Consider the following 56,474-nt stretch of genomic DNA (forward strand, 5'->3'; position numbering starts at 1 on the left):
CGTCGAAGAGCAGCGGGCACGGCAAGCCGCTGAGCCTGATCATGGGCAGGCCGAGCCGGCCGCTGACAGTGCCGAATTCGGTGGCAGTCTGGGTAATGATCTGCGCCAACAGGAGTTCCGTATCATCATCCAGACGCTGCGCAACGAAGGTGGCCGACGTAACCGGGCCGCCGAACAGCTGGGTATCAGCCCGCGCACCCTGCGCTACAAGCTCGCCCAGATGCGTGACGCCGGTATCGATCTCGACAGCGAATTGGCCATGGCCTGATGGTGCCTCGGCTGTAGCCAATGGTTCAGCAAGCTACTCCTTCGGGCACCCTGCGGGGTGCCACTTTTTTATCCTTCCTTTGTTCCGGCTCGACAGTAGCCCGTCAAAACTCCGGCGCCTTCACGTCCGTCTTCATTGATAATATTGTTAAGTTGTTGTTAGTAAAGATTTATTAAATATTGGCCTGTTGCTTGCTTTCTCTGTGTTAACGACATCTGTCATGTAAAGATGAACAGACGCCCACTGGGCAACCGGGAGAGAAACATGGTTCAACGTGCCGACATCAACAGTGTCTTGTCCGACATCCGCAATCTGCGTTCGCAAATGATGCAGAACCAGCAGAATCAGCAGATCGAACAGAACCAGGGTGTTCGCAACCGTGTTGATAGCCCTCGCGGCGTTCAGGAAACCCGGGAATCCACCAGTTTTGGTGATATGCTTGGCAGCGCCGTCAATAACGTGAACAACCTCCAGCAAGAAGCCAGCGAGTTGCGCACCGCCTATGATATGGGTGACCCGAACGTGGACATCACCCGGGTGATGATTGCCGCCGAAAAATCTTCCGTGTCTTTTGAAGCACTGACCCAGGTGAGAAACCGGGTGGTCCGTGCTTACGAAGACATCATGAACATGCCGATCTGATAACGGAGCAGTAGCATGGCAAGCGTACCTGCAGAAACCAACGCTTCTGACCTGCCCGCAAGCAGCGAGAGCGATAGCCCTGAAAGTGGCAACAAGATGTTGATGGGGTTCAATCGTCTGAACCTGCTGCGCCAGGTGGGGCTGATGGTCGGACTGGCCGCCAGTGTGGCCCTCGGCGTTGCGGTTGTGCTTTGGGCGCAGGAACCCAATTACCAGCCGGTGGTGGGGGATCTGTCCAACTACAACCCGCAGGACGTGGCCTCCATCCTGGACAGCAATGGTATCGAATACAAAATGGACCCCCGCTCGGGTGCCCTGCTGGTCCCCTCGGATAAAGTGTACGACGCCCGCATGAAGCTGGCCGCCGAAGGCGTGACCGATCGCAAAACCATCGGTTTTGAACTGCTCGACCAGGACCGCGGGCTGGGCACCTCCCAGTTCATGGAAACCGTCAGTTACCGCCGTGGCCTGGAAGGTGAACTGGCACGCACCATCGCCAGCATGCGCGGCGTCAAAAATGCCCGGGTACATCTGGCTATTCCGGAACGCTCGGTATTTATTCGTGATGCCCGCGAGCCCAGTGCGTCGGTGTTTCTGGATCTGTTCGCCGGTCGCCGGCCGGAGCAGGAGCAAATCCGTGCCATCGTGAACCTGGTGGCCGGCAGTATTCCGATGATGAAGCGAGAGCAGGTCACGGTGGTAGACCACAACGGCAACCTGTTGACCGGTAATGAGCCGGAAGCCGAAGTCGACCGGATGAAAGATCAGTACGAGTACACCGCGCAGGTGGAAGAGCGGTTGTCCCGTCGTGTTGCCTCCCTCATTTCCCCCATTATCGGTGACGGTCGCTATCGTGCGGAGGTGACTGCGGATCTGGATTTTTCCGCGGTTGAGCGTGCCGAAGAGCTGTTTAATCCGGACCAGCAGGCCGTGCGCAGTGAGCGCGAACTGGTGGACCAGCGCGGTGGTAATGCTCAGGGCGGTGTGCCCGGCGCATTGTCGAATCAACCGCCGGGTGCGGCAACCGTGCCTGAACAGGCTGGCGACGGCGAGGACGGTGAAGGCGGTAATGAGGCCCCGGTGAACGTGCGGCGCGAGTCCACCCGCAACTACGAAGTGGACCGCACGGTAAGTTACACTCGCCAGGAAATGGGGGCCATCAATCGTGTGACGGTGGCACTGGCGGTGGATGACAAGCGGGTCGTGGATCCGGAAACCGGCGAAGTCAATTTTGAGCCCTGGAGTGAAGAGGAACTGCAGCGCCTGAGCATGCTGGTGCGGGATGCTGTAGGCTACTCTGCGGCACGCGGTGACAGCGTGACCGTCATGAACACTCCTTTTGCCCAGGAAGAGACCGTGGAGTACGAAGAACCGGGCTTCTGGGAACAGCCCTGGTTCTGGGACCTGATGAAGCAGGTGCTGGCCGGTCTGGTTATCCTGATTCTTGTGCTTGGGCTGTTGCGCCCGACCCTCAAGGCACTGTCTGGCGGCGGCCGTTCCGGCAAGGAAGGCGAGGACGAGGGCGATTATGGTTCACTGGATGGCATCGAAGGTGGCGACGCCCTGCGGGATGCCATGTCGTCACAGGATGACCTGCTTTTGCCCGGTGCCACTGAAGGTTATGATAGGCACCTGAATGCCCTGAAAGGCCTGATCGCTGACGATCCGGCCCGGGTGTCTCAAGTATTGCGTCAATGGGTGAACGTCGATGACTGATGAAAACGGCCAACAGGGTGGCGCGCAGAAGCCAAGGCGCAAGATCCCACGGGTGGAGCAGGCCGCGATCCTGCTGATGTCGCTGGGCGAGGCCGATGCCGCCGAGGTGCTCAAGCACATGGGCCCGAAAGAAGTGCAGCGGGTGGGCGTGGCCATGGCCCAGATGGACGATGTCAGCAAAGACGACGTTGAATACGTGCTTTCCCAGTTTGTCGAGGCCGTTGGTGGTCAGACCGGCCTGGGCGTGGGCAATGACGATTATATCCGCACCATGCTGACCCAGGCCCTGGGCGATGACAAAGCCTCCAGCCTGATTGACCGCATTCTTATCGGTGGCAACACCACCGGCCTGGATACCCTGAAGTGGATGGAGCCCAAGGCCGTGGGCGATGTGATCCGTTACGAACACCCGCAAATCCAGGCCATTGTTATTTCCTACCTGGATCCGGATCAGGCCGCCGAAATTCTGGCGACCCTGGATGAAAAAGTCCGCCTGGACGTGATGATGCGCGTGGCCTCACTGGAAAGCATCCAGCCCCAGGCTCTGCAGGAACTCAACTCCATCCTCGAGAAACAGTTCTCCGGCGGCTCAGCTGCGCAGACCAGCCGTATTGGCGGCGTCAAACGGGCGGCGGACATCATGAACTTCATGGACCGCAGCATTGAAGGTGGCCTGATGGATTCCATCAAGGACATGGACCCGGATCTGGCGACCACCATCGAAGACCTGATGTTCGTCTTCGACAACCTCAAGGATGTGGACGACCGTGGTATTCAGGCCCTGTTGCGCGAAGTATCCTCCGAAGTTCTGGTGGTGGCGCTGAAGGGCGCGGACGACGCAGTCAAGGACAAGATTTTTGCCAACATGTCCAAACGTGCGGCGGAACTGCTGCAGGATGACCTGGAGGCCAAGGGCCCGGTCAAGGTCAGCGAAGTGGAAGCCGCGCAGAAGGACATCATCACCATTGCCCGCCGTATGGCGGAAGCCGGCGAGATTTCCCTCGGCGGTGCCGGTGAAGAAATGATGTGATGAAAGACCCGGACCAGAAGCGCAGCACCCGACCAAAAGAACAGATGACCGCCTGGGAACGGTGGGAATTGCCCCTGCTTGATGAACAGGGCAACGAAGTGGTTGAGGAAGCGGAAGTCAAACCCATGACCGCTTCCGAGCTCGAGGAAATCCGCAAGGCAGCCTACGAGGATGGCTTCAAGGAAGGTCGTGAGGCCGGCTACAAAAGCGGCCTTGAGCAGGGCCGGGAGGACGGCCACAAGGAAGGTTTTGAAACCGGCCAGAATGAGGGGCGTGAACAGGGCCGGGAGCAGGCCACTGAAGAAACCCGTCAACAGGTGGCCGCCACCCTGGATCGCCTGGAACACCTGATGGGAGAGCTGGTTTTGCCGATCCAGCGCCACGAGGAAGAACTGGAAACCGTACTGGTGAACCTGACCACTGCCTTGTCCCGGGCGGTGGTGTTCCGGGAACTGAGCCTGGATTCCTCGCAGGTCCGCCAGGTGGTACGCCAGGCCTTGCAGGCCCTGCCGTCCACCGCTGAGAATCTGCGCATCCATATTCATCCGGATGATCTGGAGCCGGTGCGGGAAGTGGCCGAACGACTGGAATCTAAACCGGTCATTGTCGAAGATGACAGTCTGATGGCCGGCGGCTGCAAGGTGGAATCCCGTCACAGCCTGGTGGACTACACCATCGAAAAGCGCTTCCAGCACGCCGTGCAGGGCATGCTGGAAGAGCAGCTTGGTGAGTCGTCCGGCGCGGGCGCCCAGGAGGCCGAGTTGCAAATGGGCGAGCTGACCGATTTCCATCGGGATGTGTTGGCCGAATCGGCCATGGACCAGCCAACGGCTCCGGAAAACCACGCGGAGCCCGAGCAGCCGCCAGAGTCGGACCCGGAGGGCGACGATGACCTACCGGCTGGCTGAACGTCTGAAAGAACTGCAAAACGCCATCCCCCCCGAGCCGGCCCCGGAACTTTCCGGCCGTCTGACCCGCATGGTTGGCCTGACCCTGGAATGCGTCGGCTGTCCCATGGTGGTTGGCGATCGCTGTGTGATCCAGGGCCAGAGCACTGGCAACGTGGAAGCCGAAGTGGTCGGTTTCGAGGAAGACAAAGTCTACCTGATGCCACTCACGGCCATTGAAGGGTTGCGCCCGGGCGCACGGGTAGTGCCACTGACCGCCACAAGCCGTGTACCGGTTGGGCCACAGATGCTGGGCCGGGTGGTTAACGGCGCCGGCGACCCGCTTGACGGCAAAGGGCCGTTGCAGGCCGAGGCCCGGGTGAACCTGTCCGGCGACATCATCAACCCGCTCGACCGCGCCCCGGTCCGCCAGTCCATGGATGTGGGCATCCGTGCCATCAACTCTCTTCTGACCGTGGGGCAGGGCCAGCGCCTGGGGCTTTTTGCCGGCAGTGGCGTGGGCAAAAGTATGCTGCTGGGCATGATGACCCGTTTTACCGATGCCGACATCACCGTGGTCGGACTGATTGGCGAGCGGGGCCGCGAAGTAAAGGAATTTATCGAGGACATCCTGGGCGACGAAGGCCTGGCCCGCTCGGTGGTGGTGGCTGCGCCGGCGGACGACTCGCCACTGATGCGCCTGCGCGCCGCCATGCTCACCACCCGCATAGCCGAATACTACCGGGATCAGGGCAAACGGGTGTTGCTGCTGATGGACTCACTGACCCGTTATTCCCAGGCCCAGCGGGAGATTGCCCTGGCGGTGGGCGAGCCACCGGCCACCAAGGGCTACCCGCCGTCGGTGTTTGCCAAGCTGCCTCAACTGGTGGAACGTACCGGCAACGGCCGCCCCGGTGGCGGCTCCATTACCGCGTTCTACACGGTTCTTACCGAAGGTGATGATCAGCAGGACCCCATTGCCGATGCCGCCAGGGCGATACTCGACGGCCATATCGTGCTGTCTCGCCGACTTGCCGAAGAAGGCCACTACCCGGCCATCGATGTGGAAGCCTCCATCAGCCGGGTCATGCCTCAGGTCACCAGCCCGGAGCACATGGCCCGAGCCCAGCGCTTCAAGCAGGTGTATTCCCGTTATCAGCAGGCCCGTGATCTGATCAGTGTGGGGGCCTACGTCAAGGGGTCGGACCCGGAAACGGATTTTGCCATCCAGCATATCGGTAATATGCGTCAGTTCCTGCAGCAGGGATTGAACGAAAGTGCGCCTCTGCAGGAAAGCATTGACCAGTTGATGGCCGTGGTGCCCGAGCGCCGTTCCCCGGATCGCCAGAAAAAGCCCGCCAATAATGCGGCCCGGGGTAACCGCTGATGCTGCGTTCGCAACGGCTGCAAACCGTTCTGGCGCTGGAAAAGCGCAAAGAGCAGGAAGCGCTCGAGCGCATGGGCGAGGCGCGCGACCAGGCCGAGACTCATCGTGAGCAGGTCAAAAACCTGGAGCAGTATCAGCAGGAATATCGCAACCAGATTCGTGCCAGCCAGCAGGGCGTGGTACCGGTTACGCGCCTGCAGGCCTGGCAGGCCTTTATCGCCCAGTTGGACCAGGTGATTGCTCAGCAGGAAAAGCAGTTGCAGCAGGCCGAACAGCTGTTCGAAGCCCGGCGCCAGGAATGGCTGCAGGCCTGGGAGCGTCGTCGGGGCATGGAAAAGTACATTGAAACCTGCCGGCAACAGGAGCAGCGGGAGCAGGATCTGCGCGAACAGAAACTGGCCGATGAAGCCGCCGGCAGGGCGTTCGTACGTCGGCAGCGTTAATACCGGATTTTGATTCAGGTACATGCAAAATCCGGCAATTCGGCTATGCTTGTGCCCATACAGTGGCTGGCTGCGTAGCGAAAACAGACGAAAGTGGCAAAAGAGCCGGCGATATGATTCAGAGGCTTTCGCCATGTTTCGGGAGATTGACAATGCCGATATCTGCGCACCGTATTGAGAATGGGCAAACACTGGTCATTGCGGTGGAAGGGCGATTTGATTTCAGTTCCCACCAGGCCTTCCGCGATGCCTACGAGCAGGCTGACGGCGGTGTCGAGCGGTACATAGTGGATTTGTCCGACACCACTTATCTGGACAGCTCGGCACTGGGCATGCTGTTGCTGTTGCGTGATCACGCCGGTGGTGATGCCGCCAGCATATCCATTGAAAACTGCAACAGCGATGTCCGGCGCATACTCTCCATTTCCAATTTTGAACAACTCTTCAGCATCTGCTGATCCCTCCGGCCTGAACATCCTGGTTGCGGAAGACAACGAGCCGGACAGGATGATACTGCGTGCCCTGCTGGAAAAGCTGGGCCATCGTGTCTTCGAGGTGGGTGATGGTGCCGTCGCGGTGGCCCGCTTTGCCGAACTGCAACCCGATATTGTGCTGCTTGATGCCATGATGCCGGGCCTGGACGGCCTGGAGGCAGCCCGCAAGATCAGGGCGCTGGCGGGTGACCGGCTGGTACCGCTGGTTTTTCTGACGGCCCTGTCCGACCCCCGGGAACTGGCCCGTTGCCTGGAGGCGGGTGGGGATGATTTTCTGATCAAACCCTTCAATCGCGTGATTCTTGAGGCCAAGCTGAATGCACTGAACCGCGTGCGGTTATTGCATCAGGCGTTGTCAGAACGGGCCGAACAGGAGCGCCGGAAAAATGAACAAATGCTGGCTGAGCAGAGAATGGCCCGGCTGGTGTTTGACAACGTCGCCCACGCTGGCTGCCTGAGTTCGCCCCACATTCGCTACCATGCCTCACCGATGTCCGTGTTCAATGGCGACGTGGTGTTTGCTGCCAACCGTCCGGGTGGCGGAAGCCTGGTGTTCCTGGGTGATTTCACCGGTCACGGACTGCCGGCGGCCATTGGCGCCATGCCGGTGGCAGAGATTTTTTACGGCATGGTCAGCCATGGCTTTCGCGCGCCGGATATTCTCCGGGAGATCAACAGCAAGCTCCGACGTATTCTGCCGGTTGGCATGTTCTGTTGTGGCGCCATGATCGAGACCGACAGCCGGCAGGGATTGCTCCGTGCCTGGAATGGCGGCCTGCCCGATGCCTGGTTGCTGCGTGCCAGTGGTGAAAGAATCGCCATCCCTTCCCGTAACCTGCCACTGGGCGTGCGCGAGCCCGAGCAATTTGCCGCCTCGATGGTTGTCTTCCAGGCAACCCCGGGGGACCAGGTCGTACTGATGACCGATGGCTTCTCCGAAATCCGTGACCCCCACGGCAACATGCTGGGCGAATCCGGTGTGCGAGGGGTGCTGGCCGGCCTGGAATCGCCTGGTCAGGCGTTTGACGCACTTCTGGCCCGGATCAAGGCCTTTGCCGGCCGCCCGGAATCGGTGGATGACCTGACCCTGTGCGCACTGGAAATTACCGGGACCACGCCGCCCCAGACGCCGGTGAAAATCAGCGCGGAGGAAGCGCCGGCGGGGCCCGCGGACTGGCAGTGTATTTATGAAGTGCGGGAAAAAACCCTGGCGGAATTCAACCCTCTGCCGCTGCTGTTGCATATCTGCATGGAGGTACCCGGCTTGCGTTGCCGGAGCGGCGAGGTGTACACGCTTCTGTCCGAGTTATACAACAATGCGCTGGAGCACGGGGTGCTGGCATTGTCGTCTGAATGGAAAGACTCTCCCCGCGGATTTGCCTTCTATTACCAGGAGCGCCAGCGCCGGCTGGCGGAGACCGACGGTCATTTTGTCCGTTTCTCCCTGAGCCACGAGTCCCGCCCGCCCGGTGGTCGTTTACGCATCACTTGCGAGGACAGCGGGGATGGCTTTGATTTTGCTAATCATTCTGCCAGAGTAACAGAGCGGTCCACCGGGCAGGCATCTTCCTACGCCGGCCGGGGGCTGGAGTTGCTCCGGCGAATGGCAACCGGACTGAAGGTGCACGGCAGGGGCAATCAGGTGGAGGTCATTTACGACTGGGAGCCACCAAGACGTACCGAAGGGAGACAAACCGATGAATGACAAACCCCGGCTGGATGAGAGTGCGCTGGCTGAGCTCAAAGAGGTGATGGAAGACGACTTTGATACGCTGGTGCAAACCTTTCGGGCGGACTCCCGAAGCCGCATTGAAACCCTGCGGGCGGCGCTCGGGGCAGAGGATTGTGGCCAGCTTGCCAAAACCGCCCACAGCTTCAAGGGCAGCTGCATCAATATGGGAGCGCCGAAGCTGAGTGATTATTGCAGTGAACTGGAACGCGCCGGGAAGGCCGGCGACTTGTCGGCGGCAGCCGGCAGGCTGGATTCGGTCGAGCGGGAATTTTCAGAAGTGGATCGGTGTCTGCAGCAACTCTGACCGATATCCGGTAAACCGTTATTTTTATTGCAAGTGTGGCTTTTGTTGGCATTGTGTTTGCTTTGAATACGGAAATGGCCCCTTGAGGGTATCTCCGACATAAAAGCGGCAAGAGGTTGCCATGCAGCAAAACATTCTTTCCCAGATGCCGGCTTCCGGTTCCCAGCAGGATGTGGCAAGTGCCCGCCAGAGTAAAAGCAGTCGGGACCCGGAAACCGGCAAAAGCCGGTTTGATGAAGTGTCCCGCGCCCAGGAAAAACGCCTGGAACAACAGCGCCTCGAACAGAAACGCATGGAACAGAAGCGCGCCGAGCGCCAGGCTCAAAGCGACCGCCTGGAGGTGAAACGCGAACAGCGGCGCGCCGAAGCCGCCGACAACCGCAAGGCGGACGAAGCCCGCAATGATCAGCGCGCCAGCGATAAAAACGAAGATAAGTCGGTAAACCGCAAGGATAAACCGAACGAATCCTCAAAGAACGACAGCAAAGCAGACAAGACGGGCGAGAAAAAGGCAGACAAGGCGGAAAAAACCGATAACGTTGATAAAAAAACAACAGCTGAATCCGGCGACAGTCGGGAGAAAACCCCTGCCGACCCGACTGGCGAGCTGGACGAAAATACGGAATTGGCGGCCATGGCGCCCGTTACCTTTGCCATGCTGCAATCGATGACCGGCGGGCCGGGCAAAATCTCGGCAGAAGGAACGGTGGCCGTCAATGCGGAAATGACCGGCCGCTCTGCGCTACAGGGTCTGCTGGGCGGCCAGACGAGTGCGAATAATGGCAGCGGTGGCGCAAACTCCGGCAAGGCGCTGATGCCTGGCGCACAGCTGACGGATCTGCTGTCCGCCAACGTCAGTGGCGAAACCTCGCGGCCCATTGATCCCGCCAGTCTGCTCAGTACACCCCGCTTCCAGACCACTCTGGAGCAGGCAACGGGTCAGACCCTGCAGCCGGGCAAGCTGACGGCAGAGAATTCTGTGCCGCTTCGCAGCTATGCCACCTCGGTTGATGTGCCGGTGGGCCAGGCGGAGTGGGGCGACAAAGTCATGGGTAAGCTCAGCTTTCTGACCGCCCGCAACATGCAGGTGGCGGAAATTCACCTGACACCGCCGGATATGGGCCCGATGGAAGTCAAGGTGCGCATGCAGAACGAGCAGGCGAACATCACCGTGCATGCCGCCAACCCGGTGGTGCGGGAACAGCTGGAACAGAACTCTCATCGCCTGAGAGACATGCTCGGCGAGCAGGGTGTGGAGCTGGGCCAGTTTGATGTGTCAGACCAGTCCCGGGAGCAGGGCGGCGAACAGGGCGACGGCACCGGTGAAGGTGGCTCCGGTCAGCGCGCGGGGCAGTTAGCTGACGGAGGTCAGGACGAAGAGGCCTTGCCGGCGGAACACCTGGACCTGGCCTGGAGTGGTGAGGTGGATACGTTCGCCTGATTCATGCCATTTGAACACCGCTGATAACCAGACAATTTTGCCGATCTCATCAATCCGCTTTGCCCCTGCCCTCTGGCAGCGCTAAACTGCGTTCCTGAACCGGAGGGTGGGGGTTCTGGCCCACCCTTTGCTTCACTACCTGAAACGCCCCCGCGATAGTACGGGGTGACGGAAAACTGACGAAGCGGACACCATGGCAGAAAACACGACAGCTGACGAAGCACCGGCCAAGAAAGGCAAGCTCAAACTCATCATCCTGCTGGTGGTGATTGTTGTCCTGGCGGTTGCCCTGTCCATAGCCGGCACACTCTGGTTCCTGGGCGGTGGTATTCCCGGTATGGGGAGTGATGACAATGGCAGCGAGGAGCCTGAATTCGTCGCCAGTACCTACGTGGATCTGGACGATGCACTGGTAACCACGGTGCGCACCGATGGCCGGCAACGTTATGCCCAGGTGTATGTGTCGTTCGAGGCGAAAAATCCCGAAGCGCTGGAAGCGATCGAGCTGCATATGCCATTGCTGCGCAGCGAGCTGACCACCGTGCTGAGTAACGCGGGTTTTACCGAGCTACAGCGCCCGGAAGGTCGGGCAGAGCTGGCCGGGACCATGACCGAGCGAGTGAATCAGGTGCTTGAGCAGGAACAGGAGCCGGTTATCGAGGCCGTGCTGTTCCGCAATTTTGTAGTGCAATGAAGGCCCGGGTCGGGTAAGTCACATTCAGGGCAGGACCAGCTATGCAGGACTTGTTGTCGCAGGACGAGATTGATGCCCTTCTCCACGGCGTGGACGATGGGGACATTGATACTTATGAGGAAACCGACGACACAGGCGTAAAACAGTACGACCTCGCCAGTCAGGACCGGATTGTCCGGGGCCGGATGCCCACGCTCGAAATGATCAACGAGCGTTTTGCCCGTTATACCCGCATCAGCCTGTTCAATCTGCTGCGCCGTAACGCCGATGTCTCCACCGGCGGTGTGCAGATCATGAAATTTGGCGAATACGGCCACACCCTGTACGTACCCACCAGCCTTAACCTGTGTAAAGTCCGCCCGCTGCGTGGCACCTCGCTGTTTGTCCTGGACGCCAAGCTGGTGTTCAAGCTGGTCGACAACTTTTTCGGCGGAGAAGGTCGTCACGCCAAGATCGAGGGACGTGAATTCACCCCCACCGAAACCCGCATTGTGCAGATGGTACTCGAACAGGTATTCCACGACATGAAAGAGGCCTGGCATGCGGTACTGCCGGTGGAATTCGAGTACCTGAGTTCGGAGGTGAATCCGGCCATGGCCAACATCGTCAGCCCCAGTGAGGTGGTGGTGGTCAGCACTTTCCATATCGAGCTGGACGGCGGTGGCGGTGAGCTGCATTTTGCCCTGCCGTATTCGATGATCGAGCCGATCCGCGACGTGCTGGACGCGGGTGTTCAGAGTGACATTGATGATGTGGATGAGCGTTGGGTGAACGCCCTGCGTGAAGACATCAAGGAAGTGGAGGTGCCGGTCAATACCACCGTCTGCCGTCGCCGTATTTCCCTGCGGGAAATCGCCGGCCTGAAAGCCGGAGACGTGATTCCCGTGGAAATTCCCGAACACCTGACCGTGACCGCCAACGGCATCCCCATCTACAAGGCCACGCTGGGAACCCGTGACGACAAGCTGGCGCTAAGAATTCATGACCGGGTGCATCTGCCCAAGGTAAAGAAACAACTGAAGGTAAACCGCAATGGCTGATGACGACAAGAAAGACGACCAGGAACTCAGCGAAGACGAAAAACTGGCGGCGGAGTGGGAAGCTGCCATGGAAGAGTCCGGTGATGGCGACGGTGACGACCGTGAAGACGAGTGGGCCGCCGCCATGGCCGAGGCCGAGGGTGGCGAAAAGGGTGGTGAGGATAAGCAACGACAGGACGTGCGCGCCGCCCCGATGGAGGAATTTGGCCCCGACGAGGAACCCCGTGGTGACGGGACCAGTCCGGATATGGATGTCATCATGGATATCCCGGTCACCATCTCCATGGAAGTGGGTAACACCCAGATTCCCATTCGCAACCTGCTGCAACTGAACCAGGGCTCGGTGATTGAACTGGACCGGCTGGCGGGCGAGCCGCTGGATGTGTTGGTTAACGGTACCCTGATTGCCCACGGTGAGGTGGTGATGGTGAACGAAAAGTTCGGTATCCGCCTGACCGATGTGATCAGCCCGGGCGAGCGTATCCGCCGGCTGCAGAAATAACATGCAACGACTGTTCGGGTTCATCGTCACGGCTCTGGCCAGCGCTTCGGTGCTGGCGCAGGAAAGTGCGGAAAACGGCAACGCCGAAAACAGCGCCCGGGCGCCGGACACCCTGGCGACTGTGCTGAGTCTTGGCGCCGGCCTGCTTGCGGTGATTGCCATTATATACGGCTGTGCCTGGCTGATCCGCCGTATGACCGGCATGACCGGCATGAACAACAGTGCCATCCGCGTGGTGTCGGTCATGGCGATCGGTGCCCGCGAGCGCATTGCGCTGGTGGAAGTGGGCGGCCAGCAGATCCTGTTGGGTATAACGCCCAGCGCCATTCGCACCCTTCAGGTGTTCGAAGAGCCGGTGGTGGACGCCGGCAAGGCTCCCGACAGCGATTTCGCCCGCCGCTTGCAAGGCATGATCGGCAAATCCTGGACATCGAAAAGGAACGACTAGGGCGATGCTTTTTGCCACCATGCTGAAACGACTTCTCCCCTTGATCATCATACTGGCTGGAATGGCCTGGGCACCTATGACAATGGCCCAGGAGTCCGGCGTTCCGGGCATACCGGCATTCACGGTGACACCGGGCGAAGAGGGCAACGAGGAATATTCAGTCACCCTGCAGATCCTGGCGCTGATGACCGCGCTGACCTTCCTGCCGGCCATGCTGATGATGATGACCTCGTTTACCCGCATCATCGTGGTGTTCGCCATCCTGCGCCAGGCGCTTGGCCTGCAGGCCACGCCGTCGAACCAGATTCTGCTGGGGCTGGCCCTGTTTCTCAGCATTTTCATCATGAAACCGGTGCTTGAAGAGGCGAACGAGGCCGGCCTCCAGCCCTATCTGCAGGAAGAGGTCACCTCACTGGAGGCGGTCAAGCTGGCCAGTCAGCCCTTCAAGAAATTCATGCTTGAACAGACCCGGGAAGACGATCTTGGCCTGTTCATGCGAATTGCCGATGTTCAGTACGAGACGGCGGAAGATGTCTCGTTCTGGGTGCTGATGCCGGCGTTTGTAACCAGCGAGCTGAAAACGGCTTTTCAGATCGGCTTTATCCTGTTCATCCCGTTTTTGATCATCGACATGGTGGTGGCCAGTGTCTTGATGGCCATGGGTATGATGATGCTGTCGCCGATCATCATCTCGCTGCCGTTCAAGATCATGCTGTTTGTGCTGGTTGATGGCTGGGCGCTGATCATGGGTACCCTGGCGGCCAGTTATGGCATATAGGAGGCGCGTATGACCCCGGAAACCGTCCTCGATATCATCCGTGAAGCTCTTTGGCTGATCGTGCTGCTGGCGTCGGTCATTATCGGGCCTGGCCTGGTAATCGGCCTTGTGGTGAGTACCTTTCAGGCAGCCACGCAGATCAACGAACAGACTCTCAGTTTTCTGCCGCGCCTGCTGGTAACACTGATTGTCATTATTGTCATGGGCCCCTGGATGCTGACCACCCTGCTGGATCACGCCAACGGCCTGATATCCCGCATTCCCTACCTGATCGGCTGACCCAATGGTGCCGGCGGAAATCAGCGCGGACCTGATTGGCCAATGGGTCGGGCAGTACTTCTGGCCGCTGTTCAGGCTGGCCAGCTTCCTGATGGTCATTCCCATTTTCGGGACCCAACTGGTGCCTGCACGAATCCGGCTGGGCCTGGCCTTGATGATGACCGTACTGATTGCCCCAATGATTCCCGAGGCGCCGAGGGTCGAGGCGCTGAGTGCGGATGCGGTGGTCATCACATTGCAGCAGATTCTCATCGGGGTGGGGATGGGGTTTGCCTTAACCGCGTTGTGGCAGTTGTTTGTGGTTGCGGGCCAGATGATCGCCATGCAGATGGGGTTGGGTTTCGCTTCCATGGTGGACCCGGCCAACGGCGTGAACGTGCCCGTCCTGTCCCAGATTTACACCATCACCATCACTCTGCTGTTTCTGGCCATGAACGGCCATCTGGTGGCTTTCGAGGTGTTTATTGAAAGTTTCTACACCCTTCCCATTGGCATGGAAGGCCTGGGGCAGGGAGGGGTATGGGAGCTGGCGCACCGGGTCAGCTGGATGTTTGTCTCTGCCATGTTGTTGGCGTTGCCGGCCGTGGCTGCCGTGTTGATCGTGACCATCTCTTTCGGGGTCATGACCCGGGCGGCGCCCCAGATGAACATTTTTGCCCTGGGTTTTCCCATTGGCCTGATTTTTGGCTTGTTTGCCATATGGGTGCTGCATGCCAACTTTCTGCCACACTTCGATCAGTACACCCGTGAAACCTTTGAATTCATGCGGGGGTTGCAGGGGCAACCCTGAACGGTTGACGAGCCATGGCTGAAGAAAACGACAACAGTCAGGAAAAAACGGAAGAACCGACGCCCCGAAGGCTTGAGAAGGCCCGGGAAGACGGCCAGACGGCCCGTTCGAAAGAGCTGGGCACCATGGCGGTTCTGATGGCCGGTGCTGTCGGTTTGCTGGTGTTTGGTGGTTCACTGGGGGCGGCGCTGGAAGGTATCATGCGTGACGCCTTCGTGATCGAGCGCGAAAACATTTTCAACACCCGCCACATGAGCATCCAGTTGATGGCCTCGGCCAAGGAAGCAGCCTGGGCCTTGGCGCCTTTGCTGGTGGTATTGCTGATTGCCGCCATTGCCGGCTCCATTGCCATCGGCGGACTGCTGTTCAGCGGCAAGGCCATTGCCCCCAAGCTCAGCCGTATGAACCCCATCAAGGGGCTGGGCAGGATGTTTTCCATGCGTTCGCTGGTTGAACTGGTGAAAGCGATCGCCAAGGTCGGCCTGGTGATGGTGATCGCCATCCTGATCCTGAACGCCCGCACCGAAGATCTGCTCAGCATTGCCGAGGAGCCGGCCATCCCGGCCATGGTGCACGTCCTCTGGACCCTGGCCTGGAGCTTTCTGCTGCTGTCGGCGGCGACCATCATCATTGCCGCCATCGATGTGCCTTTCCAGATCTACGACCACACCAAGAAACTGCGAATGACCAAGCAGGAAGTGAAGGACGAATACAAGGACACCGAGGGCAAGCCGGAAGTTAAAGGCAAGATCCGCCAGTTGCAGCGGGAAATGGCCAACCGCCGTATGATGCAGGATGTGCCGTCGGCAGACGTGGTCATTACCAACCCCACGCACTATGCGGTGGCTCTGAAATACGACCAGGACAGCATGGGCGCACCGGTGGTGGTGGCCAAGGGCGCCGATGAGGTGGCCTTCAAGATCATGGAGATTGCCCGGGAGCACAAGGTGGAGCTGCTGCGCACGCCACCGCTGACCCGCGCGGTCTACCATAACACCGATATCGGCGAGGAAATCCCCGACGGCCTCTACATGGCCATCGCCCAGGTGCTGGCCTACGTGTTCCAGCTACGCCAGTTCCGCAAGGGTTATGCGGCCAAGCCGACCATGCCGGACTTCCCGATTCCCAAGGATATGCGGCGGGATCTTTGAGCTGGCTATGGAGTGGGCCTCGGTTGGTAGCTTGCTAGTTTGGGGGGTAGTGCGGGTTTGGCAGGGCTTCCCAAAAACCGCTACGAGCACATCCGTGTGCGCTTATTTCGGGCCGTCTTTGGCCCTCAAAATTTTTGGGAAGCCCTGCCAAACCCGCACTGTTCGACACTCTGCTATTCGCTGGTTATTCCGGTTATTGATGGGATCTTGCATAGAAAGTGAAATTGCTGGGATGCTAAACCTTCCAAGCGCATTGGCGATATCAGAAAAGCCGAAAACATCAGGGCCAGCCAGCCCTCCAAAAAATTTCGAAGGCCAGGGATGGCCTGAGAGAAGCGCACATGGATGTGCTCGTAGCGGTTTTTTGGAGGGCTGGCTGGCTCTGATGTCTCCAGAGCGGGCAGGCTAGGGCAGAAACAATCAGCAACCTCGAAAAACGGGGGTAATACTGAAAAGCATGCCGGCCCCCGCAAAAGAGGGCCGGCACATCTACTCAGTCGGAGTGCTTCTCGTGAATGCGCCTGCCCCAGGCCTCTCTCTCGCCAGGCAGCACCAGGTTCAGGATGATGGCCGCCACCGCGCACAGGGCGATGCCCTCCAGGTGGCCCAGCACCATGTTGCCGATGCCGAACACCAGGGTAACGCCGACAATCACCAGATTGCGGGACACCGACAAATCCACCTGATGGCGAATCAGCGTGTTCAGACCCACCACCGCGATAGAGCCGAACAGCAGGCAGAGAATGCCGCCCATTACCGGCACCGGGATGGTCTGCAAGGCAGCCCCGAACTTACCAACAAAGGCGAGGACAATAGCCACACCGGCGGCCCACCACATCACCTTCGGGTTGAAGTTTTTGGTCAGCATGACCGCGCCGGTCACCTCGGAATAGGTGGTGTTGGGCGGGCCGCCGAGCAGGGAAGCGGCGCTGGTGGCCAGGCCGTCGCCCAGCAGGGTGCGGTGCATGCCCGGTTTTTCCAGGTAGTTTTTCCGGGTCACGTTGCCGATAGCCAGAATATCGCCGATGTGTTCGATGGCCGGGGCGATGGCTACCGGAATCATGAACAGGATCGCGCCCCAGCTGAACGCGGGTGCGGTAAAGTTCGGCACCGCAAACCAGGGGGCTTCCTGAACGGCAGTGGTGTCCACCACGCCGGCAAACCAGGACAGCACGTAACCGACAATCACGCCGATCATGATCGGGATCAGACGGAAAATACCCTTTGCCCAGACCGACATGACAATCGTCACCACCAGAGAAATCATGGAAATCCAGATGGCGGTGTCATACGGAATCAACTGTTCGCTGCCATCGCCGGTACGGCCAGAAGCCATGTGCACCGCCAGTGGCGCGAGGCCCAGCCCGATGGTCATGATCACCGGGGCGATCACCACCGGCGGCAGCAGTCGGGTGACAAAGCCATTGCCGCGCAGTTTGATGGCACCAGCCAGCAGAACATAGAGCACACCGGCCGCCATCAGCCCGCCGAGCGTTTCCTCAATGCCGAACTTGCCCTTGGCGGCAATGATCGGGGCGATAAAGGCAAAGGACGAGGCGAGGAAGATCGGGATCTGTCCACCGGTTACCACGTGGAAAATCAACGTGCCCAGGCCGGCGGTAAACAGCGCCACGTTGGGATCCAGGCCGGTGATCAGGGGCATCAGCACCAGGGCGCCAAAGGCCACCAGCAACATCTGTGAGCCGGCGATGGCCTGTTTCCAGACCGGCTCGCGGGTTTGGTCCTGCATGATTATTCGTCCTTCTGCTTGGTGCCGAAGATTTTGTCGCCGGCATCGCCCAGGCCGGGCAGAATATAGCCCTTCTCATTCAGGCGGTCGTCCACCGAAGCGGTGTAGATGGAGACATCCGGGTGCTTTTCCAGTACCTTTTCCACGCCTTCGGGTGCGGCCACCAGTACCAGTGCGCGGATTTCGGTGCTGCCGGCTTTTTTCAGAAGATCAATCGTGGAGATCATCGAGCCGCCGGTGGCCAGCATCGGGTCAATGATCAGGGCCATGCGCTGGTCCAGCTCGCCCACCAGCTTTTCCAGATAGGTTTCGGCTTCGAGGGTGGTCTCATTGCGAATCTGGCCCACCACGCTTACTCTGGCCACCGGAATCAGGCTGAGCACGCCGTCAAGCATGCCCAGGCCCGCACGCAGGATGGGCACAATCGTGATCTTCTTGCCGTGAATCTGCTCCACGGTAACCGGGCCGGCCCAGCCGTCGATGGTTTCTTCCTGCAGGTTGAAATCCTTGGTGGCCTCGTAGGTCAGCAGGGCGCCGACTTCCTGTGCCAGTTCACGAAAGTTCTTGGTGCTGATGTCGGCGCGGCGCATCAGGCCGAGTTTGTGCTGGATCAGGGGGTGCTTCACTTCGTGGATCGGCATGGGGTCACCTGTAATCGAATTGGCTGGCTTGAATCGATGAAAGAGTTGAACAGTTAAACGGCCGAAGCATACCGTATCTCGCTACTCGCGTCAGGCATTTGCCGGCGTCGTTTTGTAATTTTTTTGAGGTCTGGTACGGAAATTGCGATGAACCGTCTGGAGTGGCGTGTGACGCCGGCTTTTCGACTTTTATGGCCATAAAAAGCGTTAAATACCGGAGAAATTTCCAGCATGGACAGAACACTGGTTCTGAATAACGTCAAATCCCTGACGCGGGGCAACCTCGGCATTCCGTTAATGCTGATGGGCCTGCTGGGCATGATGATCCTGCCCATGCCGGCATTCTTGCTGGATGTGTTCTTCACCTTCAATATCACTCTGTCCATCGTCATCCTGCTGGTGTGTATTTACGCCATGCGTCCGATGGAATTTGCCTCCTTCCCGACCGTGCTGCTGGTGGCCACCCTGCTGCGCCTGGGGCTGAATGTGGCCTCCACCCGGATTGTCCTGCTTGAAGGCCACGAGGGCGGTGATGCCGCCGGTAAGGTGATCGAATCCTTTGGTGAGGTCCTGATCGGCGGTAACTACGCCGTTGGCCTGGTGGTTTTTGCCATCCTCATGATCATCAACTTCCTGGTGGTCACCAAGGGTGCCGGCCGGGTCTCGGAAGTAAGCGCCCGCTTTACCCTCGACGCCATGCCGGGCAAACAGATGGCGATTGATGCCGACATGAACGCAGGGCTGATCAACCAGGACGAGGCCAAGGCACGCCGGGAAGACATTGCCCAGGAGGCGGATTTCTACGGTTCCATGGACGGTGCCTCCAAGTTCGTGAAGGGTGATGCTGTGGCCGGCCTGTTGATCCTGGCCATCAACATTATCGGCGGCATCGTTATTGGCATGATGCAGCACGGGCTGGATTTTGGCCTGGCCGTTGAGCGTTATGCCCTGCTGACCATCGGTGATGGGCTGGTGGCCCAGATTCCCTCCCTGTTGCTGTCCACCTCCGCCGCCATCATGGTGACCCGGGTTACCTCCAGCCAGGACATGGGCGGCCAGATTCTCCAGCAGATGTTCAGTGCGCCCAAGGCGCTGGCCATTGCCGCTACCATCCTGATTATCCTTGGCCTGATTCCGGGCATGCCGCATGTCGCTTTCCTGGGGCTGGGTGCCATTGCCGCCACGGCTGCCTGGTACATCGCCAAGCACCAGCGCCAGACCGTGGAAGAAGGCGGCACCTGGGCCGGCGGTAAAACCAGTGCCGGCGGTGGCGTGGCGCGCCAGGGTGCGGAACTCTCACCGGACCAGGGCGGGGATGGTCAGGCCCTGCCGGCGCCGGGTGAAACCCGGGAGCTGGGCTGGGATGACGTGGCGACGGTCGATATTGTCGGCCTGGAAGTGGGCTATCGCCTGATCCCGCTGGTGGACAAATCCCAGGGCGGGCAATTGCTTAGTCGTATCAAGGGTGTACGCAAAAAGCTCTCCCAGGATCTTGGCTTCCTGATGCCTTCCGTGCATATCCGGGACAACCTGGACCTGATGCCCAATGTTTACCGCATCACCCTCATGGGGGTGACCATTGCCGAGGCGGAAATTCACCCTGAACGGGAGCTGGCCATCGACCCGGGGCAGGTGTTCGGCAAGGTGGAAGGCATAGCGGGCAAGGACCCCGCCTTTGGCCTGGATGCCACCTGGATCGAGCCGGACCAGAAGGATCAGGCTCAGACCCTGGGCTACACGGTTGTGGACGCCAGCACCGTGGTGGCTACCCACCTGAACCAGATCCTGCAAAGTCACGCCCACGAACTGATTGGCCACGAAGAAGCCCAGAAGTGGCTGGACCAGCTTGAGAAAATCTCGCCCAAGCTGGCGGAGGAGCTGGTGCCGACCACCATCACCGTCAGTATTCTGTTGAAGGTGCTTCAGAACCTGCTGAAAGAAGAGGTGCCCATTCGCGACATGCGCTCGATTGCCGAGGCGATTGTGAACGTTCATCCGAAGAGTCAGGACCCCAAGACACTCACCACCGTGGCGCGTCAGGCACTGCGTCGGATGATTGTCCAGAGCATCTGTGGCAACGAAAAAGAGATCCCCGTGATCACTCTGGATCCAGACTTGGAACAGTTATTGCTGAAGTCTGTTCAACAGAGTCAACAATCCGGCGGACAGGAAGATATTGGCCTGGTACTCGAGCCCAACATGGTGGAAAAGCTGCAACGCTCACTGCAAGACAGCGTTCAGCGCCAGGAAATGATGGGCAAGCCAGCCATCCTGCTGGTCTCCGGGCCCTTGCGGCCAGTGCTGGCGAAGTTTGCCAGCTACGGAGTGGAGCGCTTGCATGTGCTCTCGTACCAGGAAGTGCCGGATAACAAACAGATCACGATCGTCGCCTCTGTAGGCCAGTAAAGGGCCACAGGGCAGGGCGGGCAGCCAAACCGGCAGCCGGTGGAGGATGAAGCACTATGAAAGTAAAACGGTTTTTCGCGCAGACCATGGCAGAGGCCCTGAAGCAGGTCAGCAACGAGATGGGTCCGGATGCCGTTATTCTGTCCAACCGTCGGGTGGATGGCGGCGTCGAAATTGTGACAGCCCTGGATTATGACGAAAATATGGCGCGTCAGCGCCTTGGCGACAAAGCGGCGGAAGCCACCAACGGTTCCCGCCTGGCCGAAATGCAGGCCGACCAGCATCGCCATCTGGAGAGCGAGCTGACCCGCTCCCGAAGCCGTATTCAGGAAGTGCGTGAAAAGCGCGCATCCGCCGGTGCCCGATACACCGGCGTGGCCTTTGACGATGCCACACTGGAGCAGGCTGAGCCCGAGCAGCCAGTGGCTGACGAAGCTCCGGCTGACGGGGCCGGCTACAACAGTGAGCTGGCGAGTATGAAAGCGGAAATTGAGTCCCTGCGGGATCTGGTGCGCGGCAACGCCGCCGCCAGCCAGCCGAAAAAGCCTGAAGGCCCGGGTAATGCGGTTCAGCAGCGCCTGTCTGAGCGCTTGCAGGAATTTGGCCTGGGGCACGAGCTTGCCGGCACCCTGGCACAACAGAACCGCAACGCCCGCCTGGAAGATGCCTGGAAACAGTCACTGAAAATGCTGGCCACCGGTGTTCGCACCGCCCGTCACAGCTGGCTGGAAGCCGGCGGTGTATACGCGCTGGTGGGGCCGACCGGTTCCGGCAAAACCACCACCATCGGTAAACTGGCGGCCCGTTATGTGCTCGAGCACGGTCCCGATTCTCTGGCATTGGTGACCACCGACCGCTACCGGGTGGCTGCCCACGAGCAACTGTTCGTGTTCGGACGCATTCTCAATGTGCCGGTGCGGGTGGTTGATGAGACCCATTCGCTGGACGACATTCTCGATGAGCTGTCCGACCGCCACCTGGTGTTGATTGATACCGCTGGCCTGACCAGTTCGGACCGAGGTTATCAGGAGCAGCTGGCCGAGCTGGCCCGCAGCCATCACAACATCCGTAGCCACCTGGTGGTTTCCGCCACCAGCCAGCCAAGGATCATGAAATCCGTCTGGCATTGCTATAAGATGGCAAACCTTGCCGGCTGCGTGATGACCAAGATTGACGAAGCCCTGACGCTCGGTGAATCCCTCGGTTTTGTCATGGAAACCGGTTTGCCGGTGGCCTGGTATACCGACGGCCAGAAAATTCCGGAAGACCTGCACCGGGCCCAGGCCGTGCCCCTGGTCCGGCTGGGTGTCGAGCGGTTACGGGCCATGCAGCATTCACAGGCGGTTGCCGAAGGTGCCTGATGGCCCGGCAGCGAAACAGCAACCCGGCAGGCATGCCTACAAGAACGTAGTGAGAGACTGAGAACAGTATGAGCAGACCACATCCGGTTCAGGTAATTGCGGTTTCCGGCGGTAAAGGCGGTGTCGGAAAGAGCAACGTGTCGGTCAATATGGGCATTGCATTGGCCGAAAAAGGCAAGCGAGTCGTGATTCTGGACGCGGATCTCGGTCTGGCCAACATAGACGTGCTGCTGGGCATCAAGGCAAAGCGCAACCTGCAGGACGTGCTCAACGGTGACTGCGATCTGCGTGACGTGCTGGTTAACGGCCCGGGCGGCATCAAAATCGTTCCCGCCTCCTCCGGTACCCAGCACATGACCCAGCTAAGCCCGATGGAACATGCCGGACTGATCAACGCCTTCAGTGATCTGGGCGACCAGATCGATGTACTGATCGTTGACACCGCCGCCGGTATTTCCGAGTCCGTGGTGAGTTTTCTGCGGGCGTCGCAGGAAATCCTGCTGGTGGTGTGCGACGAGCCCACCTCCATCACCGACTGTTACGCACTGATCAAATTGATGAACCGGGATTACGGCACCAACCGGTTCCGGATCCTCGCCAACCAGGTGCGCAATGATCAGGAAGGCCGGGTGCTGTTCGATAAACTGACCCGTGTCACCGAGCGTTTCCTGGATGTAGCATTACAATACGTAGGCATTGTGCCTTATGATGAGGCGGTAAAGCAGGCGGTACAGCGCCAGAAAGCCTTTCTGGACGCCTACCCCCGTGCCCGGGCATCGGCCGCGATACGCGCGCTGGCGTCGAAAGTGGATAACTGGCCCCTGCCAACCACGCCCCGGGGGCACCTGGAGTTTTTCGTGGAGCGGCTGATCGAAGCCTGACTCTGATCCGAACCCACAGCTGCAAGAAGCCGAATACATGACGTTGGCGAAACATCTGGGAGCGTACCAACAGACAAGTGCCAGAACGCCTTCCCAACTGGTTGAGGAGCAGGCGCCGCTGGTCAAGAAGATCGCGCTGCATCTGATGGCCCGGCTGCCGGCTTCCGTGCAGCTTGAGGACCTGATGCAGGCTGGCATGATCGGTTTGCTGGAGGCGGCACAGCGCTACACGTCGGGCAAGGGGGCCACCTTTGAGACCTATGCCGGCATTCGTATTCGTGGCGCCATGGTGGATGAAATCCGCAAGGGCGACTGGGTGCCTCGTTCAGTGCACCGCAATGCCCGTAAAATTGCTGCTGCCATTAAAACCGTGGAAGACCGAACCGGCCGGGAAGCACAGGATGTCGAGGTGGCTGAAGAGCTGGGAATCGATCTGGACGAATACCACGCCTCCCTGTCTGACGCCAACAGTGGTCGTCTTTTCAGCCTCGACGAGCTAAATGAATCCGGCGAGCTGCCGTTACAGGAGGCAGAAGCCAGCGATAACCCGCTGGACGGCATTGCATCCAATGCCTTCCGGCGCAACCTGGCGGAAGCCATTGACGGGCTTCCCGAGCGTGAAAAACTGGTGCTGAGCCTGTATTACCAGGAAGAGCTCAACCTCAAGGAAATCGGAGCCGTGCTCGGGGTCAGTGAAAGTCGGGTCAGTCAGATCCATAGTCAGGCGGCCCTGCGTTTGCGAGGACGGCTGTCGGGTTGGCAGGACGACGAGAATAATTAGACGGGCTTTCACCTGTTAGACTGAAACGCAGAATGAAATCCGGGTGTTACTGACTGGAGGTCCCTTTGGACAAAAACATGAAAATACTCATTGTGGATGACTTCTCCACAATGCGTCGAATCATCAAGAACCTGCTGCGTGATCTTGGCTTCACCAATACCGATGAGGCCGACGACGGCAACACCGCGTTGCCCATGCTGAAAAGCGGCAAATACGACTTTCTGGTGACGGACTGGAACATGCCCGGCATGTCTGGCTTTGATCTGCTCAAGGCGGTTCGTGCGGATGAGCAACTGAAGGATCTGCCGATCCTGATGGTGACCGCCGAAGCCAAGCGCGACCAGATCATCGCTGCGGCACAGGCTGGCGTAAACGGTTATGTCGTGAAACCGTTTACCGCGGCAACACTCAAGGAAAAGATCGAAAAAATCTTTGAGCGAATCCACTAACCAGAGGTCAGACAGCTGCCATGAGTGACAGCAAGCATAACCAACGGGGTCTTGACCCGGAGGTCACGGAAAAGCTGGAGCAGCAGACCTCGGAGCTGGCAAAGAGCGTTGAGACCGGTGATTACGCGCAGGCGATGTCGATCATCAATGATCTGAGCGAAGTCCGGGACCAGAGCCTGTACCGTGAAGTCGGGCGCCTGACCCGCAGCCTGCACGAGGCCATCCGTAATTTCCAGATCGACCCGCGCAACGCCGAGCAGAAAGAAGCGCTGTCGAAAATGTCGGACGCCTCCGACCGGCTCAATTACGTGGTCGAAATGACCAACCAGGCTGCCAACCGCACCATGGACCTGGTGGAAGAAAGCATGCCCTTGGCGCACACCATGCGCGACGAGGCCATTGAACTGCGTGATGAGTGGCAACGGCTGCGCCGGCGCGAAATGGCTCCGGCCGAGTTCCGTGAACTGTATGGCCGCATTGACAAGTTTTTCGTCAGCCTGACCGCGGACTCGGACGTGCTCTACCGGAGCCTGTCGGAAATTCTGCTGGCCCAGGATTTCCAGGACCTGACCGGCCAGGTGATCCAGAAAGTCACCGGTCTGGTAAAGGAAGTGGAAGAAAACCTGCTCAGCCTGGTGGTGATGGCCAGTCACGTGGACCAGCTCACCGGCACAGTGCATGAAATTGAAGAAAAAGAAGAATCGGCCGAAAAAGGTCTGGGGCCGCAAATGAAGGCCAACGAACGGGACGACGTGGTATCCGGACAGGACGACGTGGACGATCTGCTCTCCAGTCTCGGATTCTGAACAATAAAAGAGGGTGACGCATGGCGTTAGAAGCGGACGAAGATATCCTCCAGGATTTCCTGGTCGAGGCCGGCGAGATTCTCGAAAATCTGTCAGAACAGTTGGTGGACCTGGAGCAGCATCCGGACGACGCTGATCTGCTCAACGCCATTTTCCGTGGTTTTCATACCGTCAAGGGTGGCGCTGGCTTCCTGCAGCTTGATGCACTGGTCAACTGCTGCCACGCGGCGGAAAACGTGTTCGATATCCTGCGGAACCACAAGCGTGAGGTTACCTCCGACCTGATGGATGTGGTGCTGGAGGCCCTGGACAACGTCAATGAAATGTTTGACCAGGTGCGTAACCGGGAAGAACCCTCCCCCGCTCCCGACGAGCTGATCGAAGCACTCAAACAATACGCCACGCCGGAAGGTGAGGGCGGACAGCCCGCTGCCGCACAGTCCAGTGCCCAGCCCGAGCAGGCCGGTGGCTCGCAAGGTTCCGGGGCGTCGGGTGAAGATGCCGGTGACATCACTGATGATGAATTCGAGCAATTGCTGGATGCCCTGGGCGACGACAATGCCAGTGAATCGTCGCAGGGCAGTGGCGGTGATCAGCAGCAGGCCAGCAGCTCCGGTGGCGATGATGAAATCTCCGAGGACGAATTTGAAGCCCTGCTTGACCAGCTTCACGGTGAAGGCAAGTTTTCCGGTGCGGCGGTATCCACGGATATCGATGACCCCGACAAGGGAGCCTCGGAATCCGCCGAACCGGCACCGAGCAACTCGGGTGGCGGCGATGACCTGATCAGCGACGACGAATTCGAAAACCTGCTGGACGAACTGCATGGCAAGGGCTCTGGGCCCAGTGCTCAGGGCGCCGCTGGCCAGCAACCGGCTGCTCCGAAAAAGGCCGAGCACAAGCCAGAGTCCAAACCAGAGCCCAGGAAGAAAGAAGACAAGCCGGCTCCTGCCGCCAAATCCGGCGGTAAGGAAGCGGCGCCCAAAGGCGACACCACTGTTCGCGTGGACACCAGTCGGCTGGACGACATCATGAACATGGTGGGCGAGCTGGTACTGGTACGTAATCGTCTGCAGCGACTGGGCTCCGAGAGCGAAGACACGGAAATGCACAAGGCCGTGTCCAACCTCGACGTTGTTACCTCCGATCTGCAGTCCGCGGTGATGCAAACCCGCATGCAGCCGATCAAAAAAGTCTTCGGCCGCTTCCCGCGTGTGGTGCGTGACCTGTCCCGCAACCTTAAAAAGGAAGTGGAGCTGGTCATGCACGGCGAAGACACCGACCTGGACAAAAACCTGGTCGAGGCTCTGGCCGACCCGCTGGTGCACCTGGTGCGCAACTCCGTGGATCATGGCATTGAGGATCCGGATGTCCGGGAGAAAAACGGCAAGCCCAGAAAAGGCACCGTTACCCTGTCCGCCGAGCAGGAAGGCGATCATATCCTGCTGTCCATCTCCGACGATGGCGCCGGCATGGACCCCGAAGTCCTGCGCCGCAAGGCGGTGGAGAAAGGTATCTATGATGAAGACGCGGCCGCGCGCCTGACCGACAGTGAATGCTACAACCTGATCCTGGCCGCCGGCTTCTCCACCAAAGACCAGATTTCCGATGTGTCTGGCCGTGGTGTGGGCATGGACGTGGTGAAAACCAAGATCAGCCAGCTCAATGGCCAGATCAACATCGAATCGGTCAAGGGCAAGGGCTCCAACATCATCATCAAGGTGCCGCTGACCCTGGCGATCATGCCGACCCTGATGATCATGCTGGGTGACCAGTCCTTCGCCCTGCCGCTGGTCAACGTGGTGGAAATATTCCATCTGGATCTGACCAAGACCAACATTGTCGACGGCAAGGAATGCATTGTCGTGCGCGAGAGGGTGTTCCCGTTGTTCCACGTCAAGCGCTGGCTGGTGCCTGCTTCCGCCGGTGAAGAGCCGCCGAAAGACGCCCATGTGGTGATTGTCGCCATGGGTACCCGGCAGGTAGGCTTTGTGGTCGACCAGCTGATTGGCCAGGAAGAGGTGGTGATCAAACCGCTGGGCCGGGCCCTGCAAGGCACTCCCGGGATGGCGGGGGCCACCATCACCGGTGACGGTCGAATCGCACTGATTATTGATGTACCCAGCCTTCTGCATCACTACGGCTGAACCAGACGGGCAGAAGTCCGGGATTGTTTAGGAGAAATGGATGACAGTTTCAGTCCTGGTCGTTGACGATTCAGGTTTCTTCCGCAGGCGGCTGAAAGAGATACTCTCGGCGTCCGGCCAGATCAAAGTGGTCGGTACCGCCTCCAATGGTCGTGAGGGTGTGGATCTGGCCGAAAAACTCCGGCCAGACGTGATTACCATGGACTATGAAATGCCGGTCATGGATGGCATTTCGGCGGTGCGGGAAATCATGCAGAAGTGCCCGACCCCGGTCCTGATGTTCTCGTCTCTGACCTATGAGGGGGCCAGGGTTACCCTGGACGCACTGGAAGCGGGGGCGGTGGATTTCCTGCCTAAGAATTTCGAGGAAATCGCCCGTGACAGCAGCCAGCTGCAGAAAATTCTGATTCAGCGGGTGATGGACGTCAGTGGCAGCCGGCCTGGCGTGAAAACACCGCCGCCATCCCGGTCTCCGTCGGCGACGCCAGCACGCCCTGAAAGCCGGCAGCCAGCCCAGCCGGCGCGCCCGGCAAGGGCTCCCCAGCGCCCATCCGCGTCTGCCGAACCAGCACGAAAACCAGCCCCGGAACCGGAAGCGCCACGCCGCGCCGGCCCGAAAACGCCGACCAGGCATTATCAGGTGGTGGCCATTGGCACCTCCACGGGCGGCCCTGTCGCCTTGCAGAAGGTATTAACCGAATTACCGGCGTCGTTTCCGGCTCCCATTGTGCTGATCCAGCACATGCCAGCGAGTTTTACGCCGGCGTTTGCCGAGCGCCTGAACCGGCTGTGCAGGATTGAAGTCCGCCAGGCTGAAGACGGCGATGTGCTTCGTCCCGGCCTGGCGTTGCTGGCACCGGGCGGCAAGCAGATGATGATCGAAAACCGAAGTGGGCAGGCACGGGTGCGTATCCTGGCCAGTGACGAGCGGCTTAACTACAAGCCGTGCGTGGACGTGACTTTCGGTTCCCTGGCCCGCAGCTTCCCCGGTAAGACACTGGGTGTGATCCTCACCGGTATGGGGGCTGACGGCAAGGAAGGCTGCCGGATGATGAAACAGACCGGCTCGGTGGTCTGGTCCCAGGACGAGAAAACCTCGGTGATCTACGGCATGCCCATGGCCGTGGCCCGCGCGGGGCTGAGCGACGAGATCCTGCCATTGCAGGATATCGGGCCGAGACTGGTTGAAGGCGTGAGCTGATGGATGTCCTCAGCCTGCTCGGTATTACCCTGGCCGTTGTTGCCATTCTAGGTGGCAACGTTCTGGAAGGTGGTGCGCTGAGCTCGCTGTTTAACGGGCCAGCGGCCCTGATTGTGATTGGCGGCACCCTGGCCGCGACCATCCTGCAAACCTCCTGGCCGGTACTCAAGCGCGCCTTCACCCAGGTGCGCTGGGTGTTTGTGCCTCCCTATATCTCCATGGAAGACGGCATCGGCAAGGTCATTGACTGGAGCGTGAAGGCCCGCAAGCAGGGCCTGCTGGGCCTTGAGGGGATGTCGGAAAAGGAACCCGAGAACTTTGCCCGCAAGGGCCTGCAACTGCTTGTCGACGGTGCCGAACCCGAAGCCATCCGCAGTATTCTGGAGGTGGACCTGGACGCCCGCGAGCAGAGGGATCTTGAGTCAGCCCGGGTGTACGAAGCCATGGGTGGCTATTCACCGACTATCGGTATTATCGGTGCGGTCATGGGGCTGATTCAGGTAATGACCAACCTGGAAAACCCTGAATCCCTGGGCAGTGGCATCGCCACCGCCTTTGTGGCAACCATCTACGGTGTGGCGCTGGCCAACCTGCTGTTTTTTCCCGTGGCTAACAAGCTGCGAGGAATTGTTGGTGAGCGAACCCGCTACGAAGACATGATGATCGATGGCATTATCGCCATTGCCGAGGGCGAGAACCCCAAATCCATCGAGCTGAGGCTGCGGGGCTTCCTGCAGTAACAGGGGATACCTGCCTATGCGTCGGCGCCGACAAGCACCGGAAGACCTTCACAACAAGGAACGCTGGCTGATTTCCTACGCGGATTTTATCACCCTGCTGTTTGCTTTTTTTGTGGTGATGTATTCGGTGTCTTCCGTTAATGAAGGCAAATACAAGGTACTGTCCGACACCTTCACCGGTGTGTTCAATGCTCCCCAGCGGTCATTACAACCCATACCGGTAGGCGAAAACCCGGTCTCTCCCGCTCCGCTGGATACTCCCGAAACCGCTGACCGCCAGGAGTCGTCCGAAACGGAAGACGTGCAAATGCCGGAGCTGGATACCCGTGAACGGGCCCAGGTGCTGCAAACCATGGCCAACCAGCTGGAGCTGGAGTTTGACGAATTGATTGATCAGGGAGTGGTGACCCTGGAAGCCAGCGACCAGTGGCTGGAGCTCAACCTGCCAAACAGCATGCTCTTTGGCAGTGGTGATGCCGAGCCCCATTACGATGCCTTTGCAGTCATTGAAAAAATCGCCACGGTTATTGCCGAAAGGGACAACGCGGTTAAAGTGGAAGGTTTCACCGATAACCAGCCCATTCGCACCGGCCGTTTTCCCTCCAACTGGGAGCTGTCAACGGCCCGGGCTGCGGCGGTTGTGCGCATGCTGACCATGGAGGGCATTGAGCCCGAGCGCCTGGCGGCGGTGGGTTACGGACAATACCAGCCGGTGGCCAGAAACGACACGGAGGAAGGTCGTCGGCGGAACCGGCGTGTGGTGTTGATCATTTCCCGGGATGCCAGCATACGGGGCGCCATGCGTTAGTCAGCCGTATGGCTATTCGGATAAATGCCACCTTGCCGCTGTAGACCGAATTGGCATACTTCGTGTATCAATCCCGAACTGAACAGACTGAATCGGCAAGGAATTGCCGCGACGGGGCCTTATTGTCGGTCAAGTTGCTGGTGGCTCAGCCGATAACAACCATGCTGGCGGTAATGAATGCCGTGCTGATCCGTAGGTGGAGTAACAAGAGTGCGAATCTGGGCTGTAGCGAATCAGAAAGGTGGTGTTGGTAAAACAACCTCCGTGGTTGCCCTGGGCGGCTTGCTGGCCGAGCAGGGTAAGCGCGTTCTGGTGGTTGACCTGGACCCCCACGGGTCGTTGACCACCTGGTTCGGCTATGATCCGGACACCATTGCCCACAGCGTGTTTGACCTGTTTCAGCATGAAGGTAAAGTGCCGGAAGGCCTGCCGGCGCAGCTGGTTACCGATACCGGCTGCCCGAACCTGTCGCTGTTGCCGGCCAGTACCGCCCTGGCCACCCTGGAACGAAAAATGGTGGGTGTGGGTGGCATGGGGCTGATCATTTCCCGCTCGCTGGCCCAGTTGTGGGACGATTTTGATTACGTGATTCTCGACAACACCCCATCGCTGGGCGTGTTGATGGTCAACGCCCTGGCAGCAGCCCAGCATCTGATTATTCCGGTGCAGACTGAATACCTCGCCATCAAGGGGCTTGAGCGCATGCTGCATACCCTGCAGATGATCATGCGCTCCCAGAAGAACCAGTTGGCTTACACCATCGTACCCACCCTGTACGATCGCCGCACCCAGGCCTCGGTCAAGAGTCTGAATCTGCTGCGTAAAACCTACAGCGACAGTCTCTGGCGCTTTGCCATCCCGGTGGACACCAAATTCCGGGATGCCAGCCAGCGGGGGCTGATCCCCTCGGCGGTGGATGCCAACACCCATGGCGTGAGAGCCTACAGTCATCTGCTTGATGATCTCCTGAAGCGAACCGAAAAGCTCAAGGAGCCACAAGATGGCTGACAGAAATGTAGCCGACAAAAAAATGACACAGCTGGCGGAGCCGGAGGCGGCCATCGCCAGCTATCTGGACGAGTTGCTGCATACCGCCACCAGCACAGCGCTGGTGGAAGAGTCGCCGAGCCGGCCAGAAACGAAGACAGAAACCAGAACAGAAGTAACGACAGAAACACAAACCAGGCAACAGCCAGAAGAAAAACGTCAGGTCAGACCGGTTCGCACAGGTTCCGAGGCTCGCCTCAAACCGGCGACCCGCGAAAGCGTTGAAACCGCCACTGACGTAAAGGCCGCCTCTCAAGTGGAGACGACGGTTAGGGTGGAGACTCCGGCTGCGGAGCCGAAGCCGGAACCGGTAGCCCAGCCGGAGGCGGCAGAACCACCGGACCGCCCGGACTGGTCCGATCAGCCGTTTGAGTGTCTGATTTTTACCGTGGCCGGCCTGAAGCTGGCAGTACCTCTGGTGTTGCTGGGCGCTATCCACAAACTGGAAACGGAAGACGAAATTCGCCCGATTCCGGGTAGCCCGCGGTGGTACATGGGTATTCGCCCGGACCGGGATCAGAATTTGCGGGTCGTGGACAGTGCCGAGTGGATCATGGCCGGCCGGGTGCCGGCCAATGCCCGGGAAAACTACCGTTTTGTGATAAGGCTGGATGATAGTGAGTGGGGGCTGGCCTGCGATGAGGTGGCCCAGTCGTTCACCCTCAAACCGGACGAAGTGCGCTGGCGCACCGGACGCAGCAAGCGGCCCTGGCTGGCCGGCACCGTCGTTGACCACATGTGCGCCCTGATAGACGTGCGTGCGATGGCCCAATTGCTGGTGCGCGCGGAACGCGAACACCATCTGGACCTGAGCTGATCAGGCCAGTTACCGAATGAAACCGTGCAATGCTGGCACGGTTTGTGCCCTTAACTATAGTATTGGGCACTGATGATGAATTTTTGACGATCAGGTTGCCCGCCGGGCAGCCGAGTAAGGAGAGAGCGATATGGCATCCCCGAGCGGACAGAAAAATCAGGCCCAGGATGATCAGGTACTTCAGTACGTGACCTTCCGTCTGGATGACGAAACCTATGGCATTGATGTCATGCAGATCCAGGAAGTACTGAGGTACACGGAGATCGCACCCGTACCCGGCGCACCGGATTACGTGCTGGGCATTATTAACCTGCGGGGCAACGTGGTGACGGTGATCGACACCCGCCGCAGGTTCGGGCTGGCAGACGCGGAAATTACCGACGCCACCCGCATTGTGGTGATGGAATCGTCCAGCCAGGTCATGGGTATTCTGGTGGACTCGGTGGCCGAGGTGGTTTACCTCAAGGCCAGTGAAATTGAAACTGCCCCGAATGTCGGCAACGAAGAAAGCGCCAAGTTCATTCAGGGTGTGTGCAACAAGAACGGCGAGCTGATTATCCTCGTCGAATTCGACAAGATGCTGTCAGACCAGGAGTGGGCTGAAATCGCATCACTGTAAGGTTCGCCCTGCAGTGCCTGTGATGGACGTCCACCGTGGTCAACAACCAACGGAGACGTCTATTATGAGCTTTGCCATTCCTTCCTGGCTCCCGTGGGGCCTTACCGCTTTCGCCCTGGGTCTGGTTCTGTTGCAGGGCTTTATTCACGGCCGGCGCATCCGCTCGTTGCAGGCTAACGTGAAAGAACGTTGCGACACCCTGGGGCGTGAGCTGCACGCCACCACCAGTGGCAGCATGGGGGTGGGGCAGCGTCTGGTGGCCTGTGAGCGCCAGCTGCACGAGTTGCGTAATGCCATGGATGAGATGCGCCAGAATGATCCCTTGCGCATTTCCTATGATGAGGCGGCAAGGCTGGTTGATCTTGGCGCAGATATCGACGATCTTATGGATACCTGTGGAATTTCCCGCCCGGAGGCAGAGCTGGTTTCAGCGCTGAAAAAACGACAGGCGGCCTGATTCCCGTTTTCGTCGAGTCGCCACGGACGCCGCTGAATGAGAGCAATTTACCCGAGGGCCGAGGCGGCCCTCCTTGCTGTTGCCCGCCATGATTTTGTCGCCGGTGAGGATATTGCCCCTTCCATCACCGGCCATTCCATCCCCCGCCAGGAAACCGTTCACCATCTGCTGGGCCTGATGCCGGAAATTGCCCCGGACCAGGTGGTCATGCATGTGGGCGGTGGCTCCGGCTACCTGGCCGCCGTGCTGGGCCAGCTGGCACACCGTGTGATTTACGTCGACCGTAACCCGGTGCTGGTCGAGGCTGCCCGGCAGCGCTTCTTCCGTTCTGGCATGCATAACATTGACGTGTTCGAAGCCGATGCCGGCCAGGGGGTGCCACTGGATGAGCCCTGTGACCTGGTGCTTTGCACCACGTTTCTGCCGTCGCCAAACCCGCTGGTGACCAACCTTCGTGAAGGCGGCAGCCTGGTCTGCCTGGAAGGGCGTGCTGGTCCGGTGCCCAGCGTTGCCATGTATCGCCGTAAAGGCGGCCTCCTGGAGCGAGTGAAAACCCTGGGCTGGGTGGATTTCAACCGGAACGCCGGCCAGATCCTGATCGATCTGGGGCTGATCAATGAAACCGATCTGGCAAAGGCCCGTGACGAAGCCGCCGTGAAAAATGAGCGGGTGCTGGATGTGTTGCGCCGCTCTCTGAATATGGAAGAAACAGAGCTTTACCGTTCGCTGGCACAGCAGCGGGGGCTGGCGTTTTCCGACTCGGAGGATGTTCTTAACCATCTGGACGCCGAGCTGTTCAGGCGTTTCTCCCGCACCTTCCTGGACTTGTCCCGGATGATCCCCGTGCGCGAGGAAGACAGCACGCTCACGGTGGTGACCGACGACCCGGACGCGCGCACTGATCAACTGGAGCGATTGACCCCCAGGCACCGGATTGTCTGTGTACTGGTGACCCCGACGGATTTCCGGCGCATCTGGTCGGCGCTGGACCTGACCGTAAAAGGCAGCCGGTTTGTGGCCGAACAGGCGGCCAAACCGGGCGCCGAGGCGGCGCCGGACAGCCCGGGTAAGGATCTGTTTGGCCAGGATATCAACAAACACATCAGCCCTTATCTGGTCTCGGTGTACGAAGCCATTCTGCTGGATGCGGTGGGCGAGAGAGCCAGCGATATTCACATCGAGCAATACGAAGACCGGGTACGCATTCGCCTGCGAGTAGACGGCGACCTGCACGATCTGCCCCAGTATCAGCTCTCGGCCCGGGAAATCCGCGGGGTGATCAACGTCATCAAGCTGCGGGCGGAGCTGAATATTGCCGAACACCGCCTGCCACAGGGAGGCCGTTCCCGCCTGCAACTGGGCGACACCACCTACGATCTGCGTATCCAGACCCAGCCATCACTGCATGGCGAGAACGCCATTATCCGTTTACTGCCCCAGACCGGGCGTGCCATGACCATCGATGAGCTCGGGATGTCGCCGGCGGTTGGCGCCCGTTACCAGCGCCTGCTGGATAACCCGGCCGGGCTGGTGCTGGTGGTGGGGCCGACCGGCTCCGGCAAATCCACCACGCTCTATGCAGGCCTTCAGACCCTCGCGGATGATGGCCGGCGCAAGGTGATTACGGTGGAAGACCCCATCGAATATTCCATCGACAACATCCAACAGACCCGGGTGCGTGCGGAAATCGGTTTCAGCTTTGCCGATGCCATGCGGGCGTTCGTGCGGGAAGACCCGGACGTGATCCTGGTGGGTGAGATTCGCGATCAGGAAACCGCCCTGGAGGCGATCCGGGCGTCCCAGACCGGTCACGTGGTGCTCTCAACCCTGCACTGCAATGACGCGGTGGACTCCCTGCAGCGCCTGTACGACCTGGGCATCCACCCCAACTCCATTGCCGGCGAGTTGCTGGCGGTCATTGCCCAGCGCCTTGCCAAGCGCATTTGTCCCCATTGCCGGAAGCCGGCCACGCCGGACCCGGGGATTCTGGCCGAAGTATTTCCGGACGGACCACCGGCCGGCTTCCGGTGTTTTGAGGGCGAAGGCTGTGAGAAGTGTAATGGTCGGGGCACCCATGGCCGGGTGGCGATTGTCGAGTACATGGAGGTGGATGCCGACATCCGCAATGCCATCTCCAGCCAGCCGCCCGTTGGTGAACTGCGTTGGCGTGCGCTGGACGGGGGGCTGGTGACCATGCGCGACAGTGCCTTGGACCATGTGATCGAAGGCCTTATCCCGCTGTCTGAACTGCCCCGCATTCTGCCCCGGGAACGCATGGCGCCGGAGATTCGTGGCGGCCGCAGGAGCAACCGATGAAAAAGCAGGACAACAACGGCATTCAGCGCCAACCCGCTGAAGTCATGTACCGGGACGAACTCGACCGCCTGCTGGCCGCGGATACCGGCCCGGTACCGCCGGGCTGGCAGCTGTCGCCCCGGTCGGTGGAACTGTTTTTGTGTGGTGACCCGCAACTGGGAATTGAACGCAAATTTGTCGCCGACCGGGCGCTGGTCACCCGCATTATTATTTCCCTGTGCACCAATCGCGGCAGCCTGCTGGTGGGCGAGCCGGGCACCGCAAAATCCTGGCTGTCTGAACTGCTGGCGGCGGCGGTATCCGGCAATTCCACGCTGACGTTGCAGGGCGGGGCCATCAGTGAGGTTGGTCAGTTGCTGTACGGCTGGAACCAGGCGTTGCTGCAGAGCGAGGGGCCAAGCCGCCGGGCGTTGATCCCGTCGCCGTTGTTACGGGGCATGATGGAAGGCCGGTTGGTTCGGTTCGAGGAGATTGCCCGTTGCCCGCAGGCGCTGCAGGACGCCATGTTGTCGGTGCTGTCTGACCGGGTGGTGGTTATTCCGGAACTGGCCGGGGATGATGGCGTGGTTCTGGCCCGGGAGGGCTTCAATCTGGTGGCCACCTCCAACAGCGTGGATGAAGGCGTACATGCCATGAGCGCGGCACTCAAGCGGCGCATGGATTTTGAGGAGATCCGGCCGATTCATGATCTTGCCGATGAAATGGAGGTGGTGAAGCAGGAGGTAATCAAGGCCAACCGGCAGGCCGGCGTTGAGGTTACGCCGGAGGATGCGGTGATCGAAGTGCTGGTTACTATGTTCCACGAGTTGCGTAACGGCCAGACCCTGGATGGGCGCAGTACCGACCGCCTCGCCGGTGCGGCGCTGTCAACGGCGGAGGCGGTGTCGGTGGGTCATGCAGCCAGCCTGAATGCCTGGTATTACGGGGATGGTGCCATGACCGTCGAGCACCTGATGCATCATGTCATCGGCTCGGCCCTGAAAGACCAGCCGGAAGATCGCCGGCGGCTGAGGCATTACTTCGAGACGGCGGTGGCGCCGCGCAAAGGCGAACACTGGCAACTGGCCTGGGACATGCGCTCACTGATCCGGTGAGCCGGCAGTCCTGTCGGGGCGGGCATCATCGGGTGTCCTGCCCCGGATGTGAAAGGCAAAAGCCAGTATTTCAGCAATAACCCGGTAAAGCTCCTCCGGGATTTCCTCGTTCAGTGACAATCGGGCCAGGATGCCCGCCAGTTCGGGATTCTCATACAGGGGTACTTCGTGTTCCCGGGCAATTCGAATGATTTCCTCAGCCAGCTCCCAGGTACCGGTGGCTGAAATGACGGGTGCCCGTTCACCGTCGTATTTCAGGGCGACGGCGGCCGGAACGTTCTGGTCGGTTTGTTGATCACTCATGCCTTGGTATCCACCAGACGGTGTTCCAGTCTTGTTTGCGTGTGCAGGGGACTGCCGCGCCGGCAATCCAGGCTGTCCACTTCCAGGCCCAGGTCGCTCAGGCTCTGTCGCAACAACGGGAGCTCCTCGTTGACCTGGCGCAGCGTGCTTTGTTTTTCCGCCCATACCTGGGCACTGACGGCAGGGTACCGGAAGCTGACGTCGAAATGCAGCGGGCCGGCATGGTCCAGGTCCATGGACAGCGTCAGGCGCCATTCACTGATACTGGCGCGGCCGGGTTTATCGGCTTGTTCCCGTGACGACTGCTCATATTGTTCCACTCGCAGCTGGGCAATTTTCGGTTCCTGTTGGGGATTCAGCCAGGGCAGATCAATCAATTGGGTGCTGACCGGGGTGCCGGGTTCGGCGCCGGCCCGTGCGGTCAGGGTCTGGCTGTGCAACTGGTTGACGGTAATGCGATTGAGCATGCCCGCCAGAAGGCGCAGCATTTGTCCGGCATTGGCCGGCTCACTGGACGGGGGCTGGGCCGCCGGTGTGGCGGTCTGTGGGAACTGCAGCGGCGCCATCTGGAACTCCGGGCTGGCGGTGGGTGTCAGCCGGTTGAAGTGCGCGCCATCCTGGTTCTGGCTGGCCAGCAGGGCGGTCACCATGCGGGTCAGGGCCAGTTTCAGGTCGGCCGGGGCGGCGTTTTTCTGCCCGGTTTGCAGCAGTCTGGATTCGGCAAACAGGCCGCTTTCGGCTAGCCACTGTTTAACCTGCCCGGCTGCGCCATCGGCTTTGCCGGCACCGGGGGTGAGGGTGTCGGCGTGAGGCAGGCGGCTGAGAATGTTCTCCAGGGCCTGCTGGGCGCCGGCCGGCAATGGCTGTATGTTCGCACTGTTAACAGGGAGCTGGCCGGGCCGGGTTGTCGGCTTTATGCCGCCTTGCATGGCTTCCACCAGCTGTGCCAGCCCCGATTGCAGGTTCTGCTGCCAGGGAAGGCGCTGGGCCAGGGCGCGGGCAACCGTGCTCTCCTGACTGGCGGCGAGCTTGCCCATTAACTGTAATTCGTTGTTGGCGCGCATCACCTTGATCAGGTCACCCGCTGTGACCTCCGGTGGCCGGTTGCCGACATTGACCGCCAGGGTACGTCCTTTTATCTCCAGCAACAGTTCGTGGCTGCCGCCTTTTTGTTGCAGCACTTCGGCCACCCGGGCCAGGGCGGTTTCCCGGTTGGCCATTTGCAGTTGCGCCAGCTGCTGGCGGGCCGTCAGCGACGGGTCGATCCGGCCGCCGCTGTCGGCAGCCGCCTGCAACCGGGCACGGGCCATGCCCTCGGCCTGCCGGGCGGTCAGTTCCGGGCTCGGGTTACTGCTGCTGGTTCCGGTGGGAAGCTTCATGTCGCTGATTTGATTTGAGGCACGAGTATTCCTGCAGTGCTTTCGTTATAATGGCCGCGCTGGCAGCGAATGCCGTAATCCATGCACCTGATGCCTGCTGTGCATCCCTCGCTCTGAAGCGGAGCCCAGATGTCCGAGCCGTTACTACAGGCCGTTAATCTAGAGTGCGAACGTGACACCCGTCTGCTGTTCCACAATCTGTCTTTCTCCATACTGCCCGGTACGGTGACCCGTGTCGAGGGCCCCAATGGTACCGGCAAAACCACTCTGCTGCGCATTCTGGCCGGCCTGAATGATGCCTTTTCCGGCGACTTGCTCTGGTGTGGCGAGCCCCGTTCCCACCTTCGGGAGTCGTTTCTGCGAAACACTCTGTACCTGGGCCATCGGCCCGGCATCAAGCCGCTTCTGACGCCACTGGAGAATTTGCGGGCGTTGATGGCCGGGCGGCGCCGGGTGACCGATGACACTTTGTCGCAGGCCCTGGCCGGTACTGGCCTTGCCGGCTTTGAGCATGTACCTTGCCGCAATCTGTCTGCGGGCCAGCAGCGGCGTGTTGCCCTGGCGCGGCTGCTGATTGCCGACGAGCCGCTGTGGCTGCTGGACGAAGTCTTTACCGCTATCGATGCCGGTGGCGTGAAGGCCATCGAGGCGCTGTTGCAGCAGCGGGCACAGGAAGGCGGTGCGGTACTGGTGACTACCCACCATGACCTGCAGCTGCCGGGTATGCAGCGCATTATCCTGGGTGGAGGTGAGCGCGATGACAACTGATGTCCGGCCGGGATTGAAACCGGTCGAGAGTGGTGTCGGGCTGTTCCCGGCGATGGCAGCCGTCTTCATGCGCGATGTGCGGGTGGCGTTCCGGCAGCGTCAGGATCTGCTGAATCCACTGCTGTTTTTCATCATGGTGGTAACTCTGTTCCCCCTGGGGGTTAGCCCGGAAGTGGAATTCCTGCGCCAGTCGGGCGCCGGTATCCTGTGGGTGGCGGCTTTGTTGTCGGTGCTGTTGTCACTGGATCACCTGTTCCGGCACGATTTTGATGACGGCACCCTTGAGCAGCTGGTGTTGCAGCCCCAGCCATTGTTTGCCCTGGTTCTGGCCAAAACCGTGGCGCACTGGATTCTGACCGGGCTGCCGCTGGTTGTGCTGACACCGATTCTTGGCATTATGGTGCACCTGGACGGGAACTCTATTGCCATTTTGTGTCTAACGCTGCTGATCGGAACCCCGGTACTGAGCCTGATTGGCTCGATCGGCGCGGCACTGACACTGGGCTTGCGCTCGGCCGGTGTACTCTTGTCACTGCTGATCATTCCGCTGTACATTCCGGTGCTGATTTTTGGCACGGGGACGGTGGCGGCGGCCTCGGAAGGGTCTCCGGTAGCCGGCTATCTGGCGCTGATGGGGGCGTTCCTGGTGCTGGCATTAACGCTGGCACCTTTCGCATCAGCGGCGGCTTTGCGAATCAGCCTGTCCAATAGCTGACCTGACCGGTTCTGTGAGCCTGGCAATAACGAACAGTAAAACAGTGAGACGGTGACCAACTGATGTGGCAATTTTTTCATAAGCTGGGTTCTCCCAAATGGTTCTACGGGATCGCAACCCGCTTCATGCCCTGGCTGCTGGCCTCGGGCCTGCTGCTGCTGGCCGGAGGCCTTGCGTGGGGGCTGGCCTTTGCCCCGGCCGATTACCTTCAGGGCAACAGCTACCGGATTATCTTCATCCATGTGCCCACGGCGTTTCTCGCCCAGTCCATGTACATCATGATGGCGGTGGCCGCGGTGGTTACCCTGGTCTGGCGCATGAAACTGGCTGATGTGTTCGTCAAGGCTGTGGCACCCGTGGGCCTGGTGTTTACCTTTTTGTCTTTGTTCACCGGCGCCGTATGGGGGAAGCCGACCTGGGGCACCTGGTGGGTATGGGATGCTCGCCTCACGTCCATGCTGATCCTGCTGTTTCTCTACGGGGGGGTGATCGCCCTGGACCGCGCCATTAATGATGAGAAGTCGGCCGCCCGCGCGGTTGCTGTTCTGGTACTGGTAGGCGTGGTGAACATACCGATCATCAAATATTCCGTGAACTGGTGGAATACCCTGCATCAGCCCGCCACATTCAAGCTGACTGAAAAGCCCTCGATGCCGGTGGAAATGTGGGTGCCCCTGTTGTTGTCCGTGTTGGGGCTGTACCTGCTGTTCGGCTGGCTGGCGTGTCTGCGTATGAAGACGGAGATTCTGGTGCGGGAGCAGAAAACCCGCTGGGTAAAAGATCTGGTCATGGCGGGGAGGGGCTGATCCATGGCATTCGACTCGTTTTCAGCATTTATCGCGATGGAAGGCCATGGCCCTTATGTCTGGTCCTGCTACGCGGTGTTTTTCATTCTGGTTGCCGGCATGATGATCTGGTCGGCCAGGCGCAACCGGGCAGTAATTGAAGGGTGTAAGCGTCGTTTTGACCAACAGCAGGGAACTTCCGGCAGGGATGCCAGACCAAAGGCGTCGGCGACCTTCACCCGAGTAGAAGTTTCCCAGGACTGACAGGCGGTACCTCATGCATCCGATTCGAAAAAAACGACTGACCATTGTGCTGTTCCTGGTGGCCGGCATTGCTATCGCGGTAGCGCTGACCACCTACGCCTTGCGCCAGAACATTAACCTGTTCTACGACCCGACCGAAATTGCAGCCGGCAAGGCCCCCCAGGATGTGCGTATCCGGGCAGGCGGGATGGTGGAAGAAGGGAGTGTGCAACGGGACCCGGAGAGTCTGAACGTTCAGTTCCGGGTAACGGACTATTCCGCCTCCGTGCCTGTGCAATATGAAGGTATCCTGCCGGATCTGTTCGCAGAGGGGCAGGGTGTGGTGGCCATGGGCCGTCTGAATGCCGAGGGTATGTTCGTGGCGGACCAGGTGTTGGCCAAACACGATGAGAATTATATGCCACCGGAAGTCGCTGAATCTCTGGAACGGGCTGAAAAACGCAAGGCCGATGCGGAAAAAGCCGCACAGAGCGCCTCCTATTGATTGCTCAATTTATTTCTGACCTTGGAGAAGCTTGATGTTTCCGGAACTCGGACAGCTTGCACTGATTCTGGCGCTGCTATTGGCAGTGCTCCTCTCCGTCGTGCCGCTGGCAGGGGCGCTGACCGGGCGTGACAGCCTGCAGGCCTTCGCCCGTCCACTGGCCTCCGGCATGTTTGTGTTTACCGGCCTGGCGTTCGCCATCCTGACCCACGCCTTCCTGGTGGATGATTTCTCGGTCGCCTACGTGGCCAACAACTCCAACAGTATGTTGCCCTGGTACTACAAGTTCAGTGCGGTCTGGGGCGGGCACGAAGGCTCCCTGCTGCTGTGGATCCTGATGCTGGCCGGCTGGATTCTGGCGGTCGCCATTTTCAGCCGAAAGCTGCCTCCGGTGATGATCTCCCAGGTGCTGTCAGTACTGGGTATGGTGGCTGTCGGTTTCCTGCTGTTCATTATCATGACCTCCAATCCGTTCGACCGGATGTTGCCCAACATCCCGGCCGATGGCCGAGACCTGAACCCCTTGCTGCAGGACATTGGTCTGATTATGCATCCGCCCATGCTGTACATGGGGTATGTGGGTTTCTCTGTCGCTTTTGCCTTTGCCATCGCAGCCTTGATCAATGGTCGCCTGGATGCGGCCTGGGCCCGCTGGTCACGTCCCTGGACTACCGTTGCCTGGTCATTTCTGACCATTGGCATCGCCCTGGGTAGCTGGTGGGCCTATTACGAGCTTGGCTGGGGCGGCTGGTGGTTCTGGGATCCGGTGGAAAACGCCTCCCTTTTGCCCTGGCTGTCCGGCACCGCACTGATGCACTCGCTGGCGGTCACCGAAAAACGGGGTGTGTTCAAGAGCTGGACAGTGCTGCTGGCCATCGTGACCTTCGCACTGAGCTTGCTGGGAACCTTCCTGGTGCGCTCCGGCGTACTGACCTCGGTCCATGCTTTTGCCTCGGACCCGGAGCGTGGCAGCTTCCTGCTGATGCTGCTGGGGATCACCGTGGTGGGGAGTCTCGCGCTCTATGCCTTCCGTGCGCCGGTGGTGCATGTGCGGGCCCGCTACGGCTCGCTGTCCCGGGAAATCTTCCTGTTGCTGAATAACGTGCTGCTGGTCTCGGCGACGGCACTGGTCGCGCTGGGCACGCTGTATCCGCTGGTGCTGGATTATCTGGAACTGGGCAAGCTGTCCATCGGCGAGCCGTTCTTCAATGCCACCTTTAGTCCGTTGGCAGTGGCCACGGGACTGCTGTTGGGCGCCGGCATCTTCTCCCGCTGGAAAAAAACCGACGGTGGCTGGCTCGCCCGTAAGCTGCTGTGGCCGCTGGCCGTCAGTGTACTGGCTACGGCGGCGGTGATGATCGGGTACGGCGGCTTCGCTCCCTGGGCGTTCCTGGGTGTGTTCACGGCGGTCTGGGTTACGGTTGCCACTCTTTGGGACCTGTGGGACAAGTCTTCCTCCCGTAAAGGTCGTCTGCATGGCCTCAAGCGCCAGTCCCGCAGTTACTGGGGCATGGTTCTGGGGCACCTGGGCGTGGCCATGGTAATGGCCGGGGCGACCGTGGTGTCCAACTACGGCGTCGAGCGGGACGTGCGCATGCAGCCGGGCGATACGGCGATGGCCGGCGATTACGAAATCGTGTTCAACTACATCGGTGAGCGTTCCGGCCCGAACTTTAGCGCCCAATACGGCGAGTTCGAGGTACGCCTTGACGGCGAGACCATTGCAGAGCTGCATCCGGAAAAACGTAATTACAGCGTCGGTATGAGCGTCATGACCGAAGCGGACATTGACGCCGGCCTGTTCCGCGACGTGTTCGTAGCCATTGGCGAACGCATCAGCGATGACGCCTGGGCTATTCGCCTGCAGTACAAGCCGCTCGTCCGCTGGTTATGGCTGGGCTCACTGGTTATGGCGATCGGTGGTTTCCTGGCCATTTCCGACAAGCGCTACCGTATCCGCGTCAAGGACGTGAAAGCCGTTGAGCAGGAGTCTGGCGGCACCGCTGCTGGCAAGCCCGCGGAGGTAACCGGATGAAGCGTGTCTTTCTGTTCCTGCCACTGGTGGTGGCGCTTGCCGTTGGTATCTTCCTGTTTGCAGGGCTGGGCAAGGACCCAACCAAGCTGGATTCTGCATTGATTGGAAAGCCGGTGCCCGAGTTCAGTCTGGAGAATCTGGCCGACCCTGAGCTGACAATGGACACCTCAGTGTTCAAGGGCGAAGTGTCATTGCTTAACGTATGGGCAGAATGGTGCCCGTCGTGCTGGGATGAGCACGAATACCTGATGCACCTTGCCCGGGACAAGGGTGTTCGCATTGTCGGGTTGAACTACAAGGACCAACGGGAGAATGCGTTCCGCTTTCTCAACCGCCTGGGCAACCCCTACGAAACCATCATCTTCGATCCCGAAGGCAAGCTCGGTTTTGACCTGGGTGTGTATGGTGCTCCGGAAACCTATGTCATCAGCGCAGATGGTATTGTCTTGCACCGGCATGTGGGCGTGGTGAATGAACAGGTCTGGCAGCAGGAATTGCTGCCGATTGTTAACGAGGCACGGGGAGAGAGCTGATGCGTGTTGCCATGCTTTTGCTGTTGGCTGCTTTCTGGCTGGCCGGCCCGGCCAGCGCGGAAGTGCAGGAAGTCTACGATTTCGACACCCGGGCCGAAGAGCAGCGCTACCAGCAACTGATCTCCGAATTACGTTGCCCAAAATGCCAGAACCAGAACATTGCCGACTCGAATGCCCCCATTTCCAAGGATATGCGGGATCAGGTGTACCGGATGATGCGCCAGGGAGCCAGCAACGAAGAAATTGTCGATGACCTGGTGGCCCGCTTCGGCGAATTTGTCCAGTACAAGCCGCCCGTCGACAAACGCACCATTGTGCTCTGGGCGTTCCCGGCCATTGCCGCCATTGGTGGCTTTCTGGTGGTTGCGGGTGTGCTCTGGCGGGCACGGCGGCGCAATGAACAAGACTCCGCACTCAGTGATGACGAAAAACGGCGGGCCGAGCGAATCCTGAAAGATCAGGGCGGCTCCTCCGACCGTTGATCACCCATTCATTCCGAACCGCGATGATAACTTCATGACCGATACCTTCTGGATTGCCGCTACGGTATTTATTCTCTTTGCCTTGTTGTTCGTGCTGTATCCGGTGTTTTTCCGCCGTTCGCAGGCCCGGGTGGAGGCGGATATCCGCAATCAGAACCTGATTGCCTACCGAACCCGACAGCAGGAACTGGACGACGAATACGAAGCCGGCGTGCTGGACGAAAAAAGTTATCAGCAGCTGAAGGAGGAGCTGGCCGGCTCCATGCTTGATGATGTGCCGGAAAATGAAGTGCCGGGCAAGCGGGTGCCGGGGCGCAAGAGTGCCATGGCGGTGGTGTTGATTGCCCTGGTATTTCTGCCGGTGGGCACCTACTTCGGTTACCAGGAATGGGGGGCCATGGACGAGCTGGAGCAGTTCCGTGCCATGCAGGAAATGGAAAGCTCCGGCGGCAACCAGAGTGCCCGCATGGCGGAGCTGGCGGACCAACTGCGCGAGCGTTTGCGGGCCAATCCTGATAACGCCGATGGCTGGGCCATGCTGGGGCAGACCTACATGCGTCTGCAGCGTTATGAGGAAGCCGCCGAGGCTTATCGAGAGCTGGCCCGGGTTACCGAAGAAAGTGACGGCGCCAGTGCATCGGCGCTGGGTCTGGCCGCCCAGGCGCGGTTTTTTGCCAGCAATGGCCGGATCACCGGCGAGGTGGAAGAGCTGGTGGAAGCGGCGCTGGCACTGAATGAAGACGAAGTGAACGCGCTGGGCCTGCTGGGCATCAGTGCCTTCGGCGAAGAAAACTATGAGCGGGCGATCGAGTACTGGGAGCGGATTATTGCCGTGGCCCCCGATCATCCGCAGGCTGAATCCATACAGGAAGGCATCAAGGAAGCCTACCGGCGGCTGGGGCAAACGCCGCCTTCCGGTCAGGCCAGTGCCGAGCAGCCGGAACCGGTGGCGAGCGCCGGCGTATCGCTGCGCATCTCCCTGCCCGAGGATGTGCAGCAGCAGGTTGATTCCGACACCACCCTGTTTGTTTTTGCCCGGCCGCTGTCGGCCCGGGGCGGCGCCCCGGTTGCCGTGGCCCGCATGACGGCAGGTGACCTGCCCACCACCATTCATCTGGACGATAACTATGCGATGTCGGCTAACAGCGCTATCTCCGCCCAGGAAGAGGTGCTGGTTGTCGCCCGCCTGACCACCAGTGGCAGCGTTAATCCGCAGCCGGGAGACTGGCAGGGTCAGGTGGAAGCAAAAGTGGTGGAGCCGGAACAGGGTGAGCCGGTGAATCTGGTGATTGATCAACAGCTGACCAACTAATCCGTAAGCCGCATATATCCCGACTTGACGGCAGAAATCAAAGGTTTGACTATGCTGATAACAGCATGAGCAAGCTGCCTTTATTTCCCATAACAAAATCAGGGGTCGGAATATGAATGCGCTGACAATCGCCAGCAAGGAACAGTTTTTTGAACAACTGGCCGATGCGTTTTCGGATAAACTCGCCAAAACCGAAGCCAGGAAGGTCATCGAGTTCGCCCGACAGCATTACGCCCATATTCCGCTGGAGGAGCTGGTCAGTCGCCGCTTCTCCGACACCTACGGGGCGGTCCTGGCCGCCTGGCAGTTCCTGCAGAAACGCGGCGCCGATGAAACGCCGGTCGCCGTGTTCAATCCCGAACTTGAAAGCGACGGCTGGCAGTCCACCCACACTGTCATTTTCATTCTGCATCCGAATATTCCCTTCCTGATTGATTCCCTGCGCATGGCCATAAACCGGCAGGAAATCGGCACCCATTCCCTGCAGCATTCGATTTTCCAGGTGGAGCGGGAAAGCAGTGGCAAGCTTAAGAAACTGCACCCCAATCCTGCCCGCAAGGCCAGCAAGGACGCCGCGTTTGAAGCGTTTATCGTGCTGGAAATTGACCGCCACAGTGATCCCGAAGACCTGCGTGCGCTTGAACAGGGCCTGCAAACCGTGCTGCACGAAGTGCGCATCGCCGTGGGGGATTTCAGCCCCATGCAGGAGCGGGTCAAGGAAATCTGCGAGGAGCTGGAGAACACCACCGCCGGCATTACCGCCGAGGAGAAAAAAGAAGCCCAGGCCTTCCTGCGCTGGATGGCTGATGACCACTTCACCTTCCTGGGTTATGACGAATACGACTTTGTGTCCGACAAGAAGGGCATGGAAGTCACCCGGGTGGCCAATTCCGAGCTGGGTATCCTCCGGGTCAACAACGAACGCCCGGACAGCGTGCGGCTCAACGAGCTGCCCCAGCGCACCCGCCAGGAAATGACCCGCACTGACGATGTCTTCATTTTCGCCAAGTCAGCCCAGCGCTCACGGGTACACCGGCCGGCTTACCCGGATTACATTGCGGTCAAGAAATTCAACAACAAGGGCGAAGTGGTTGGCGAACGCCGGTTCCTGGGCCTGTATACCGCCCGTGCCTATAACGAGCGGCCGGTGGAAATTCCCCTGCTGCGGCGCAAATTCCGGACCGTTATGGAGCGTTCCGGGTTTCTGACCGACGATTACGCGGGCAAGGAGCTGGAGCAGATTCTGACCGTTTACCCCCGGGACGAGCTGTTCCAGATTGCCGATGAAGAGCTGCTGAGCGTTGCCAAGAACATTCTGTATATCCAGGAACGCCGGCGCATTGAACTGTTCATGCGTGAAGACGTGTACGGGCAGTTCGTCACCTGCCTGGCGTTTTTCCCGCGGGATATCTACAACACCGAGCTGCGGCTGAAAGTTGAACAGGTGCTTCGCGAACAGCTGGAAGCCGAAGACATCGAGTTTGTTACCCATTTCTCGGAATCGGTACTGGCCAGGGTGCAGTTCACCATTCGTGTACCGCAGATGGAAAACCGGGAAATCCCGCTGACCAAAATCCGCAACAAGGTGATTGAGCTGGCGCAATCCTGGCGTGATGGCCTGAGCGAAGCCCTGAGCGAAACCTACGGGGAGGAGCGCGGCAACGAGCTCTACCGGCTTTGGGGCAGTGGCTTTCCGGCCAGCTATACCGATATGTTCTCTGCGCGCCGAGCGGCTATTGATCTGGAACACATCTCAGGAGCCTGTGCCAGTAAAGACCTGACCATGAGTTTTTACCGGGCCCTGGAGGAAGACGAAACCACCCTGCATTTCAAACTGTTTTACCCGGACGAACCGTTGCCATTGTCTGACGTGATGCCCATTTTCGATAACCTGGGCTTCCGGGTGATCGGCGAGCACCCGTTCGAGGTGCGCGACCATGGCGGCAGAACGGTCTGGATCCACGACTTCACCCTGCAGACTCACGACAGTGCGGTGGTGGATATCCACCGTATCCGGCCCATTTTCGAGGATCTGTTCCGTAAAGTGTGGCATGGCGAGGCAGAGAACGACGCCTTCAACCGCCTGCTGCTGTCCTCCTACATGAGCTGGCGTGAGATTGCCCTGCTGCGCACTTACGCCCGCTACATGCGCCAGATTCGCTTCTCCAACAGTCAGACGTTCATTTCCAATACGCTGGTTGGCCACGTGGAGCTGACCCGCATTCTGCTGGAATTCTTTGACGCCCGTTTCAACCCGGAACGGGGTCAGAGCAAGGGCAAGCGAGAGGCGGCCCAGCAAAAGCTGGAGATTGAGTTCAATGCCGGCCTGGATCAGGTGGAAAATCTGAGCGAAGACCGGGTGCTGCGTCTTTATCTGGAACTGATGCAGGCCACCCTGCGCACCAACTTCTATCAGCCCGATGCCGATGGCCAGCCCAAGCCGTACATCAGTGTGAAATTCGACCCCACGCAGATTCCGGACATGCCTCTGCCGCTGCCCATGTACGAAATCTTCGTGTACTCGCCGCGTATTGAAGGCGTTCACTTGCGCGGGGGCAAAGTGGCCCGGGGCGGTCTGCGCTGGTCCGACCGTTTCGAGGATTACCGCACCGAGATTCTTGGCCTGGTGAAAGCCCAGCAGGTGAAAAACGCGGTGATCGTGCCGGTGGGCGCCAAGGGTGGTTTTGTCGCCAAACAACTGCCGGACCCTTCTGACCGGGAAGCCTTCCAGGCGGAGGGCATTGCCGCCTACAAGACCTTCATTCGCGGCCTGCTGGACATCACCGACAACCTGGTGGATTTCGGCATTCAGCCGCCGGAAAACGTGGTGCGCCAGGATGACGATGACCACTACCTGGTGGTGGCGGCCGACAAGGGCACAGCGACCTTCTCCGACATCGCCAACGGCCTGGCGGCGGAATACGGGTTCTGGATGGGCGATGCCTTCGCCTCAGGTGGTTCCAACGGCTACGACCACAAGAAAATGGGCATCACCGCCCGTGGCGCCTGGGTGTCGGTGGAGCGACATTTCCGTGAAATGGGCATCAACACCGCTGAAGACGAGTTCACCGCCATCGGTATTGGCGACATGGGCGGCGACGTGTTTGGCAATGGCCTGTTGTGCTCCGAGAAAACCCGCCTGGTGGCGGCGTTTAACCATATCCATATCTTTATTGATCCTGAGCCGGATGCCGAGAAGAGCTACAAGGAGCGTCTGCGCCTGTTCAAGGCGCCCCGTTCCGCCTGGACCGATTTCGACAGCAAGCTGATTTCCAAGGGCGGCGGGGTGTTCAGTCGTAGTGCCAAGTCCATTCCCGTCAGCCCGGAAATGAAAAAGCTGCTGGGCATCAAGGCCGACCGGGTGCCGCCCAACATGCTGATCAGCCACATTCTCAAGGCCCAGGTAGACCTGCTGTGGGTAGGTGGCATTGGCACCTACGTGAAAGGCTCCTCGGAAAGCCATAGCGATGTCGGCGACAAGGCCAACGACGCGCTGCGTATCAATGGCAGCGAGCTGCGCTGCAAGGTGGTCGGTGAAGGCGGCAACCTGGGCATGACCCAGCTCGGACGCATCGAATATGCGCTCAGGGGCGGTCGCCTGAACACCGACTTCATTGATAACTCCGGTGGCGTGGATTGCTCGGACCATGAAGTGAACATGAAGATCCTGCTCAACCGGGCCGTGGCCATGGGCGACCTGACCGGCAAGCAGCGAAATATCATGCTCGAAGACATGACCGACGATGTCGCCACATTGGTGTTGAAGAACAACTATCGCCAGACCCAGGCGATCAGCATTGCCAGTGATGATACCGCTACACGCCTGGAAGAGTTCCGGCGACTGATGAACACCATGGAGAGCGAGGGCAAGCTGAACCGGGAACTGGAGTTCCTGCCCAATGATGAAACCCTGGCCGAGCGCAAGATGGCCAAGACCGGTCTGACCCGGCCAGAGCTGTCGGTGTTGATCTCCTATGTGAAGGGCGACCTCAAACAGACCCTGATAGACAGCTCCTTGCCGGACAACCCGCTGCTGGCCGGCGAGATGTACAAGGTATTCCCGCAGGCGCTTAACCAGAAATTCCACAAGGAGCTGGGAGAACACCAGCTGCGCCGGGAAATCATCGCCACCCAGATTGCCAACGACATGGTGAACCATATGGGCATCACCTTCGTTGAGCGGTTGAGCCAGTCCACCGGGGCCGATGCGCCCTCCATTGCCCTGGCCTGGATCATCGCTCGCGATGTGTTCCGTCTGGATAGCTGGTGGGACAAAATTGAATCGCTGGATTATCAGGTGTCCGCCAAGCTTCAGATGCAGCTCATGCAGGACTTGATGCGAGTGATCCGCCGGGCTGTGCGTTGGCTGCTACGCAACCGACGCGCCGAGCTGAACATTCAGAGCCATATGGAACGCTTTGCCGACGGTGTCTGGGCCATTACCTCCAGCCTGCCGGATTACCTGGGGGAACAGGCCCGCAAGAACTGGGAAAAACGCCACGATGAGCTGGTGGAAGCGGGTGTGCCGAAAGACCTGACCTCGGTGCTGGCCGGTACCGGCTACCTGTATTCCTCCCTGGGCATTATCGAGGCTCGAGAGGCCACAGGCATGCCGCTGAAGACCGTGGCCAACCTGTACTACGAGCTGGGCGACCAACTCGATCTGACCTGGTTTGCCGATGCCATTGCCGCGCTCACACCGGCTTCCCATTGGCAGGCCCTGGCCCGGGAGAGTTTCCGCGAGGATCTGGACTGGCAGCAGCGGGCATTGACCACCGGCGTTCTGCAAATGGCGGAAAAACCCGAGAACGTCAGCGAATGCCTGCAGCAGTGGCAGGAAAAACACCAGCCCATGCTGGAGCGCTGGAAGTCAATGCTGGCCGAGTTGAAGAATGTCCGGGAGCCTGAATACGCCATGTTTTCGGTTGCTCTGCGTGAGCTGCTGGACCTGGCTCAGGCCACCATGCACCAGAACCCGGAGGCAGACTGCGATTAATGGCCACGCTAGCCAATACTCACGATGTACTGCTGCGCAACCGCGAGCTGCTGGAAGGCCGGGTCGCGTTGCTGGGAGTGTCGGACCCGGCGTTGCTTTCGCAATGCCCGGGGTCCGGTCTGGCCATGAGCGAGCATGCCGGGATTTACAGCCAGCTGGCTGAACAGCCCGGGTGGCAGGCCTGTTTCGGTTACCGTTGCCCGAAAGGGCAGGGCGGTGGCTTTGACACCGTGGTGGTGTTCTTGCCCAAAGCCCGAGCCGAGCTGGATTTGCGGCTGGCACTGGCACGGCATCTGGGCCGGGAAGGCGCCACGCTGCTGCTCATTGGTGGTAAAAAAGAAGGCATTGCCGGGGCCGCACGGCAGTTTCAGGGAGCGGTTGAAGGTGCCATGAAAGTGGACAGCGCCCGCCATTGCCAGGTTTGGCTGGGGCACAACCAGGCTCCTCCGGCTTCTTTCGATCCTTCTGACTGGCTGCAGTGGCAGACCCTGTCCAGTGCGGGCATCGAATGGCCGGTTGCCGGATTGCCCGGTGTGTTCAGCCTGGATGGGCTCGATGAGGGCACCAGACTGCTGCTGGAAACCCTGTCCGGGCATCCGTTAAAAGCCGAGCGTGTACTGGACTTTGCCTGCGGGGCGGGTGTGATTGGTAGCTGGTTGCAGGCTTTTCGCAAGGCCAGGGCAGAGAAGCCCGGCCGGGTGGACGGGCTGGATGTTCAGGCCCAGGCGGTGGATTGTGCCCGGGCCACCTATGAAAAGAACAGGGTGGCTGGCGACATTTACGCCTCGGATGGCCTGGCCGGTCTTGAAGGCCGTTGGCAGGCGGTTGTCAGCAACCCGCCTTTTCACAGTGGTATAAAAACAGACACCTCCATGACCGAGCAGTTTCTGGCTCAGGTGGCACGCCACCTGGAGCCGGGTGGTGAACTGCGGCTGGTGGCGAACAGCTTCCTGCCCTACGAAGCGCTGATCAACCGGCATATCGGGCCGGCGGAAAAACTGGCCCAGAACCGCAGGTTCACCGTGTACCGGGCCTTTCGGCAATTACCGGCGCGCCGGTAATTCAGCTGGCGGGCCTGTCGTAACCAAGCCGGGCCAGGGTATCAACAATGGTCTGGGTCTGGCTGTCCACTTCAATGTTGACCCGCTGGGTTTCCCGGGCCTGACCAAAGGTGGTTGCCCGCAGGGTTTCCGGGATCAGATGGACATTGAACCGGTTGCCCGCCACCTCACCAATGGTCAGGCTGGCTCCGTTGATGGCAATGTACCCCTTGGCGAACAGATAGGGCGCCCAGGCTTCCGGCACTTCGAACCACAGCGTTACGTTGTTCTCGGACCGCACGATTTCCACGATGGTGGCGGTGGTGTGAATGTGACCACTGAGCAGGTGGCCGCCAATCTCATCGCCAATGCGTGCTGCCCGTTCAAAATTTACGGAATCGCCTTCCTGCAGCTCTCCAAGCGTGGTGGCACGCAGCGTTTCCTGCATGGCATCGAAATACAGGACATTGTCTTGTTGGCGGGTTACAGTCAGGCAGGTGCCGTTGATGGCTACTGACGCGCCAATGCTGACTCCGTCCACCTGATCTTCCGGGAAGCGCACCGCCAGAGTGTTGAGGCCTGGTGCCCGGGTGATTTCCGCGATGGTGGCAACCCCCTGAACAATACCTGTGAACATGACAATCTCCTGCTTGGATTTGATTCGGGCGACAGAATAACAGACCCTCTGGGGAAATGGGGTCAAGAAACCCGGGTAAAAGTCGATACCCGATTGTAACGGAAAAACAGGCAAGAACAGTCATGGCAGAGAACAGCGCGGCGCATAAAAACACCGACAATCCCGGGGCAGTCCTGCACCCGGGGCGTGCTGCCGATCCCGCTCCCGAGGCCCCGGAATCGCCAACACCCGCAACCGGAAGTGACGACTACCCGTCCGGGCCAGCACAACCGGCAGAGGTGGAGGACGTCTCCGAACCGGCAGGCGATGAATCGGGCGAAGAGTCTGGCGAGGAAGCCGACCACGACTCTGAGGAACTGGAAAAATCCCTGGCCCAGTCACAGCAACGCAAGTTGCGGTTGTTGCTCCGCCAGTGTGACCGGGTGATGCTGATGGATTTCAACCTGCTGTCCATGTCGGACTGGCCGGACAATTTCAGCATGGCGGCCGCCCGGCGCAACCGGGACCTGTGGATTTTCAGTGCGCTGGTGGCCGCTTCGGTGTTTCTCAGCGGCCTGACCGGTTACGTTCCCGCCTGGCTGGCCGGCGGCGGCCTGGGTGCCTTTGTTATCATCCTCTTATTGGGCGTGCCCTTTATCCGCCGGGTCTACACCGACAACCCTTCCTACATGGACCTTGTGTTCAAACGCCAGCAGTTGCTACGCGATGCCCGAAAGCATGCTGCTCATCTGGAAGGCAAGGAGGGGCTGGCCTGGCAGTGCCTGCGTATGGCCGATTACAACCCGACGCTCAGGCACCGCCGGTTTCGCCCGCTGACCCAACTGTCGGAACATCGCGCACTGACCGGCTGGCTCACTCGCCGTGACCGGATCCGCCTGTATCTCATTTTCATGCTGGAAGCCGAAAAGGCCTACAACCGCGCCCAGGAGGATTTCTTTGCCGGCCACCAGAAAGCCATTGATCGGGGCTGGCCGAGTGTGGCGGCTGAAACCCGTGAGCCGGTGGCTGGCGAGGAACCCGAATCCGCTCAGGATGAGACGGAAGTTGAGGCCACCCCCGAGTCGGAGCGCGCTGAGCCGTCATCGAAGGCAACTTGACATAATTTCGTTTGAAACGTATGTTTCAAACGAAATTGCCCAAAGGTTTCCCGCTCCATGGCCCAGTCCGATACCGTTGACCGCATTCTTGATGCCGCCGAAGTTCTGTTTGCCGAGCGCGGCTTTGCGGAAACCTCCCTGCGCATGATCACCAGCAAGGCCAAAGTGAATCTGGCGGCGGTGAACTACCATTTCGGCTCGAAGAACGAACTGATTCATGCGGTATTTGCCCGCTTCCTCACCCCCTATTCCGCGACCCTCGATGAGGCATTCGACGAGCTGGAAGCGGAAAGCCAGGGCGATGCGCCGTCCCTGGACCGGATCCTCTGGGCCCTGGCTGAAAGCACGGCCCGCATGCCCCAGCGTAATGACAAGGGGATCTCGATTTTCATGCGCCTGCTGGGCCTTGCCTACACCCAATCCCAGGGTCACTTGCGCAAGTTTCTCGAGGAGGAGTACAGCGAACCCTTCGGCCGCTTCATGCGCCTGTTGAAAGAAGCCACACCGGAACTGTCGGCGGTGGACCGCTACTGGCGGATCCAGTTCATGCTGGGCGCGACGGCCTTTACCATGTCCAGCAGTGATGCCCTGATCGACATACTGGAAGCCAAGATTGGCGTGGAAACCAGTGTGCAGGAAATAGCCGCCCGGCTGGTGCCCTTCCTGGCTGCCGGCATGAAAGCCGCCGACAAGATCCAGCAGCCGCCCCACGGCCACTGAACCGGTGCTTGCCGGGGTGCGTCGGGCTCGGGTAATCTTGCCCCATGTCAGCACATCCCGATCCTTACCCCCGTATTGCCATTTCCCTGGCCGAGCAGACGTTAACGCTGTTTGGTGCCAACGGTACGCCCGTGGATCGTTGGCCGGTATCCACCGGCCTGAACGGCGCCGGTGAGCGGGACGGCAGTGGTTGTACGCCGCGCGGGCGACACTACATCCGTGCCAGAATCGGTGCCCGCCAGCCGGTGAATACGGTCTTTCGAGGCCGCCGACCCACCGGTGAGCTTTACTGTCCGGAACTGGCTGAGCAATACCCGGGCCGGGACTGGATACTCACCCGCATTCTGTGGCTCTGCGGCACGGAATGGGGTGTGAATCGCGGGCCGGGCGTGGATACCTTTCGCCGCTTTATTTACATCCACGGTACACCGGACGGCGAGCCCATGGGTGTTGCCCGCTCCCACGGTTGTGTGCGCATGCGTAATGCCGATGTTGCGGACCTGTTTGAACAGGTCCTTGCGGGCACGCTGGTGGACATCACCTGAACTGACAGTTTTCAGAGGAATGAATGGTAGGCCAGATGCTGAATGTACTGAACGAGTGGATCAAAGGCTTCGGGCTCATGTCCGAAGCCTGGCGCGCGGGTATTCTGGTGTTCCTGCTGGTATTTGGCACAGCCACCACCGCTTTTATTGTCAGCCGTATCGTGCTGGCGCTGGAAAAGAAATTCAGCAAGACCGACAACCTCTGGGATGATGTCTTTTTGCACGCGGCCCGTCGGCCGTTGGTGGCGTTTGTCTGGGTGCAGGGTGTGTTCTGGGCCGCCGAAGTGGCTCATCATTTCTCCCAGGCGGATGTGTTCACTTACAACGGGGCGTTTCTGCAGGTAGGTGTGGTCTGGGTCATTGTCTGGTTTCTGTTCGCGTTGGTGAAGCAAATCGAGCAGATTCTGGTCTCGCCGCTCAAAATGCGCAAGCCGATGGACTACACCACGGTGAATGCCATCAGCAAGTTGTTGCGGGCCGTTATCATCATCACGGCTGTGCTGACGGCGTTGCAAACCCTGGGCTTCAGTATTTCCGGTGTGCTGGCGTTTGGGGGTGTGGGTGGTATTGCCGTGGGTTTTGCCGCCAAGGATTTGCTGGCCAATTTCTTCGGTGGCTTCATTATCCATCTGGACCGGCCGTTCAAGGTAGGAGACTGGGTGCGTTCACCGGACCGTAACATTGAAGGTACGGTGGAACACATTGGCTGGCGGCTGACGACCATCCGTACTTTCGATCACCGCCCGCTCTACGTGCCCAATTCAACGTTCACCACCATTGCGGTAGAAAATCCCTCGCGCATGTTTCATCGGCGGATTTCCGAAACCGTGGGTATTCGGTATGCCGATGTCAGAAGCATGAGGGCGATTGTCGATGATATCCGCAGCATGCTGGAAAACCATGAGGAAATTGCCACTGACCAGACGCTGATTGTGAACTTTCTGGCATTCAATGCATCGTCACTGGATATCATGGTGTACACCTTTACCAAAACCACCCAGTGGGTGCGTTACCACCAGGTGAAGGAAGATGTGTTGTTGAAAATATCCGAGATCATCCATAACCACGGCGCGGAAATCGCTTTCCCGACGCGCACCTTGCACCTGCCCGATGGCGTGCAGGTGAACGAAGCCGTTGCCGCGCAGGCCGGGGAAGGGGAGCCGACCAATGGCCCGGGCCAGGAGAATGCACAATCGGCAGGCGCAGGAGAAAAATCATGAGTGAGCAGTTTGCAACCGGCCCGGTCGGTATTATCGGCGGCACCGGGCTGACCCGGCTCAGCGGTCTGGTGATTGAGGGGGAGCAACAGGTGGTGACCAACTGGGGGGAGCCTTCTGACCGGCTGGTTAAAGGCCGACTGGGCGAGCAGGAAGTGGTGTTCCTGGCCCGCCATGGCAATCCGCACCGGATTCCGCCACACCAGGTGAATTACCGGGCCAATCTCCAGGCGCTTTATGACGCCGGCGTGCGCACCGTGGTTGGTGTGAATGCGGTTGGCGGCATTCACCGGGACATGGGCCCGGCTCGTGTGGTGATACCGGACCAGTTGATCGACTATACCTGGGGGCGCGCCAGCACTTTTTTTGAAGGAGAGCTGGAGAGTACCACCCACATCGATTTTACCTGGCCCTATTGCGAAGACAGCCGGCAGTTGTTGGTTGAAAGTGCCCGAAAGGCCGGCGTGCCTTTTTCGGATTTTGGTGTGTATGGTGCCACTCAGGGCCCCCGCCTGGAGACGGCCGCGGAGATAAAACGCATGGAGCGGGACGGGTGTGATCTGGTGGGTATGACTGGCATGCCGGAAGCGGTGCTGGCCGCCGAGCTGGGCATGCGCTATTCCTGTCTGGCACTGGTGGTGAACTGGGCTGCCGGCAAAACCGAGGCCATCATCACCATAGACGAGATTGAGGCCGCCATCGAGCAGGGCATGACCGGCGTGAAGCGGATTCTGGAGCAATCGGTAGCCGACCTTGGCCGGCTGGGCAGCAAGGATTAACGACCGGTTCAGTCGTTTTCAATGGGTTCGAAATAA

The 56,474-nt window shown here is 59.7% G+C and carries 57 protein-coding genes (2 of these 57 cut by a window edge); 51 read left to right on the forward strand and 6 right to left on the reverse strand.

Translation table 11 applies throughout. The features are described 5' to 3' along the window. The 19 genes from BMZ63_RS04450 to flhB form a co-directional block, all read left to right on the forward strand. Positions 1–268, forward strand: the final stretch of a protein-coding gene (locus tag BMZ63_RS04450) for a sigma-54-dependent transcriptional regulator (protein ID WP_091702198.1). 1,226 nt of this gene lie to the left of the window's left edge; the window shows 268 of its 1,494 coding nt (coding positions 1,227–1,494); its start codon lies beyond the left edge, outside the window; its stop codon occupies positions 266–268. Positions 269–532: 264 nt separating this feature from the next. After that, positions 533–910, forward strand: coding sequence for a flagellar hook-basal body complex protein FliE (gene fliE / locus BMZ63_RS04455; protein WP_091702201.1), 378 nt, complete (start codon positions 533–535; stop codon positions 908–910). A 15-nt stretch (positions 911–925) separates the two neighbouring features. Beyond that, entirely contained in the window at positions 926–2,626 is a 1,701-nt protein-coding gene (gene fliF / locus BMZ63_RS04460; protein WP_091702203.1) for a flagellar basal-body MS-ring/collar protein FliF, read from the forward strand. After that, a complete protein-coding gene (gene fliG / locus BMZ63_RS04465) occupies positions 2,619–3,656 on the forward strand; it encodes a flagellar motor switch protein FliG (RefSeq protein ID WP_091702206.1) in 1,038 nt (345 codons plus the stop codon). Before fliF ends, fliG begins: the two co-directional genes overlap by 8 nt. Beyond that, the gene (locus BMZ63_RS04470; RefSeq protein ID WP_091702208.1) at positions 3,656–4,564 is read left to right on the forward strand and encodes a flagellar assembly protein FliH; all 909 of its coding nucleotides are present in this window, start codon (positions 3,656–3,658) and stop codon (positions 4,562–4,564) included. The genes fliG and BMZ63_RS04470 overlap by 1 nt, the downstream gene beginning before the upstream one ends. Further along, positions 4,545–5,930, forward strand: a complete 1,386-nt coding sequence (gene fliI, locus BMZ63_RS04475; protein ID WP_091702211.1) for a flagellar protein export ATPase FliI — start codon at positions 4,545–4,547, stop codon at positions 5,928–5,930. The genes BMZ63_RS04470 and fliI overlap by 20 nt, the downstream gene beginning before the upstream one ends. Next, positions 5,930–6,373: a flagellar export protein FliJ gene (fliJ, locus tag BMZ63_RS04480; RefSeq protein ID WP_091702214.1), complete on the forward strand. Its 444-nt coding sequence runs from the start codon at positions 5,930–5,932 to the stop codon at positions 6,371–6,373. The genes fliI and fliJ overlap by 1 nt, the downstream gene beginning before the upstream one ends. 152 nt (positions 6,374–6,525) lie before the next feature. Then, positions 6,526–6,831, forward strand: a complete 306-nt coding sequence (locus BMZ63_RS04485) for an STAS domain-containing protein (RefSeq protein ID WP_091702217.1) — start codon at positions 6,526–6,528, stop codon at positions 6,829–6,831. Next, positions 6,806–8,572: an ATP-binding SpoIIE family protein phosphatase gene (locus BMZ63_RS04490; protein WP_227663515.1), complete on the forward strand. Its 1,767-nt coding sequence runs from the start codon at positions 6,806–6,808 to the stop codon at positions 8,570–8,572. The genes BMZ63_RS04485 and BMZ63_RS04490 overlap by 26 nt, the downstream gene beginning before the upstream one ends. Continuing rightward, positions 8,565–8,903, forward strand: a complete 339-nt coding sequence (locus tag BMZ63_RS04495; protein WP_091702220.1) for an Hpt domain-containing protein — start codon at positions 8,565–8,567, stop codon at positions 8,901–8,903. The genes BMZ63_RS04490 and BMZ63_RS04495 overlap by 8 nt, the downstream gene beginning before the upstream one ends. Positions 8,904–9,024: 121 nt before the next feature. Next, the gene (locus tag BMZ63_RS04500; RefSeq protein WP_091702223.1) at positions 9,025–10,344 is read left to right on the forward strand and encodes a flagellar hook-length control protein FliK; all 1,320 of its coding nucleotides are present in this window, start codon (positions 9,025–9,027) and stop codon (positions 10,342–10,344) included. 193 nt (positions 10,345–10,537) lie between these two features. After that, positions 10,538–11,038, forward strand: coding sequence for a flagellar basal body-associated FliL family protein (locus tag BMZ63_RS04505; RefSeq protein WP_091702226.1), 501 nt, complete (start codon positions 10,538–10,540; stop codon positions 11,036–11,038). A 41-nt stretch (positions 11,039–11,079) separates the two neighbouring features. Beyond that, positions 11,080–12,078 carry a flagellar motor switch protein FliM gene (gene fliM, locus BMZ63_RS04510; RefSeq protein ID WP_091702228.1) on the forward strand — a complete coding sequence of 333 codons (999 nt, stop codon included), beginning with the start codon at positions 11,080–11,082 and terminating at the stop codon, positions 12,076–12,078. Then, positions 12,071–12,580, forward strand: coding sequence for a flagellar motor switch protein FliN (gene fliN / locus BMZ63_RS04515; RefSeq protein WP_091702231.1), 510 nt, complete (start codon positions 12,071–12,073; stop codon positions 12,578–12,580). Before fliM ends, fliN begins: the two co-directional genes overlap by 8 nt. 1 nt (position 12,581) lies before the next feature. Continuing rightward, positions 12,582–13,028 (forward strand): flagellar biosynthetic protein FliO, encoded by a 447-nt coding sequence (fliO, locus tag BMZ63_RS04520; protein WP_091702234.1) that lies wholly within the window; start codon positions 12,582–12,584, stop codon positions 13,026–13,028. Positions 13,029–13,047: 19 nt separating this feature from the next. Continuing rightward, positions 13,048–13,806 (forward strand): flagellar type III secretion system pore protein FliP, encoded by a 759-nt coding sequence (fliP, locus tag BMZ63_RS04525; protein ID WP_227663525.1) that lies wholly within the window; start codon positions 13,048–13,050, stop codon positions 13,804–13,806. Between the two features lie 9 nt (positions 13,807–13,815). Further along, on the forward strand, positions 13,816–14,085 hold the full coding sequence (fliQ, locus tag BMZ63_RS04530; protein WP_091702240.1) for a flagellar biosynthesis protein FliQ: 270 nt from the start codon (positions 13,816–13,818) through the stop codon (positions 14,083–14,085). A 4-nt stretch (positions 14,086–14,089) separates the two neighbouring features. Next, positions 14,090–14,875 carry a flagellar biosynthetic protein FliR gene (gene fliR, locus BMZ63_RS04535; protein WP_091702243.1) on the forward strand — a complete coding sequence of 262 codons (786 nt, stop codon included), beginning with the start codon at positions 14,090–14,092 and terminating at the stop codon, positions 14,873–14,875. A 14-nt stretch (positions 14,876–14,889) separates the two neighbouring features. Beyond that, positions 14,890–16,026: a flagellar biosynthesis protein FlhB gene (flhB, locus tag BMZ63_RS04540; protein WP_091702246.1), complete on the forward strand. Its 1,137-nt coding sequence runs from the start codon at positions 14,890–14,892 to the stop codon at positions 16,024–16,026. 493 nt (positions 16,027–16,519) lie between these two features. Here the strand turns inward: flhB and BMZ63_RS04545 are convergent, their stop codons facing one another. Both BMZ63_RS04545 and upp read right to left on the reverse strand, forming a co-directional pair. Then, a complete protein-coding gene (locus BMZ63_RS04545) occupies positions 16,520–17,776 on the reverse strand; it encodes a uracil-xanthine permease family protein (protein WP_091702249.1) in 1,257 nt (418 codons plus the stop codon). A 2-nt stretch (positions 17,777–17,778) separates the two neighbouring features. Continuing rightward, entirely contained in the window at positions 17,779–18,417 is a 639-nt protein-coding gene (upp, locus tag BMZ63_RS04550) for a uracil phosphoribosyltransferase (RefSeq protein WP_091702252.1), read from the reverse strand. 231 nt (positions 18,418–18,648) lie between these two features. On the opposite strand from upp, the gene flhA reads away from it, so the two are divergent. The 16 genes from flhA (at position 18,649) to BMZ63_RS04630 (ending at position 36,347) form a co-directional block, all read left to right on the forward strand. After that, on the forward strand, positions 18,649–20,823 hold the full coding sequence (flhA, locus tag BMZ63_RS04555; protein ID WP_091702255.1) for a flagellar biosynthesis protein FlhA: 2,175 nt from the start codon (positions 18,649–18,651) through the stop codon (positions 20,821–20,823). A gap of 56 nt (positions 20,824–20,879) precedes the next feature. After that, positions 20,880–22,184, forward strand: a complete 1,305-nt coding sequence (gene flhF, locus BMZ63_RS04560) for a flagellar biosynthesis GTPase FlhF (protein WP_091702258.1) — start codon at positions 20,880–20,882, stop codon at positions 22,182–22,184. A 68-nt stretch (positions 22,185–22,252) separates the two neighbouring features. Continuing rightward, positions 22,253–23,065, forward strand: coding sequence for a MinD/ParA family protein (locus BMZ63_RS04565; RefSeq protein ID WP_091702261.1), 813 nt, complete (start codon positions 22,253–22,255; stop codon positions 23,063–23,065). A 37-nt stretch (positions 23,066–23,102) separates the two neighbouring features. Continuing rightward, positions 23,103–23,846, forward strand: a complete 744-nt coding sequence (locus BMZ63_RS04570; protein WP_091702263.1) for an RNA polymerase sigma factor FliA — start codon at positions 23,103–23,105, stop codon at positions 23,844–23,846. Positions 23,847–23,911: 65 nt separating this feature from the next. After that, entirely contained in the window at positions 23,912–24,295 is a 384-nt protein-coding gene (gene cheY, locus BMZ63_RS04575) for a chemotaxis response regulator CheY (protein ID WP_091702266.1), read from the forward strand. A 20-nt stretch (positions 24,296–24,315) separates the two neighbouring features. Continuing rightward, a complete protein-coding gene (locus tag BMZ63_RS04580; RefSeq protein WP_091702268.1) occupies positions 24,316–25,101 on the forward strand; it encodes a protein phosphatase CheZ in 786 nt (261 codons plus the stop codon). 20 nt (positions 25,102–25,121) lie between these two features. After that, on the forward strand, positions 25,122–27,248 hold the full coding sequence (locus BMZ63_RS04585) for a chemotaxis protein CheA (RefSeq protein WP_091702270.1): 2,127 nt from the start codon (positions 25,122–25,124) through the stop codon (positions 27,246–27,248). A gap of 40 nt (positions 27,249–27,288) precedes the next feature. Next, positions 27,289–28,449 carry a protein-glutamate methylesterase/protein-glutamine glutaminase gene (locus tag BMZ63_RS04590; RefSeq protein WP_091702273.1) on the forward strand — a complete coding sequence of 387 codons (1,161 nt, stop codon included), beginning with the start codon at positions 27,289–27,291 and terminating at the stop codon, positions 28,447–28,449. Continuing rightward, entirely contained in the window at positions 28,449–29,189 is a 741-nt protein-coding gene (locus tag BMZ63_RS04595; protein WP_091702276.1) for a flagellar motor protein, read from the forward strand. Before BMZ63_RS04590 ends, BMZ63_RS04595 begins: the two co-directional genes overlap by 1 nt. 16 nt (positions 29,190–29,205) lie before the next feature. After that, positions 29,206–29,997, forward strand: a complete 792-nt coding sequence (gene motD, locus BMZ63_RS04600; protein WP_091702278.1) for a flagellar motor protein MotD — start codon at positions 29,206–29,208, stop codon at positions 29,995–29,997. A gap of 210 nt (positions 29,998–30,207) precedes the next feature. Then, positions 30,208–31,005, forward strand: coding sequence for a ParA family protein (locus BMZ63_RS04605; protein WP_091702281.1), 798 nt, complete (start codon positions 30,208–30,210; stop codon positions 31,003–31,005). Continuing rightward, entirely contained in the window at positions 30,998–31,861 is an 864-nt protein-coding gene (locus BMZ63_RS04610) for a chemotaxis protein CheW (RefSeq protein WP_143072196.1), read from the forward strand. The genes BMZ63_RS04605 and BMZ63_RS04610 overlap by 8 nt, the downstream gene beginning before the upstream one ends. Positions 31,862–31,991: 130 nt before the next feature. Then, a complete protein-coding gene (locus BMZ63_RS04615; RefSeq protein ID WP_091702284.1) occupies positions 31,992–32,480 on the forward strand; it encodes a chemotaxis protein CheW in 489 nt (162 codons plus the stop codon). A gap of 64 nt (positions 32,481–32,544) precedes the next feature. After that, entirely contained in the window at positions 32,545–32,937 is a 393-nt protein-coding gene (locus BMZ63_RS04620) for a DUF2802 domain-containing protein (RefSeq protein WP_091702286.1), read from the forward strand. Between the two features lie 36 nt (positions 32,938–32,973). Next, positions 32,974–35,253: an ATPase, T2SS/T4P/T4SS family gene (locus tag BMZ63_RS04625; RefSeq protein WP_091702289.1), complete on the forward strand. Its 2,280-nt coding sequence runs from the start codon at positions 32,974–32,976 to the stop codon at positions 35,251–35,253. Further along, positions 35,250–36,347 (forward strand): ATP-binding protein, encoded by a 1,098-nt coding sequence (locus tag BMZ63_RS04630; protein WP_091702292.1) that lies wholly within the window; start codon positions 35,250–35,252, stop codon positions 36,345–36,347. Before BMZ63_RS04625 ends, BMZ63_RS04630 begins: the two co-directional genes overlap by 4 nt. Here the strand turns inward: BMZ63_RS04630 and BMZ63_RS04635 are convergent. Together BMZ63_RS04635 and fliK are read right to left on the reverse strand one after the other, a co-directional pair. Then, positions 36,333–36,650, reverse strand: coding sequence for an EscU/YscU/HrcU family type III secretion system export apparatus switch protein (locus BMZ63_RS04635; RefSeq protein ID WP_091702294.1), 318 nt, complete (start codon positions 36,648–36,650; stop codon positions 36,333–36,335). The genes BMZ63_RS04630 and BMZ63_RS04635 overlap by 15 nt on opposite strands. Further along, complete coding sequence (fliK, locus tag BMZ63_RS04640; RefSeq protein WP_227663516.1) at positions 36,647–38,029, reverse strand: flagellar hook-length control protein FliK; 1,383 nt, start codon at positions 38,027–38,029, stop codon at positions 36,647–36,649. The genes BMZ63_RS04635 and fliK overlap by 4 nt, the downstream gene beginning before the upstream one ends. 129 nt (positions 38,030–38,158) lie before the next feature. On the opposite strand from fliK, the gene ccmA reads away from it, so the two are divergent. The 11 genes from ccmA (at position 38,159) to BMZ63_RS04695 (ending at position 51,464) form a co-directional block, all read left to right on the forward strand. Further along, positions 38,159–38,797, forward strand: coding sequence for a cytochrome c biogenesis heme-transporting ATPase CcmA (gene ccmA / locus BMZ63_RS04645; protein WP_091702297.1), 639 nt, complete (start codon positions 38,159–38,161; stop codon positions 38,795–38,797). Then, positions 38,787–39,512 (forward strand): heme exporter protein CcmB, encoded by a 726-nt coding sequence (gene ccmB / locus BMZ63_RS04650; protein WP_091702300.1) that lies wholly within the window; start codon positions 38,787–38,789, stop codon positions 39,510–39,512. The genes ccmA and ccmB overlap by 11 nt, the downstream gene beginning before the upstream one ends. 62 nt (positions 39,513–39,574) lie before the next feature. Beyond that, the gene (locus BMZ63_RS04655; protein ID WP_091702302.1) at positions 39,575–40,318 is read left to right on the forward strand and encodes a heme ABC transporter permease; all 744 of its coding nucleotides are present in this window, start codon (positions 39,575–39,577) and stop codon (positions 40,316–40,318) included. 3 nt (positions 40,319–40,321) lie between these two features. Continuing rightward, positions 40,322–40,561 (forward strand): heme exporter protein CcmD, encoded by a 240-nt coding sequence (gene ccmD, locus BMZ63_RS04660; protein WP_091702305.1) that lies wholly within the window; start codon positions 40,322–40,324, stop codon positions 40,559–40,561. 13 nt (positions 40,562–40,574) lie between these two features. Then, the gene (gene ccmE, locus BMZ63_RS04665) at positions 40,575–41,045 is read left to right on the forward strand and encodes a cytochrome c maturation protein CcmE (protein WP_091702308.1); all 471 of its coding nucleotides are present in this window, start codon (positions 40,575–40,577) and stop codon (positions 41,043–41,045) included. A 34-nt stretch (positions 41,046–41,079) separates the two neighbouring features. Next, on the forward strand, positions 41,080–43,080 hold the full coding sequence (locus BMZ63_RS04670) for a heme lyase CcmF/NrfE family subunit (protein WP_091702310.1): 2,001 nt from the start codon (positions 41,080–41,082) through the stop codon (positions 43,078–43,080). Continuing rightward, positions 43,077–43,613 carry a DsbE family thiol:disulfide interchange protein gene (locus BMZ63_RS04675; RefSeq protein ID WP_091702313.1) on the forward strand — a complete coding sequence of 179 codons (537 nt, stop codon included), beginning with the start codon at positions 43,077–43,079 and terminating at the stop codon, positions 43,611–43,613. Before BMZ63_RS04670 ends, BMZ63_RS04675 begins: the two co-directional genes overlap by 4 nt. After that, positions 43,613–44,095 (forward strand): cytochrome c-type biogenesis protein, encoded by a 483-nt coding sequence (locus BMZ63_RS04680; protein WP_091702315.1) that lies wholly within the window; start codon positions 43,613–43,615, stop codon positions 44,093–44,095. The genes BMZ63_RS04675 and BMZ63_RS04680 overlap by 1 nt, the downstream gene beginning before the upstream one ends. Positions 44,096–44,129: 34 nt before the next feature. After that, the gene (ccmI, locus tag BMZ63_RS04685; RefSeq protein WP_091702318.1) at positions 44,130–45,407 is read left to right on the forward strand and encodes a c-type cytochrome biogenesis protein CcmI; all 1,278 of its coding nucleotides are present in this window, start codon (positions 44,130–44,132) and stop codon (positions 45,405–45,407) included. Between the two features lie 112 nt (positions 45,408–45,519). Beyond that, positions 45,520–50,403: an NAD-glutamate dehydrogenase gene (locus BMZ63_RS04690; RefSeq protein WP_091702321.1), complete on the forward strand. Its 4,884-nt coding sequence runs from the start codon at positions 45,520–45,522 to the stop codon at positions 50,401–50,403. After that, positions 50,403–51,464 (forward strand): methyltransferase, encoded by a 1,062-nt coding sequence (locus BMZ63_RS04695; RefSeq protein WP_091702324.1) that lies wholly within the window; start codon positions 50,403–50,405, stop codon positions 51,462–51,464. Before BMZ63_RS04690 ends, BMZ63_RS04695 begins: the two co-directional genes overlap by 1 nt. Position 51,465: 1 nt before the next feature. Here BMZ63_RS04695 and BMZ63_RS04700 read toward each other — a convergent pair whose 3' ends face one another. Further along, positions 51,466–52,080: a riboflavin synthase subunit alpha gene (locus BMZ63_RS04700; RefSeq protein WP_091702327.1), complete on the reverse strand. Its 615-nt coding sequence runs from the start codon at positions 52,078–52,080 to the stop codon at positions 51,466–51,468. A 122-nt stretch (positions 52,081–52,202) separates the two neighbouring features. Here BMZ63_RS04700 and BMZ63_RS04705 point away from each other — a divergent pair, with 122 nt between their 5' ends. The 5 genes from BMZ63_RS04705 to BMZ63_RS04725 are packed head-to-tail and all read left to right on the forward strand — an operon-like array spanning position 52,203 to position 56,438. Further along, positions 52,203–53,177 carry a hypothetical protein gene (locus BMZ63_RS04705; RefSeq protein WP_227663517.1) on the forward strand — a complete coding sequence of 325 codons (975 nt, stop codon included), beginning with the start codon at positions 52,203–52,205 and terminating at the stop codon, positions 53,175–53,177. Positions 53,178–53,234: 57 nt separating this feature from the next. Continuing rightward, positions 53,235–53,897, forward strand: coding sequence for a TetR/AcrR family transcriptional regulator (locus BMZ63_RS04710; protein ID WP_091702329.1), 663 nt, complete (start codon positions 53,235–53,237; stop codon positions 53,895–53,897). 44 nt (positions 53,898–53,941) lie between these two features. Continuing rightward, entirely contained in the window at positions 53,942–54,442 is a 501-nt protein-coding gene (locus tag BMZ63_RS04715; protein WP_091702332.1) for a L,D-transpeptidase, read from the forward strand. Between the two features lie 23 nt (positions 54,443–54,465). Continuing rightward, entirely contained in the window at positions 54,466–55,662 is a 1,197-nt protein-coding gene (locus BMZ63_RS04720) for a mechanosensitive ion channel family protein (RefSeq protein WP_091702335.1), read from the forward strand. Then, the gene (locus BMZ63_RS04725; RefSeq protein WP_091702338.1) at positions 55,659–56,438 is read left to right on the forward strand and encodes an S-methyl-5'-thioinosine phosphorylase; all 780 of its coding nucleotides are present in this window, start codon (positions 55,659–55,661) and stop codon (positions 56,436–56,438) included. Before BMZ63_RS04720 ends, BMZ63_RS04725 begins: the two co-directional genes overlap by 4 nt. 8 nt (positions 56,439–56,446) lie before the next feature. On the opposite strand, the gene BMZ63_RS04730 is transcribed toward BMZ63_RS04725, so the two are convergent. Beyond that, positions 56,447–56,474, reverse strand: the final stretch of a protein-coding gene (locus BMZ63_RS04730) for a CsiV family protein (protein ID WP_227663518.1). Its footprint extends 764 nt past the window's final position; only the last 28 of its 792 coding nucleotides appear in the window; its start codon lies off the right edge, out of view; it ends in the stop codon at positions 56,447–56,449.

This window comes from Marinobacter persicus (assembly GCF_900114155.1).
Classification (GTDB): Bacteria; Pseudomonadota; Gammaproteobacteria; order Pseudomonadales; family Oleiphilaceae; genus Marinobacter; species Marinobacter persicus.

Excerpts from the sequence above, each read along its gene's own strand:
- fliN (WP_091702231.1), top strand. The coding sequence starts at position 12,071 with ATGGCTGATGACGACAAGAAAGACGACCAGGAACTCAGCGAAGACGAA.
- BMZ63_RS04675 (WP_091702313.1), top strand. The coding sequence starts at position 43,077 with ATGAAGCGTGTCTTTCTGTTCCTGCCACTGGTGGTGGCGCTTGCCGTT.
- BMZ63_RS04700 (WP_091702327.1), bottom strand. The coding sequence starts at position 52,080 with ATGTTCACAGGTATTGTTCAGGGGGTTGCCACCATCGCGGAAATCACC.
- fliI (WP_091702211.1), top strand. The coding sequence starts at position 4,545 with ATGACCTACCGGCTGGCTGAACGTCTGAAAGAACTGCAAAACGCCATC.
- ccmB (WP_091702300.1), top strand. The coding sequence starts at position 38,787 with ATGACAACTGATGTCCGGCCGGGATTGAAACCGGTCGAGAGTGGTGTC.
- BMZ63_RS04630 (WP_091702292.1), top strand. The coding sequence starts at position 35,250 with ATGAAAAAGCAGGACAACAACGGCATTCAGCGCCAACCCGCTGAAGTC.
- fliK (WP_227663516.1), bottom strand. The coding sequence starts at position 38,029 with ATGAAGCTTCCCACCGGAACCAGCAGCAGTAACCCGAGCCCGGAACTG.
- BMZ63_RS04495 (WP_091702220.1), top strand. The coding sequence starts at position 8,565 with ATGAATGACAAACCCCGGCTGGATGAGAGTGCGCTGGCTGAGCTCAAA.
- BMZ63_RS04655 (WP_091702302.1), top strand. The coding sequence starts at position 39,575 with ATGTGGCAATTTTTTCATAAGCTGGGTTCTCCCAAATGGTTCTACGGG.
- fliR (WP_091702243.1), top strand. The coding sequence starts at position 14,090 with ATGGTGCCGGCGGAAATCAGCGCGGACCTGATTGGCCAATGGGTCGGG.
- BMZ63_RS04725 (WP_091702338.1), top strand. The coding sequence starts at position 55,659 with ATGAGTGAGCAGTTTGCAACCGGCCCGGTCGGTATTATCGGCGGCACC.
- BMZ63_RS04690 (WP_091702321.1), top strand. The coding sequence starts at position 45,520 with ATGAATGCGCTGACAATCGCCAGCAAGGAACAGTTTTTTGAACAACTG.
- BMZ63_RS04670 (WP_091702310.1), top strand. The coding sequence starts at position 41,080 with ATGTTTCCGGAACTCGGACAGCTTGCACTGATTCTGGCGCTGCTATTG.
- BMZ63_RS04485 (WP_091702217.1), top strand. The coding sequence starts at position 6,526 with ATGCCGATATCTGCGCACCGTATTGAGAATGGGCAAACACTGGTCATT.
- flhB (WP_091702246.1), top strand. The coding sequence starts at position 14,890 with ATGGCTGAAGAAAACGACAACAGTCAGGAAAAAACGGAAGAACCGACG.
- BMZ63_RS04680 (WP_091702315.1), top strand. The coding sequence starts at position 43,613 with ATGCGTGTTGCCATGCTTTTGCTGTTGGCTGCTTTCTGGCTGGCCGGC.
- BMZ63_RS04565 (WP_091702261.1), top strand. The coding sequence starts at position 22,253 with ATGAGCAGACCACATCCGGTTCAGGTAATTGCGGTTTCCGGCGGTAAA.
- BMZ63_RS04580 (WP_091702268.1), top strand. The coding sequence starts at position 24,316 with ATGAGTGACAGCAAGCATAACCAACGGGGTCTTGACCCGGAGGTCACG.
- fliP (WP_227663525.1), top strand. The coding sequence starts at position 13,048 with ATGCTGAAACGACTTCTCCCCTTGATCATCATACTGGCTGGAATGGCC.
- fliF (WP_091702203.1), top strand. The coding sequence starts at position 926 with ATGGCAAGCGTACCTGCAGAAACCAACGCTTCTGACCTGCCCGCAAGC.
- BMZ63_RS04500 (WP_091702223.1), top strand. The coding sequence starts at position 9,025 with ATGCAGCAAAACATTCTTTCCCAGATGCCGGCTTCCGGTTCCCAGCAG.
- flhA (WP_091702255.1), top strand. The coding sequence starts at position 18,649 with ATGGACAGAACACTGGTTCTGAATAACGTCAAATCCCTGACGCGGGGC.
- fliM (WP_091702228.1), top strand. The coding sequence starts at position 11,080 with ATGCAGGACTTGTTGTCGCAGGACGAGATTGATGCCCTTCTCCACGGC.
- BMZ63_RS04570 (WP_091702263.1), top strand. The coding sequence starts at position 23,103 with ATGACGTTGGCGAAACATCTGGGAGCGTACCAACAGACAAGTGCCAGA.
- BMZ63_RS04545 (WP_091702249.1), bottom strand. The coding sequence starts at position 17,776 with ATGCAGGACCAAACCCGCGAGCCGGTCTGGAAACAGGCCATCGCCGGC.
- BMZ63_RS04635 (WP_091702294.1), bottom strand. The coding sequence starts at position 36,650 with ATGAGTGATCAACAAACCGACCAGAACGTTCCGGCCGCCGTCGCCCTG.
- BMZ63_RS04470 (WP_091702208.1), top strand. The coding sequence starts at position 3,656 with ATGAAAGACCCGGACCAGAAGCGCAGCACCCGACCAAAAGAACAGATG.
- fliE (WP_091702201.1), top strand. The coding sequence starts at position 533 with ATGGTTCAACGTGCCGACATCAACAGTGTCTTGTCCGACATCCGCAAT.
- fliG (WP_091702206.1), top strand. The coding sequence starts at position 2,619 with ATGACTGATGAAAACGGCCAACAGGGTGGCGCGCAGAAGCCAAGGCGC.
- BMZ63_RS04720 (WP_091702335.1), top strand. The coding sequence starts at position 54,466 with ATGGTAGGCCAGATGCTGAATGTACTGAACGAGTGGATCAAAGGCTTC.
- BMZ63_RS04615 (WP_091702284.1), top strand. The coding sequence starts at position 31,992 with ATGGCATCCCCGAGCGGACAGAAAAATCAGGCCCAGGATGATCAGGTA.
- BMZ63_RS04585 (WP_091702270.1), top strand. The coding sequence starts at position 25,122 with ATGGCGTTAGAAGCGGACGAAGATATCCTCCAGGATTTCCTGGTCGAG.
- BMZ63_RS04625 (WP_091702289.1), top strand. The coding sequence starts at position 32,974 with ATGAGAGCAATTTACCCGAGGGCCGAGGCGGCCCTCCTTGCTGTTGCC.
- ccmI (WP_091702318.1), top strand. The coding sequence starts at position 44,130 with ATGACCGATACCTTCTGGATTGCCGCTACGGTATTTATTCTCTTTGCC.
- BMZ63_RS04505 (WP_091702226.1), top strand. The coding sequence starts at position 10,538 with ATGGCAGAAAACACGACAGCTGACGAAGCACCGGCCAAGAAAGGCAAG.
- ccmE (WP_091702308.1), top strand. The coding sequence starts at position 40,575 with ATGCATCCGATTCGAAAAAAACGACTGACCATTGTGCTGTTCCTGGTG.
- BMZ63_RS04715 (WP_091702332.1), top strand. The coding sequence starts at position 53,942 with ATGTCAGCACATCCCGATCCTTACCCCCGTATTGCCATTTCCCTGGCC.
- BMZ63_RS04590 (WP_091702273.1), top strand. The coding sequence starts at position 27,289 with ATGACAGTTTCAGTCCTGGTCGTTGACGATTCAGGTTTCTTCCGCAGG.
- fliO (WP_091702234.1), top strand. The coding sequence starts at position 12,582 with ATGCAACGACTGTTCGGGTTCATCGTCACGGCTCTGGCCAGCGCTTCG.
- flhF (WP_091702258.1), top strand. The coding sequence starts at position 20,880 with ATGAAAGTAAAACGGTTTTTCGCGCAGACCATGGCAGAGGCCCTGAAG.
- BMZ63_RS04705 (WP_227663517.1), top strand. The coding sequence starts at position 52,203 with ATGGCAGAGAACAGCGCGGCGCATAAAAACACCGACAATCCCGGGGCA.
- BMZ63_RS04710 (WP_091702329.1), top strand. The coding sequence starts at position 53,235 with ATGGCCCAGTCCGATACCGTTGACCGCATTCTTGATGCCGCCGAAGTT.
- motD (WP_091702278.1), top strand. The coding sequence starts at position 29,206 with ATGCGTCGGCGCCGACAAGCACCGGAAGACCTTCACAACAAGGAACGC.
- BMZ63_RS04695 (WP_091702324.1), top strand. The coding sequence starts at position 50,403 with ATGGCCACGCTAGCCAATACTCACGATGTACTGCTGCGCAACCGCGAG.
- upp (WP_091702252.1), bottom strand. The coding sequence starts at position 18,417 with ATGCCGATCCACGAAGTGAAGCACCCCCTGATCCAGCACAAACTCGGC.
- ccmD (WP_091702305.1), top strand. The coding sequence starts at position 40,322 with ATGGCATTCGACTCGTTTTCAGCATTTATCGCGATGGAAGGCCATGGC.
- fliQ (WP_091702240.1), top strand. The coding sequence starts at position 13,816 with ATGACCCCGGAAACCGTCCTCGATATCATCCGTGAAGCTCTTTGGCTG.
- BMZ63_RS04595 (WP_091702276.1), top strand. The coding sequence starts at position 28,449 with ATGGATGTCCTCAGCCTGCTCGGTATTACCCTGGCCGTTGTTGCCATT.
- BMZ63_RS04610 (WP_143072196.1), top strand. The coding sequence starts at position 30,998 with ATGGCTGACAGAAATGTAGCCGACAAAAAAATGACACAGCTGGCGGAG.
- BMZ63_RS04620 (WP_091702286.1), top strand. The coding sequence starts at position 32,545 with ATGAGCTTTGCCATTCCTTCCTGGCTCCCGTGGGGCCTTACCGCTTTC.
- ccmA (WP_091702297.1), top strand. The coding sequence starts at position 38,159 with ATGTCCGAGCCGTTACTACAGGCCGTTAATCTAGAGTGCGAACGTGAC.
- fliJ (WP_091702214.1), top strand. The coding sequence starts at position 5,930 with ATGCTGCGTTCGCAACGGCTGCAAACCGTTCTGGCGCTGGAAAAGCGC.